Origin of the sequence: Vibrio sp. 10N.239.312.D08 (assembly GCF_041466145.1) — a bacterium.
GTDB lineage: Bacteria > Pseudomonadota > Gammaproteobacteria > Enterobacterales > Vibrionaceae > Vibrio > Vibrio crassostreae_C.
The window spans coordinates 1-44,181 of record NZ_JBFSSD010000043.1 but is presented as its reverse complement, the minus strand read 5'-3'; the positions used below and the strand labels follow the sequence as shown (position 1 = coordinate 44,181).

Annotated in this window: 34 protein-coding genes and 1 pseudogene; 9 read left to right on the top strand and 26 right to left on the bottom strand. The window is 45.6% G+C overall.

Features of this window, described 5'->3' with window-relative positions:
• The first annotated feature begins 140 nt into the window (after positions 1–140).
• Positions 141–707 (top strand): sugar O-acetyltransferase, encoded by a 567-nt coding sequence (locus tag AB6D58_RS19150; RefSeq protein WP_102321248.1) that lies wholly within the window; start codon positions 141–143, stop codon positions 705–707.
• Here AB6D58_RS19150 and AB6D58_RS19145 read toward each other — a convergent pair.
• The 3 genes from AB6D58_RS19145 to AB6D58_RS19135 all read right to left on the bottom strand — a co-directional run bounded on the left by AB6D58_RS19145 (position 704) and on the right by AB6D58_RS19135 (position 2,771).
• Positions 704–898: a hypothetical protein gene (locus AB6D58_RS19145; protein WP_017072485.1), complete on the bottom strand. Its 195-nt coding sequence runs from the start codon at positions 896–898 to the stop codon at positions 704–706. The two genes, AB6D58_RS19150 and AB6D58_RS19145, sit on opposite strands and share 4 nt — an antisense overlap.
• 37 nt (positions 899–935) lie before the next feature.
• Entirely contained in the window at positions 936–1,559 is a 624-nt protein-coding gene (locus AB6D58_RS19140; protein ID WP_372158134.1) for an HAD family hydrolase, read from the bottom strand.
• Positions 1,560–1,850: 291 nt separating this feature from the next.
• The gene (locus AB6D58_RS19135) at positions 1,851–2,771 is read right to left on the bottom strand and encodes an IS5 family transposase (protein WP_029236538.1); all 921 of its coding nucleotides are present in this window, start codon (positions 2,769–2,771) and stop codon (positions 1,851–1,853) included.
• Positions 2,772–3,228: 457 nt separating this feature from the next.
• On the opposite strand from AB6D58_RS19135, the gene AB6D58_RS19130 reads away from it, so the two are divergent.
• Positions 3,229–3,444 (top strand): hypothetical protein, encoded by a 216-nt coding sequence (locus AB6D58_RS19130; RefSeq protein ID WP_372051348.1) that lies wholly within the window; start codon positions 3,229–3,231, stop codon positions 3,442–3,444.
• 162 nt (positions 3,445–3,606) lie between these two features.
• Here the strand turns inward: AB6D58_RS19130 and AB6D58_RS19125 are convergent, their stop codons facing one another.
• Complete coding sequence (locus AB6D58_RS19125; RefSeq protein ID WP_372158132.1) at positions 3,607–4,263, bottom strand: Qnr family pentapeptide repeat protein; 657 nt, start codon at positions 4,261–4,263, stop codon at positions 3,607–3,609.
• A gap of 319 nt (positions 4,264–4,582) precedes the next feature.
• Here AB6D58_RS19125 and AB6D58_RS19120 point away from each other — a divergent pair, with 319 nt between their 5' ends.
• Positions 4,583–5,173 (top strand): TetR/AcrR family transcriptional regulator, encoded by a 591-nt coding sequence (locus AB6D58_RS19120; RefSeq protein WP_372158129.1) that lies wholly within the window; start codon positions 4,583–4,585, stop codon positions 5,171–5,173.
• 91 nt (positions 5,174–5,264) lie between these two features.
• On the opposite strand, the gene AB6D58_RS19115 is transcribed toward AB6D58_RS19120, so the two are convergent.
• The 14 genes from AB6D58_RS19115 to AB6D58_RS19050 all read right to left on the bottom strand — a co-directional run bounded on the left by AB6D58_RS19115 (position 5,265) and on the right by AB6D58_RS19050 (position 22,299).
• Complete coding sequence (locus AB6D58_RS19115) at positions 5,265–6,512, bottom strand: anaerobic sulfatase maturase (RefSeq protein ID WP_372158126.1); 1,248 nt, start codon at positions 6,510–6,512, stop codon at positions 5,265–5,267.
• A 119-nt stretch (positions 6,513–6,631) separates the two neighbouring features.
• A complete protein-coding gene (locus AB6D58_RS19110) occupies positions 6,632–8,377 on the bottom strand; it encodes an arylsulfatase (RefSeq protein WP_372158123.1) in 1,746 nt (581 codons plus the stop codon).
• Positions 8,378–8,485: 108 nt separating this feature from the next.
• Complete coding sequence (locus AB6D58_RS19105; protein WP_048610280.1) at positions 8,486–8,917, bottom strand: tetratricopeptide repeat protein; 432 nt, start codon at positions 8,915–8,917, stop codon at positions 8,486–8,488.
• 194 nt (positions 8,918–9,111) lie between these two features.
• Complete coding sequence (locus AB6D58_RS19100) at positions 9,112–10,317, bottom strand: iron-containing alcohol dehydrogenase (RefSeq protein ID WP_372158121.1); 1,206 nt, start codon at positions 10,315–10,317, stop codon at positions 9,112–9,114.
• 216 nt (positions 10,318–10,533) lie between these two features.
• Positions 10,534–10,977: a hypothetical protein gene (locus AB6D58_RS19095; RefSeq protein ID WP_017070129.1), complete on the bottom strand. Its 444-nt coding sequence runs from the start codon at positions 10,975–10,977 to the stop codon at positions 10,534–10,536.
• Positions 10,978–11,049: 72 nt separating this feature from the next.
• Positions 11,050–12,465, bottom strand: coding sequence for a coniferyl aldehyde dehydrogenase (locus AB6D58_RS19090; RefSeq protein ID WP_372133929.1), 1,416 nt, complete (start codon positions 12,463–12,465; stop codon positions 11,050–11,052).
• Between the two features lie 275 nt (positions 12,466–12,740).
• Positions 12,741–13,223 (bottom strand): MarR family winged helix-turn-helix transcriptional regulator, encoded by a 483-nt coding sequence (locus AB6D58_RS19085; RefSeq protein ID WP_017061075.1) that lies wholly within the window; start codon positions 13,221–13,223, stop codon positions 12,741–12,743.
• Positions 13,224–13,585: 362 nt separating this feature from the next.
• Complete coding sequence (choV, locus tag AB6D58_RS19080; protein ID WP_372158118.1) at positions 13,586–14,800, bottom strand: choline ABC transporter ATP-binding protein; 1,215 nt, start codon at positions 14,798–14,800, stop codon at positions 13,586–13,588.
• A gap of 2 nt (positions 14,801–14,802) precedes the next feature.
• Positions 14,803–15,645, bottom strand: coding sequence for a choline ABC transporter permease subunit (choW, locus tag AB6D58_RS19075; protein ID WP_009845976.1), 843 nt, complete (start codon positions 15,643–15,645; stop codon positions 14,803–14,805).
• 95 nt (positions 15,646–15,740) lie between these two features.
• A complete protein-coding gene (locus AB6D58_RS19070; protein WP_171733156.1) occupies positions 15,741–16,712 on the bottom strand; it encodes a choline ABC transporter substrate-binding protein in 972 nt (323 codons plus the stop codon).
• Between the two features lie 119 nt (positions 16,713–16,831).
• Positions 16,832–18,544: a choline dehydrogenase gene (gene betA / locus AB6D58_RS19065; RefSeq protein ID WP_372139095.1), complete on the bottom strand. Its 1,713-nt coding sequence runs from the start codon at positions 18,542–18,544 to the stop codon at positions 16,832–16,834.
• 72 nt (positions 18,545–18,616) lie between these two features.
• Positions 18,617–20,077, bottom strand: a complete 1,461-nt coding sequence (betB, locus tag AB6D58_RS19060) for a betaine-aldehyde dehydrogenase (RefSeq protein WP_372158115.1) — start codon at positions 20,075–20,077, stop codon at positions 18,617–18,619.
• Positions 20,078–20,169: 92 nt separating this feature from the next.
• On the bottom strand, positions 20,170–20,772 hold the full coding sequence (gene betI / locus AB6D58_RS19055) for a transcriptional regulator BetI (RefSeq protein ID WP_372158113.1): 603 nt from the start codon (positions 20,770–20,772) through the stop codon (positions 20,170–20,172).
• 429 nt (positions 20,773–21,201) lie between these two features.
• Positions 21,202–22,299: an alpha/beta hydrolase gene (locus AB6D58_RS19050; protein ID WP_372158110.1), complete on the bottom strand. Its 1,098-nt coding sequence runs from the start codon at positions 22,297–22,299 to the stop codon at positions 21,202–21,204.
• A 288-nt stretch (positions 22,300–22,587) separates the two neighbouring features.
• On the opposite strand from AB6D58_RS19050, the gene AB6D58_RS19045 reads away from it, so the two are divergent.
• The 5 genes from AB6D58_RS19045 (at position 22,588) to AB6D58_RS19025 (ending at position 29,693) form a co-directional block, all read left to right on the top strand.
• Positions 22,588–23,292: a response regulator gene (locus tag AB6D58_RS19045; protein WP_372158107.1), complete on the top strand. Its 705-nt coding sequence runs from the start codon at positions 22,588–22,590 to the stop codon at positions 23,290–23,292.
• Between the two features lie 36 nt (positions 23,293–23,328).
• The gene (locus AB6D58_RS19040; protein WP_372158104.1) at positions 23,329–24,648 is read left to right on the top strand and encodes a sensor histidine kinase; all 1,320 of its coding nucleotides are present in this window, start codon (positions 23,329–23,331) and stop codon (positions 24,646–24,648) included.
• A gap of 135 nt (positions 24,649–24,783) precedes the next feature.
• The gene (locus AB6D58_RS19035; protein WP_004732471.1) at positions 24,784–25,059 is read left to right on the top strand and encodes a hypothetical protein; all 276 of its coding nucleotides are present in this window, start codon (positions 24,784–24,786) and stop codon (positions 25,057–25,059) included.
• Positions 25,060–25,623: 564 nt separating this feature from the next.
• A complete protein-coding gene (locus AB6D58_RS19030) occupies positions 25,624–27,993 on the top strand; it encodes a M4 family metallopeptidase (RefSeq protein ID WP_372158101.1) in 2,370 nt (789 codons plus the stop codon).
• A gap of 143 nt (positions 27,994–28,136) precedes the next feature.
• Entirely contained in the window at positions 28,137–29,693 is a 1,557-nt protein-coding gene (locus AB6D58_RS19025; protein ID WP_372158098.1) for a M28 family metallopeptidase, read from the top strand.
• A gap of 143 nt (positions 29,694–29,836) precedes the next feature.
• Here AB6D58_RS19025 and lhgO read toward each other — a convergent pair whose 3' ends face one another.
• The 4 genes from lhgO to AB6D58_RS19005 all read right to left on the bottom strand — a co-directional run bounded on the left by lhgO (position 29,837) and on the right by AB6D58_RS19005 (position 36,111).
• On the bottom strand, positions 29,837–31,051 hold the full coding sequence (gene lhgO / locus AB6D58_RS19020; RefSeq protein WP_102321265.1) for an L-2-hydroxyglutarate oxidase: 1,215 nt from the start codon (positions 31,049–31,051) through the stop codon (positions 29,837–29,839).
• Between the two features lie 26 nt (positions 31,052–31,077).
• Positions 31,078–33,255, bottom strand: a complete 2,178-nt coding sequence (locus AB6D58_RS19015) for a TRAP transporter permease (protein WP_372158095.1) — start codon at positions 33,253–33,255, stop codon at positions 31,078–31,080.
• 184 nt (positions 33,256–33,439) lie between these two features.
• Positions 33,440–34,453, bottom strand: coding sequence for a TAXI family TRAP transporter solute-binding subunit (locus AB6D58_RS19010; protein ID WP_017070144.1), 1,014 nt, complete (start codon positions 34,451–34,453; stop codon positions 33,440–33,442).
• 317 nt (positions 34,454–34,770) lie between these two features.
• Complete coding sequence (locus AB6D58_RS19005) at positions 34,771–36,111, bottom strand: sigma-54 dependent transcriptional regulator (RefSeq protein WP_102321268.1); 1,341 nt, start codon at positions 36,109–36,111, stop codon at positions 34,771–34,773.
• Positions 36,112–36,341: 230 nt separating this feature from the next.
• Here AB6D58_RS19005 and AB6D58_RS19000 point away from each other — a divergent pair, with 230 nt between their 5' ends.
• Positions 36,342–38,405, top strand: coding sequence for an ATP-binding protein (locus AB6D58_RS19000; RefSeq protein WP_017065171.1), 2,064 nt, complete (start codon positions 36,342–36,344; stop codon positions 38,403–38,405).
• A gap of 120 nt (positions 38,406–38,525) precedes the next feature.
• Here the strand turns inward: AB6D58_RS19000 and AB6D58_RS18995 are convergent, their stop codons facing one another.
• The 4 genes and pseudogenes from AB6D58_RS18995 to AB6D58_RS18980 all read right to left on the bottom strand — a co-directional run.
• On the bottom strand, positions 38,526–40,976 hold the full coding sequence (locus AB6D58_RS18995; protein ID WP_372158092.1) for a family 20 glycosylhydrolase: 2,451 nt from the start codon (positions 40,974–40,976) through the stop codon (positions 38,526–38,528).
• Positions 40,977–41,117: 141 nt separating this feature from the next.
• Positions 41,118–41,747 (bottom strand): bifunctional 4-hydroxy-2-oxoglutarate aldolase/2-dehydro-3-deoxy-phosphogluconate aldolase, encoded by a 630-nt coding sequence (locus tag AB6D58_RS18990; RefSeq protein ID WP_055319259.1) that lies wholly within the window; start codon positions 41,745–41,747, stop codon positions 41,118–41,120.
• Between the two features lie 20 nt (positions 41,748–41,767).
• On the bottom strand, positions 41,768–42,715 hold the full coding sequence (locus AB6D58_RS18985) for a sugar kinase (protein ID WP_017070149.1): 948 nt from the start codon (positions 42,713–42,715) through the stop codon (positions 41,768–41,770).
• A 90-nt stretch (positions 42,716–42,805) separates the two neighbouring features.
• A pseudogene (locus AB6D58_RS18980) lies at positions 42,806–44,125 on the bottom strand (sodium:solute symporter family protein); the annotation flags it as partial.
• Between the last annotated feature and the right edge of the window lie 56 nt (positions 44,126–44,181).

Genomic DNA, 44,181 nt, shown 5'->3' with positions numbered 1-44,181 from the left:
GAGCCCGTAGAGGACTTTCACCTCCTAGATCAACGCCATGCTCGGCGCACAAACAGGAAGAGAAAGGCTTAGGCTTTTCTCTTTTTTTATGTCCAATTATCCGTATTCTAATATCGATGTTGACGAATGGGATGCAAACAATGAAAACAGAACTCGAGAAAATGCTGTCCGGCGAGATTTTTGATGGCGCAGACCATGAGGTAGACCACATGCGCACTCACGCCAGCAAGGCGCTATCAGACTTGAATCAATGTTCAGACGATACTCAACTACCAAGTCTTCAGGCTAATCTGTTTGGTAAAGTAGGAAGCAGCGTTGTCCGTCCTCCTTTTCATTGCGAGTTTGGCAAAACCATCGAGATCGGTGACGACACCTTTATCAACATGAACGTGGTGATGCTTGATGGCGCGAATATCAAGATTGGTAACAATGTATTGATAGGGCCAAGTGCCCAGTTTTACACAGCCTCCCACTCACTGGATTATCTCAGCCGCCGTAAGTGGGAAACTTTCTGCCTACCTATCACAGTCGAAGACGATGTGTGGATTGGTGGAAACTCAGTCATCAACCAAGGCGTTACGATTGGCGCTCGCTCTGTTATCGCAGCGAACTCAGTGGTTAACAGTGATGTACCACCAGATTGCCTGTACGGCGGCACTCCAGCCAAGTTGATTCGGCATTTGAATGCCGAACAAACTCGCGATTAAACAAGAAAGCGCGTATCCAAATCTAAAAAAGAGCGATGTTTCAATAGCATGGCTCTTAATCTAATTATCAGCGTTGTTTTATCGCACGCTTGTTCACCGCGAATTTGAAGCACGACAGCCGCAACTAAAACCAGCGCTGATATAGTCAAAAACAAGAATGCAACGATAGACTTAGGTGGGTATCTTTTCATTTTCTACACCCTCAAATTTAACTCACTCGCCAAGGTGTCAATCTAATAAATTAACGCCAAGCGCCTGCAAGCTGTTTTCACACTGAACGGCATCGGTAAACTGGATAGCAGCCATACCCACAGATCTCGCACCTTCAACGTTATAAGGCATATCGTCAATGAAGACGGTTTCTGAAGCTTTAAGCCCATAATTAGATAACAGCACTTGGTAGATTTCAGGTTGTGGCTTAAGCATACCAAGCTCAGCGGAGACTGCCGCACCATCAAACAACGCCCAAAATTGATAAGTATTTTTTAAGTATTCAACAATCTCGACCACATTGTCGGTAAGCGCGTACACACCATAACCTGCAGACTTTACTCGCTCGATGAGTTCAACTGAACCGTGCAATAAGATCTGCGTTTGCTTAACGTAATAGAACAGGCGATCGCACTCTAACGGGGACAAGTCGAGTTCTTGTTGATAACGAAGCTTGGCCTCACTTTCGGTCAAGAACCCTTTGTTCAAATCCATCCAAATCGTACTTTGAAAAATAGAACGAGCTCGAGACTCCAATTCTTCAGTATCACCAAAAGTAAGCCGGGCAATTTCCAGAGGTGCCCAACGCACAATGACATTGCCTACATCAAACACCACATTTTTGATTTCATTAGAACTCATACACACTCCCGTATCACCATGTCATTGATGGAAAAACGACACAAAGTGCCGCACATCAAGATTCATAGCGAACGTTTATAAATTAAAAGCCTTGGGTAGAATATACAATCAATGGAGTACAAAAAAGGCCATCATTACGATGGCCTTATCAATATTCAAAACGATACAACCATCAACATAGATCAGCTTTAGATGACACGATTGTCGATGCGCCGTCAGAAGTATTTTAACGATAGAACGGCTTTGTTTCCTAATTGGATCTCAGATAGAAACGGCCAGTATGGGTGATTATTAGGCTATTTCTATCGTTTTAGGCATACCTAACCCTGTGAGCTTATTCAACGCTTTAATCATGGCGTAGGTTTCACCAACCTGAGCATTATAGTTTCTTAAACTTAATCGCCCACCAAACAGTGTCTTTACACGGAACATAGCCGTCTCTGAAAGTGACCGTTTATGGTAACCGTACTTCTTTTTCCAATGTTTATTTGAGCCGTATAATTTCTGGCAAGCTACCGCCAGATTACGGGGGTGACCTCGTAACCAAAAAGCAGCACCTTCTCTCGGTGGAATAAGTGGAACAGCTTGTTTAATACGTATTGCTTCGTAGCATTGTCTTGTATCGTAAGCTCCATCACCAGATATCTCATTGATTCTACGACGAGTTTGATTCAGTAAATTAGGAAGAGCTTCACCGTCAGTGACATTCGATAAACTTAACTCAGCCGCAATGATTTCATGAGTGCCAGTGTCTACGGCTAAATGGAGCTTACGCCAAACTCGACGCTTCCCGTCAGTACCATGTTTTTTTACTTTCCATTCACCTTCACCGTAGACCTTTAGCCCTGTTGCATCAATGGCTAAATGCTGTATTGCGCCTCGGGTCTTTGTCTTGAATGACACATTAACCGTTTTGGCTCGTTTACTGATGCATGAATAATGAGGACATGACAACGGGAGTTGAGCGAGTTTGAAAACAGAATCGATGAATCCTTGTAACGCTCTCAACGGCATCGCGAATACTCGTTTAACCATGAGGGCGGTCGTAATGGCTAAGTCACTAAACAATCGAGGTCGACCTCGTTTACCTTGCTTGAGTTGCTTCCACTGTTGAATCGCTTCCTCATCAATCCAGAATGTCAGTGAACCACGATTGATTAGGGCTTGGTTATATTGTTTCCAGTTAGTTGTTCTGTAGCGAGGCTTTGGCATTGCTCTAAGTATGTGAGTGAACTTAGATGATCTGATCGTAGCTTTAAGCATTAGTTCCCTGATTTAGGAAACAAAGCCCTCTCAATTTGAGGAGTCACTTTGATAAATAACATAAAACGAATAACAGGCTCTAGGATGACTCTAATTCGCTTGATAGTTACGCCACCAATACCTGTACGCAAACGGTCTCTTAACAGAACACTCAATAAATGAGATCTTAAGTCAAAAAACAAAAATTCGAATAATATTTGACTTAGCATTCCAAAGAATACGGAATATTATGATGTTCATTTTGAAAGTTAAAATTCAATAAAAGATCAATAAACTGCTGTTATTTAACTGGTTTAATACTAATTCGACTTAGATCTTATTTACAACCAATTGTAACCAATTGTTATTTACAAAATACTCACTAAGAAAATAGAATAAAACCACTAATTTTATACTGGTGTTGAAAATGCGTTACCTCTGGGCTTCATTCTGTCATAAAAATCCAATTCCGGGTCGAATTGTTCATATCCTTGTTATGTTGATAGCGCTAGCTTCTATCACCATTCCATTGATTTCAAAAGACGCCACAACCATCTTAACTTCACTGTGTGCTGCTCTAGTCTGTTTCGTCGTTTTTGTCTTCTTTGCGCTCGCCGACAAAATGCGCTCAAGCATGCATTAATCAACCAATCAGTTCTCTATCACCAAGCATTCTCTTTTTAAAAATTCATTATAAAATGCTGGTTACCAAATACGGAAAAGCCCAAAGTTATTAGCTTTGGGCTTTTCTTCTATAGCGAATTCTTACATATTCCAAATAGCCTGTAGTTAGAAATTACAGCTATCAATCAGGCATCACCACAATACCCATGCTTTCAAGCAGTTGTTCTTGTTGCCACGCGACAATTTTGATTCCTGTTGTATCTACTTTGCGAGGATCTAACCCTTCTAATTCAGCATGGCATAAATTCGCCCCTTGCATACTAAATTGCCCCCATACATCTTCCGAGAACACGCCTCGGCTAAGATCGGACTCTTTTAGTGACGCTCCGCCAAGGTAAGTACCTATCCAGCGGTTTTCAAACAGCTCACACTTCTCTAAACAAGCTTGTTCAAAATTGGCGTATGACAGATTACAGCCCGTAATATACGCAGAGCAAAAATACATTCTATTGCTTACCTGATTGGCAAAATTCGCACGAGTAAAGTTCGCCCCTTTCAGGTCACAATCACGTAACTCAATACCATAGCAATTCGTATTACTAAAATTCGCCATCGCCAACTGACAGTTCTGAAAACTTGCATCACGCAAATCTGCAACATCGAAGTGGCATCCCTCAATATCGCCTTGTTCGATAAACTTACAGTTAATAAACGTTGCATCACGTAAGTTCGAACGTCTGAAATCACAACGGATAAACGTGCAGGCTGTAAATGTAAGCTCTGATAAATCTTGCTGAGCAAAACTGTGCTGATGATAAGTGCTGTTATTGGTGTCCATTTAGCCCCCTAAAGAAATTAAGCTAAGACTACCATTGCGATCTTAAGAAAACACCAAATTAAAAACGAACAAAAACAGCAACTTAAAACACCCAAATTTAGCCATTTTAAGGCACCAAACAGGCCCTTTAAGGTTGTTATTTTCGATTTATAGGATGTGCTTATCTTGAAAAAGTTTTGTCGCTTAGATGTGCCAATAAGAGAAAAAGTTACTTTGACGAAACGAGTCAATTATTGACCGCGTCCTAACGCGCTAGACTGGACGGTTGGTATGTTGCTCGTTACACTATTCCTCATTCTCAGCATAAAGAGTAAGAACAATGAAAGACATGCGACAAGCTATGCTCGATGCAGGATTTAGCCTTATTAATGAACACGGGTTTGCTGGTGTTGGCCTGATGAAGATCATCAACCAAGCGGAAGGCACGAAGGGTTCTTTTTACCACTACTTTAAATCCAAAGAGCACTTTGGTGAGATCCTTCTTACTAACTACTTTGATGAGCATCTCGCTAAGCTGGATGACTTTTTAAGTGATGAATCGCTTTCTCGTCGTGATCGCGTTAAAGCCTATTTCGAGTTTTGGTGTGCATCGAAACTGACTGAAGACTTCAATATCCAATGTCTTGTCGTAAAACTGGCGGGAGAAGTATCTGGGTCAGCTAACCCGTTGCAATCGACCATGGCAGAAGGCGCTGAAAAGATCATCCTGCGTATGGCGAAGCTGTTTGAAGAAGGCAATGAGGCCGGTGATTTCACTATCGCAGAGCCAGAATCGCTATCTCGAACGCTTTATGGTTTATGGCTTGGCTCAACGCTCATGGCCGCTATGCAGCGCAACCGTTCGATTCTAAACAATGCCATGGATGAAACCATTCTTGCCATGAGCCCAGTACAAGAATCGACTGACTAGATACCCGTTACCAAATACCAAGAGGCTCGCACAATTTAGCGAGCCTTCTATCTAACTTAAATCTTGATTGAATCCATTCACGCCTACTCCATTACCCCAGACGAGACGCAATATTATTGGCTTTGAGTAAGCCCTTAATAACCGGGTCGACATGCTTGAAGAAGCTCAGCCAACCTTCACACAAGTAATTTAGCCCTGCTTCGCCATCTCGGCTTTTGATGATGCGGTTTTTAGGGCACTCGCCATGGCATGCAAATTTAAACTCACAGGCCTGGCATTGTTTCGGCAGAGACTTCTGTTTGGCGAACCCAAAACGCTGCTGCTTTGACGAAAAGGCTAAAGATGAAAGTGCTTGTTCCTGAATATTACCTAGCTGAAATTCGGGAAAGACATAATGGTCACATGAATAAACATCGCCATTGGGCTCAACTGCTAACCCTTTGCCGCAGATCTCACTCAAGGTACACATGGTGCTTTCTCTGCCCATCCATACGCCGACAAAATTTTCAAAGTACGGCACTAATACCCGACCAAAATCATGCTCGAACCATTCGTCAAAAATGGTAGTGAGGAACTCTCCCCATTGCACAGAATCGACACTCCAAGCTTCAACCTCGCCTGATACGGGAATGATCGCTTGTTGGTTGCTCAACCATTGATTGTTGGTGTGAGCCTCGCGCTTATCCACCACAGGAATAAACTGCAATTGCTTCGAACCCACTTCATCGCGTAGAAAGCGATAAACCTCTAGTGGATATTTACCTGTCACATCATTCACGCAGCTTAGGGTCGCGAACTCGACGTTATGCTGCTTCAAGTAGTGAATACCACGCATTGTTTGAGAAAAAGTGCCTTTGCCTGCACGGTTGGTTCGGTAGTGATTGTGTAAGTGCTCTGGGCCGTCAATGCTCACACCAATGATAAAGTCATTTTTTTTGAAGAACTCACACCACGCATCATTCAGTAAGGTGCCGTTGGTTTGAAGGTCGTTGCTGATCTTACTGTGGTTAGGACAATATTTTTTCTGCAGCTCGACGACTTTTTGAAAGTACTCAACCCCCAACAAGGTAGGCTCTCCACCGTGCCAAGAAAAGATGATTTCAGGCGTATTCTGCCCTTCTATGTACTGCTTGATATAACGCTCTAACAGAACTTCATCCATCATATATTGAGAGCCTTTTGGGTATTCAAGCAGCTGTTGTTTTTCTAGGTAATAACAGTAGGTGCAACTGATATTACACACCGCCCCAATCGGTTTTGCTAGCGCTTGAAGCTTGCTGTGTGCTTTACCATTGAACTGCGGAATTGAACTCAAATTTGATAGCGATAGTGTCGTCATGAAGAGTGCCTCGATGTAAAAGTTATTGTATTAGCTAAAACAATTCGTAATTCCTTTACACGGTGTTCATCGGCCAACCAAGCTAGATGGCATTAGATTGGCCGAGTGGTTCATTTCCTCTATTTCACGTTTTCAAACGGGTTCCACGCTTCGTCAACCGGGACGATGTTTTGCGCTTTTTCGTACTCTTGATATTCAGCGACCATTTCAAGGAACAGATCTGGCATTTGATTTCTCAAGTCATGTTGCTCAGCAGGGTCTTTCTTGGTGTTGTATAAGTGCCACTCGCTGTCACCGCCCATACCGGTAGAAATTCGGATGATCTTGTAATCACCTTTTAGCAAAATCCCGCTACCAAACAATTCAAATGGAATCGCATTATCGGCACTGTGCACGTCTGCCGTTTCACCTTTGAAGTAAGGCAACAAGCTCACGCCACTCATTGGTGCGACTTCTCGACCTTGATATTCCGTTCCTGGATGCTCTACCTCTGCAATCTCGAGAATCGTGGCAGCGATGTCTTTCACTTGTGATAAGTCGTCTGTTTGAGTTCCCGGTTGCAACGCATCTTCACCTTCTAGAAGCGCTTTGGCTGGCTTAACGATAAACGGCACACGGATACCGCCCTCTGCTGTGTAAGCTTTGTACCAAGATAGGCCACCGGTTGAAGCGCTTGCCCACTCAGGACCAAGTGACACACTGGAGTTCGCCTTACCCAAGTTTTCAGTCGAATTATCGAAATGATGAGCGGTCCAGGTTCGGATCAGATCACTAATATTTTCACCGGTAATATCAGTAGCTTCTGGACCGTTATCGGCGAGATACATAATGTAAGTGTTGTCATACTCACCAATTTCTTTCAAGTAGTCGACGACCTGCCCAACTTGTTGGTCTTGCATTTCCATCATGCCCATCGCAACAGCCATTTTCTTGCCATACCACTTCTGCTCTTTCTCAGAGAGCGAATCCCAAGGGCGGCTCAATGCATTACGGCCTGAAATATCAGCATCTTTTGGAATCACCCCCATCTCTTTCATACGTTCAAAACGATCCTCTCGAATCGAATCCCAGCCATGTTCAACATAGTAATCAATCTTGTCTTGATAACTGGATTCAGGAGCTTGCAGTGGGAGATGAATTGCTGTGAAAGGCAAATAAGCAAAGAAAGGCTTGCCGTCGTCTTTTTTGCTGTCGATCATCTTGATCAGCTCATTAGTGTAAACTTGATCTGAGTACTCGCCTTTATACTTATCCTCAACCACCTGACCGTTGCGGTAAGTTGGCTCAACTTCAACACCGGGAATATCGCCTTTTTGCAACGCATCCGCTGTCGCAGCGTTTTTGGCCGGGAACATCATATCTCGGTTAAAGTGATTCGAGCCGCCCGCTAAGATACCGTAACTCTCACCAAAACCTCGATCGTCAGGTAAGAAGCCATCGTCGTGCCCCAAATGCCATTTACCAGAGAGGTAAGTGTTATAGCCGCTCTCTTCAAGCAGCGTGGCGACCGTGACACCTTTCTTGGTGAGGTAACCTTCATAACCCGGCTTACCAATCGCGCCCGGATAGACGGCATAGTCGAAGGTGCCTAGCCCAACCTCGTGACTGTTTGCTCCAGTTAGCATCATAGAGCGCGTTACCGATGAGGTTGGGGACGCGTGAAAGTTAGTAAACTTAACCCCCTCTTCAGCCAGCGCCATTAGGTTTGGGGTATCCGCTTCTGAACCATAAGGCTGTGTATCTGCAAAGCCCACATCATCGCCAACAATAACAACAATATTCGGCTTTTCTGATTCAGCCGCAAGAGCAGCACTGCTTGCCGCCGCCATTGCCGTGAACACTAAAGATTTCTTGAATGTCTGCATAAGACGTTCTCCAATTTCTGTGATTAACTTGTTTCAGTAATTAACTTTTCTGCGAGTAACTTTTTCTGTGGTTAACCGTTCTGTGATTAACCTGAGTTAGAATTTGAATTAGTGCGCGGCTTGCGACATCCAATGTAATAAGTCGAGCGCAGGGTCATACTCTTGAGCTGCTGCCATGCCGATCCAGGTGACAGCTTCCGCTTGGCTGGCTTGAACGCCACTTCCAGAGATATACATCAACCCAAGCTGCGTTTGAGCTTCAGGGCTACCGTTATTGGCTGCGGTGACGAACCACTCCGCGGCTTTTTCATCATTCTGTTCTACGCCCTCTCCGCTCAGATATAGGTAAGCGACAGAGAGCTGGGCATCCAATTGCCCTTGGTAAGCCTCATCCAACAATTGCACGACATCTTGGTGCTGCTGCGATTGATCCATGGTGGCTGCGTTCTTAGAGCTTTCGCTTCCAACGCTTGCTTTGGCAAAAAACAGAGCAGCCAAAACACCAGTCAGAATCACGGTAGTTAAACGTTTATTGATCATTTATTTCCTCCTCGGGAATAAAGGTCACAACGTCCCTGTCGAATGAATTAGGTGAAAAGTAGGAATGGCGCGATGATGCACAAGCTTGATAGCAATACGTTTTCAATTTTCATAATTGGCTCTCGAGTAATAGTTGTGAGTGAATCAGGGACTGAACTAAATGGTCATAAGATTCAGTCGATTAAGACAGAGACTTAAATCGCTTTTTCAATGATGGTTTCAATCGTCTGTTTCGAGATTGGGTAGAACTGAAAGCAGATGTCTTTTTCAATAGCTTCCGCAATATTGCTCTTCTCTTGCTCATCAAAGTCCCAGCTGCTGAAACGCTTCATCGCACCGACGCGGGTTTGGAAGTTATTTAAAAAATCCAACACTCTCTGGTAAACCATCTCATCGGTTCCGGTAGTATCGACCGAGAAAGCTTGAGCTAACTTCGCCGCATTAGGCATATAGAATTCAGGCAGAGCTTCAATCACAACCGGCATCAGCACCGTGTTGGCATCGCCATGTGGAATGTGACTAATCGCACCAAAAGCGTGAGCACAGTTATGAATCGGAATACCGCCCAAAGACGAATAGAAAGCAGAGATCGCCATGGTGCTCGCTTGAAGAAGATTGCCGCGTGCTGTTAGGTTTTCTGGCTCTTTAAGTGCCAAGGGTAAGTTCTCAACAATCAGTTTTGCAGCCTGAATGCCGTAAGCGTCGGTGAATGCATTACTCATTGGTGAGACAATCGCTTCAACAGCGTGTGTTAGTGCATCCATAGCGGTAGAACGAGTCAGGTGAGCTGGCAGCTTAGTGGTAACGGTTGGATCAAGAATTGCGATATCGGCTTCCAATCCCGATGCGACTAGGCTTGCCTTAATGTTTTCATGTTCGTTGTAAAAAACAGCAATAGGAGAAGCTTCTGCGCCCGTACCAGCCGTTGTCGGAACAGCAATGTGGGGGACTCGAATATCTTCATTATTTGGCCATACATCCATATGACCACCACCTGCAATTACGGTGCGAATGTCATCGATCTTCTTATGAAATGCGTATTTCACACCTTTAGAAGCATCAATTACGCTGCCGCCGCCAACAGACAAGATCGCATCAGCATTGACGCTGTTTGCAAACTCAATGGCTGCGTTGATGTTGTCGCAAGTCGCGTCTGGCGCGATATCGGTGTACACGCCAACAAGCTGAACCGCTTGTTGGTTCGCTTCCTGATTCGCATTCTGGTTTACAAACAACGCCGAGAACTGCTCAACAAAGCCAAGAGACTCCAAACCTTTATCAGAAAAGAGCACGACTCTTTGCGCACCTAAGCGACCAAACAGAGAAGGGATATTTTCAATGCCGTTCTCTTGAGCATGAACAATGGTTTTAAGTTGAAAGTTAAAATTATTGGTTGTCATGGTGTTTACCTCATTTCTAGTTGATGACTAAACAATAACCAAAACAAACCGGTCGGTCTAGGGCGTAAATGTCAAAGATATGTCAATTAAGATCTTTATGGATCATTGCCCCAAAACGAAAAAAGCCCGCAAATGCGGGCTGTAATCATAAGTAAGCTATTGATCATTAAAGAAGTGTCATTGACTCACCCTGAGCAACTCACAAACGGTTAACGATTAACGAAGGTGAGCTGGGACCTTACTCTTATCTCTAGTGAGGTAGTAGTACAGATAAACCAAAGAATAAACGGTCACAAAACCATCGAGCGCAAACACGCCGCTCCAGCCATAGAACCACTCATAATCGTTGATACACACGTTGTATAAGAAGATGCCAACAAACATCGACTTCTCAAATGCGCTGTAAATCATGGTCGAGGTGCGCAGCGATTTGTACTTCGCCGAGAACATCAACAACACACCAATACAGCCAACCATCACACCCCAGTGTTGATAAGTACCGAGCAAGTACTCTTTGTTTTCCATCATGGTATCGTTGTATGAGAACAGCGTCTGCATACTCCAATCTGGCGCTAGGAAAGTGGAAAAAGCCGTCGCTGTTAAGAAACCTGTAATCATCAAATACGATTTGATCGTACGTTCAAAAAAACGTTCCAACATAAAAGTAACCTCTTAAAATAATTTCGTGAAAATAACTTTTTGAAAAATAAACAGTGTCATACCAACAGTGATTTACTGGCCAAGCATGCTCATCACTGCGGTTTTTAATTCGTTGTCTTCTTTTGAAAACAGATGCTTAACTCGATGATCTAAACCCGTTTCCAAGACTGTTTTGGCGTGAGAGAAAGTAAGGAAACCTTCTTTACCGTGATAGTTGCCCTGACCTGATTCGCCAATGCCACCAAACGGCGCATCATCAACCGCTAAATGGAACACACAGTCATTGATGCACATGCCACCGGAGTGAACTTGGTGCTTAACCTGAGCCTGTAAGCTCAAATCAAAGCTCATCAGGTAGAGTGCTAACGGCCTTGGTTTGCTATTGATGACTTGGAACGCCTCTTCGACATTGCGATACGTAATCAAAGGTAATAATGGGCCGAAAATCTCTTCGTTCATCACCTTGGATGACAGGCTTGGTTCAACAATCAAATGTGTCACCAAGCGATGAGTATCTAGGTCCATCGCTTCGTCATGGCAAGCAACGATTCGTGTCCCAGCTTCCTGCTCTTCATTCAACAGACCAGCAATACGATCACATTGGCGAGGGTTAATGATCGAAGTTAAACTCTCAGAGTAGATCCCTTCATCAAACAGCTGTTGGTATTGTTTTTTGTACTCCAGAATGAAGGTTTCGAGCTTATCTTCAGGGAGTAGCACGTAATCTGGAGCGACACACACTTGGCCGTTGTTTAGGCTTTTACCATAAATGATTCGCTCTACCGCAATATCGATCGGCATGTCTTCTGCCACGATAACCGGCGACTTTCCACCCAGCTCTAACGTGACTGGGGTTAGCGTGTCAGCCGCTGACTTCATCACTTGGCGGCCCACTTGGGTTGACCCTGTAAACAGAAGATGATCAAACGGCAATGCCGAAAATGCGGCTGCGATTTCTACCTCACCTTCAACCAAACACACCTCATCGGCATGGAATACTTCCGCCAATAGCGCTGTTAATACTTGGTTCGTCGCTGGGGTAAATTCACTCATCTTGATCATGGCGCGATTGCCAGCAGCCAGAGCAGAAATAAGCGGGCCGACGGATAACATGATCGGGAAATTCCACGGAGCAATAATCCCGACAACGCCTTTGGGTTGATAAACCACCTCCACACGAGAGGTTGAAAGTAATGGACCGGAATGACGAATTGAAGATGTCGACCAATGAGGCAAACATTCAATGCTGTGATCAATATTTCCGATACAAGGCAATATGTCAGCCATCAAAGTGTCTTGTCGGCTGCGGTGACCATAGTCCTCACTCACGGCTGCACACAAACGATCTGTGTAATCGATTAGCGCAGATTTAAGTGCGAGCAGCTGCTCAATTCTCTCCGATATCGCTGGCATCGGTTTCTGTGCAAAAGCTCCCTGCATGCTGTTCAACGTCATGGTCATTTGTGTTGGCGTCAATTCGTGTTTCATACATCACCTCGTGGTTAAGATGAGCACACAATAATACAAAACAGACCGGTCGGTCTAGTGTTTTATTGTCAGAGAATCGTCAATGGAGTTTTGATTACAATCCAATGAGGCGGCTTCAAACGAGGCAAAAAGTCAGGGGAATTTAAAATAAGAAGGCGTAACTAACACGCAGGGCAAATAGAGATTTTAAATGGCAGGATCAAAAATGGCCGCTTAGTGCGACCATTTGATAATAATTTAAGTTTTTGTTTTAAATGAACAATTTAAAAATGACGTTAGCTCTTGGCTACGTTTGCAATGCCTTCAAGCTGAAGTACTGGAGCGGCGTCGATGTCTTCTGCGTTCATCATTGATGATACTCGCTGCATTGAAGAAAGCAGTAAGCTTTGCTCCCACGGCTCTAGGTTTTGGAATTTTTTTACGAAGTTATCTTGCAGCGGTGGTGGCGCATTGTTTAGCAACTCTTGACCTTTTTCAGTCAGGTTTGCGTGTACTTTGCGGCGATCTGACGAGCTGCGAACACGTTGTACATAGCCATTCAGTTCCAAGCGATCGATGATCGTGGTTGTGGTGGCTTGGCTTACATTGGTGTGATTAGACAATTCTTTGATCGTCACATTACCCATTTCTTGGATTGCTCTCATTAAGATTAATTGAGGGCCAGTCAAACCATACTCTTTACTCAGCTTTTTCGAGTGTAAATCGATAGCGCGAATAATTTGGCGAATAGCGACCAGGATTTCGTCATGTTTGTCCAAGATGCAGACCTTTGTACTAATATACTGTGAATGGTTTTACAGCGTCGAAGCGATGATATGTCCTGATTATTTACGTCAGGTGAGCTCGAATTACACTGTAAATTGATAAATTACTTCATTGATTTTTCCGCATTGTACTGATGTTCATACTATTCTCAATCTTTTATATGCCTCTGAATTTGCGCATGGCAACACTTTTGTACAATGAGCAGCGATATTCAGCCTTAAAGTGGCGAATAAGGTAAGAAAAAGCGAGAAGTTGATGGTAAATAAAAAGTCTGTTAGGTCATATAGGTAGCGAGATTTGAACACCTCACTACCTATTTTATTCGTTAGAGAACGAATTATATCAGTTCAAACCACTAAGCGGCATTATTGAGTTGAAAATTACCCGTTAGTGCGTTGTAAAACTCGCTGTTATCCAGAATACCGACCAGTTGATTGTCTTCCACCAGCAAAATCGGGTGGTTACTGATCTGCTTGAGCTTAATCGCATCACGCATGCCAATTTCCGGGCTTGCCACAACTACACTCGACTCGCTGATTGCAGTTAAGTCGTCAGATTCACTCCACTCGACAAGCGCCAAAGCAGATTCACCTTTCACAGATAAAGCACCTTCATTCTGTTCAATCCAGAGATCTTTAGAATCGCAGATCTTCCAGCTTTCATTCTCTTGCGTCAGTGAATCAAGAGGCTGCATCAAAGAACGACCTTTAAGCACATTCAATGGATTGGTGTGTGCAACGAAGTCTTTTACGTATTCTGTTTTTGGCGTCAATACGATCTCTTCAGGCTTACCGTGTTGAATCAGCTTTCCTGACTCCATGATCGCGATGTTGTTACCAATCTTCAGTGCTTCATCTAGGTCGTGACTCACGAACAGAATCGTTTTGTTGAGTTTGTTTTGCAGTGTGATCAGTTCATCTTGCAGCTGAGCACGAATCAGTGGATCAAGCGCCGAAAACGGTTCATCCATTAACAGAATGTCGGTGTCCATTGCAAAGGCACGCGCCAAACCAACACGTTGCTGCATACCGCCAGAAAGCTCATGCGGATACTTGGTTTCCCACTCTGCCAAACCCACCATTTCAAGTTGTTCACGCGCTTTAGCACGACGAACATCTTTGGCTACGCCTTGCATTTCTAGACCAAACGCCACGTTATCTAACACGTTTAACCAAGGCATTAGGGCAAATTTTTGGAACACCATAGAAACGCGGTTAGTACGAAGATGACGCAAGGTCGCTTCGTCGCACTGTTCACCTAAATCAACCTGCTTGTCTCCATCTTTGATCGCCAATGAGCCACGGCTGATCTCATTCAGGCCGTTAACTGCGCGAAGCAAAGATGATTTACCAGAACCAGACAACCCCATCAGCACACAAATCTCGCCTTCTTCAACGGTCAGCGACACATTATCTACGCCAACCACTTGGCCAGTCTCATCAATGATCTCTTGGCGAGTTTTACCTTGGTCGAGTAGCTCAAGCGCTTGTTTCGATTTATTACCAAACACAACATCGAGATTCTTAATGGTAATCGCGTCCATTGTCTTTTTTCCCTGAGAGTTAGACATGATTAAGCTTCCTTCTGGTTTGGTGTTTTGCACAAGCGGTCAAGGATGATTGCGACTAATACAATCGCTAATCCAGCTTCAAAACCTTGTGAGATGTTCACTGTGTTCAATGCACGAACAACAGGTTTACCAAGTCCGTCAGCACCGACAAGAGCGGCGATAACCACCATCGAAAGCGACAACATAATACATTGGGTTACACCCGCCATGATGCTTGGTAGAGCCGCCGGTAATTCGACCTTCATCAGCAATTTCATGCGGCTGGCACCAAACGCTTTACCCGCTTCAATCAACTCTTCAGGCACTTTAGTGACGCCTAAGTAGGTTAAACGAATCGGTGCAGCTATCGCGAAAATAATGGTAGAGATTAAGCCAGGAACAATACCCAAGCCGAATAGAACCAGAGTTGGAATCAGATAAACGAAAGTTGGGACTGTCTGCATCAAATCAAGAATTGGACGCAAAACTGTATAGAGCCAAGGACGGTGAGCAGCCATGATGCCAACCGGTACGCCAATTAATACGGAAATCGTTGTCGCCGCAAAGACGAGAACAAAGGTTTCCAGCATTTCTTGCCAATAGCCGAGGTTAAGAATAGTCAGCAGTGCTGCGACCACAAAGATCACCAGCGAAGGTTTACGGTGTAAGTACCATGCAATCGCAGCAGTCATCACGATTGGCAGTGCAGGCGGCATCCACTTAAATACATCGACTAAAAACATAATGACGGTTTCTAGAAAAATCGAAATAGCGTCAAAGAATCCTGCTGCATTGATTGTTAGCCAATCAACACCCGCTTCCATCCATTGTCCGACAGGGATTTTGTTTTCCGTAATAAAATTCACAATATTGCCTTTTATTATGGGTGGGCTACTTCAAACCAATCGATAAATTGGCAAGCCCACCTTTATTATTTATGTAGCTGTTGAGATAGGTAGAACTAAGCTTTAACTTGCTTTAAGTATTCAGTGACGGCTTGAGTCGCTGATTCACCTTTATGCGTTTTTACGTTGTCTAACCAAGCTTCAACTTGTTGAGGATTCTTGTTCAACCATTGTTGAGCTGCTTTTTCTGGCTTCACTTTTTGGTTAAGAATCTCTTCCATCAACTGGTTTTCCATCTCTAGAGTGAATTCTAGGTTTTGTAGAAGTTGACCGACGTTTGCACACTCAGACAGGTAGTTTGAACGAACGTTAGTGTAAACATTCGCGCCACCGTAGTTAGGGCCAAAGAAGTCGTCACCACCTGATAGGTATTCCATCTCAACATTGCTGTTCATTGGGTGCGGCGCCCAACCTAGATAAACGATCCACTGGCTACGACGAGCAGCGCGAGATACTTGCGACACCATGCCCGCTTCGCTTGATTCCACTAGGCTGAAATCTTTCAAGCCAAACGCGTCTGAATCAATCATTGATTGTATTAGGCGGTTACCGTCGTTACCCGGCTCGATGCCATAGATGCGGTCTTTAAATTTGTCGGCATGTTTTGCTAGGTCGGCGAAGCTTTTTACACCTGAGTCGTACACGTATTTTGGTACGGCTAGCGTGTATTTTGCGCCTTCAAGGTTGGCACGAACGGTTTCAACCGTGCCCTCTTCACGGTACTTAGCAATATCGCCTTCCATGGTTGGCATCCAGTTGCCTAGGAATACGTCAATATCGCCGTTCGCCATTGAAGAGTATGTCACCGGTACTGAAAGTAGGTCGGTTTTGGTTTTGTAACCAAGGCCTTTTAATAGTTCAGAAGTAACGGCGGTTGTTGCGGTAATGTCAGTCCAGCCTACATCAGCGAAGCGGACGTTTTCACATTGCTGTGGTTCAATAGAAGCGTTAGCACCAAATGCAAATGAACTGATGGCTAATGTTGCTAATACCTTTTTTGTAGCGGTTTGTTTATGTTGAGTCGTCATAATGATTCCTTTTTATCTTTCCTTTTTCTGCCCTAACTCATACTAATCAGGGCAGTTTTGCTGACTTTTGACTAATTTTGGTTGTTACTTTTTATTATTTTTATCTCAATAACAGAGGCTTACGCTTCTCTTACTGGTTTATTGATTCTTTGCTTCTCTTGCCATTCAGGTGCAATCCACACTGGAACGTCCTGCTCTTTGAGCATTGGCTTACCCAAAATCAAATCGGAAGCACGCTCAGCCACCATAATGGTCGGGGCGTTCAAGTTTCCGTTCGGAATAACAGGGAAAACAGATGAGTCAACAACGCGCAGATTATCAATGCCGCGAACGCGACACTCTTCATCAAGCACTGCCATTGGATCATCATCAGCGCCCATTTTGCAGCCACATGAAGGGTGGTACGCACTTTCCACGTTCTGTTTAACCCATTCGTCGATTGCTTCATCGGAAGTCACACTTAGACCCGGCTGAATCTCTTCACCTCGGTAAGCATCCATTGCTGGTTGAGACAAAATCTCACGCGTTAGACGAATACAATCGCGCCAATCTTGGCGGTCTTGCTCAGTCGAGATGTAGTTGAAAATGATCTCTGGCTTGGCATGCGGATCAGCAGAAGTGATCGCAACCGTACCGCGACTTTCTGGCTTATTAGGCCCAACGTGTACTTGGAAACCGTGACCATCAAAGGCCGCTTGTCCGTCGTAACGCATCGCTGCTGGCAGGAAGTGATATTGAATGTTTGGCCACTTCAATCCTTTACGAGAGCGAATGAACGCACACGATTCAAAGTGGTTAGTAGCACCCAGACCTTTGCGAGTCAGAATCCATTCCGCGCCAATCATGCCTTTGCTCACCAAGCCAAGCTTGCTGTTGAGTGTGATCGGTTCGTTGCAGTGATATTGGAAGTACACTTCTAGGTGATCTTGAAGGTTTTCACCGACACCGCTTAGTTCGTGTTTAACTTCAACGCCAGCCTTTTCAAGCACCGCTTTCGGGCCGATACCAGAAAGCTGCAGCAGTTGAACAGAACCGATAGAACCCGCAGAAGAGATCACTTCTTTGTTCGCCACAGCCACCTGGGTATTTCCTGACTTTTCAAACTCGACACCGACGGCTTTCAAGCCCGATTGACCATTTGAGTCTTGTCCTTCAAGTAGGAAACGACGCGCCACGATACCTTTCTTCAAGGTCAGGTTTGAACGCTTCAATGCTCGACGTAGATAAGCGTTAGAGGTTGAGGCTCTAACACCCTTGTCTACCGTCATATGCATAGTGCCGAAGCCTTCTTGCTGGTAGCCGTTGTAGTCTTGTGTTTCTGGGTAACCGGCGTCTTTACCTGCATCGATGAACGCTTGGTAAAGCGGGTTGAGCTCCATATCGTTACCATTACAAGTGCCGACAGGGCCATTGTCTCCACGGTATTCATCACCACCTTTGTTCCATGATTCAGCACGGCGGAAATAAGGCAGACATGCTTGGTAGTTCCAACCCGCAGCGCCCTCTTCTTCCCATTGGTCAAAATCACACGCGTGGCCACGAACATAAACCATACCGTTGATCGATGAGCTGCCGCCTAACACTTTGCCACGTGGGCAGTGCAGTTCACGTCCATCAAGGCCCGGCTCTTTCTCTGTTTCAAATTGCCAAGCGTACTTTTCAGTATTCATTGGGTAAGAAAGCGCGGTTGGCATTTGGATAAAAATACTCTTGTCCGTACCACCAGCTTCCAGTAATAAAACGCTATGTTCACCGCTTTCCGTTAGCCTATCCGCTAACACACAGCCGGCCGAACCCGCGCCGACGATAATATAATCGTAGCGTTGTTCCATGTTTTGATTTCCCTGAGATGAGTCAGTAGGGCTAGCTCTGTTAAGCTAACCCATAAAATTGAGTGTTACGCGTTAGGCATAAGGGCTGGCGTAGTCGCCAAGTTCAATAAGAATGCTCTTAGTCTGCGTATAGTGAAGTAGGGTTTCTGGTCCATTTTCACGGCCAATACCCGAAAGCTTGTAACCACCAACCGGCATTTCTGCAGGTGAGTCACCCCACGTATTAACCCAACAAATACCAGCCTGCATTTGATGGATCACGCGGTGAGCACGAGAAAGGTTTTGCGTGAACACGCCAGCCGCTAGGCCATATTTGGTGTCGTTAGCGCGGCGAATCACATCGTCTTCGTCCGTAAACTTCAACACTGACATCACAGGGCCGAAGATCTCTTGCTGAACGTGAGGCATGTTGTCTTCGCAATCCACAAACACGGTTGGGATAACAAAGTTGCCGTTTTCGAGGCCGTTGTCCGTCACTTGATAGCCGCCCGTCAGCAAGGTTGCACCCGACTGCTTAGCTAGCTCAATGGCTTCAAGGACTTTTGAAAGGTGTTCTTTAGAAATCAACGCGCCGATCTGAGTCTCCATGTCCATTGGGTTACCAATGATCAGCTTCTCAGTGCGTGTTTTAAGTTGGTCGATGAATGCGTTGTAGATGTTTTCGTGTACATAAACGCGAGTACCGTTGGTACACACTTCGCCTTGGGTGTAGAAGTTAGCCACCATCGAAGCGGAAACCGCATCATCCAATTTCGCATCATCAAACACGATCATTGGTGACTTTCCGCCAAGTTCCATGGTGACCGATTTCAGCGTTTTAGCGCTATCTGACATTACCGCTTTACCGGTACCGGTTTCGCCCGTGAACGACACTTTCGCGATGTCTGGGTGCGCCGTTAGCATCTGACCAACACGGTAATCGCCCTGAACCACGTTGAACACGCCATCAGGAAGACCAGCTTCAGTAAAGATTTCAGCAAGTTTAAGTGCTGTTAGCGGCGTTTCTTCTGAAGGTTTGAAAATCATCGCGTTACCCGCGGCCAATGCAGGAGCCGATTTCCACATCGCGATTTGGATAGGATAGTTCCACGCACCAATGCCCGCACAAATGCCTAGCGGTTCGCGGCGAGTGTAGAAAAATTGAGATTCACTCAGCGGCTGTTGGTCGCCTTGTAGCGTTGGAGCCAAGCCAGCAAAGTATTCAATAACATCAGCGCCAGACGCCACGTCCACTTCAATTGCTTCTTGCAGCGGCTTGCCCGTATCAACAACCTCAAGATTTGCAAGGTCATTATTTCGAGCTCTAAGTATTTCCACTGCCTTCAAAAGAATGCGGCTGCGTTCCACAGCGGTCATTGCTGACCATACCGCAAATCCGCGCTTCGCAGAATCAATAGCACTGTCGACATCTGCTGAAGATGCTTGGCCTAACGTCGCGATAGGCTCACCGTTGGCAGGGTTAATGCTATCAAAGGTTTCACCAGAGGTTGCTTTAACCGCTGCGCCATCGATGTATAACGAGTTCATTTCCATTTGAGATTCTGACTTAATTATTGTTATTAGACTCTACTGGTCTATATGTGAGTATTGGGTGGTCGTTCTAGGTCTAGCGCTACCACTGCGATCTATTTGCTGTAACACGAGTAGAACGTAAGTTGTTTATCTAGATAATCATTGATGATGGCACGCGCCTTTTGAGCATCGATACCATCTGGGTTTAATGTGCCTCTCAGCCACAAACCATCAACCAGAGACGCAATCCCGTGAGCAACGAGATCCGCTTGTTCATGATTCAAAATACCTTTCAACTCAAGACGTAAGTGTGAAATCAAACGTTTTTCATTCACACGCTGCAGTCTTTTCAGCTGTTCGTCATGCATTGAATATGACCAAAATGCCAACCACGCCTTCGCGACCTTATTTTCTGCTTGGTAACCTTCGAAGTTACCATCGATGATCGCGTTGATTCTCTGTTGGTGAGCATCAACAGGAAGCGCTTTTAGTGAAGTCGTGATGGTATTAGAAAGTTGGCGAAGGATTTCACGCATGGTCTCTTCGAGCAGCCCATGCTTTCCACCAAAATAGTGATTAATAATGCCAGTGGAGACTCCCGCTTCTTTGCTGATCAACGCAATACTCGCGGCATGCAAACCCACTCGATCAATCACCGTCATGGTGGCTTGAACAAGCTGTGGTTTACGTATATCAGGCATCCCAACCTTCGGCATTTCTTAGTCCTTTTATTTTATATTGAACGTTCAGTTAAATATAAAATGACAGAAATTTAGTTAGGGTTCAAATGATTATTTAAAACAAACTCGTAACAATACAGCATTCAAATCAACAAAACCATTATAAAACAATAAATTAAATATCATTTAGAGCACTAATGAAAACAATTAAAGATTTGAGGTGTGATAGTTATTGGTCAAATGTTTTTGCTTAGAAAGTTCAAGAATCAATCAGTGAGAGTCCTTGTAGAAACTTTTTGGGGAGGGAGTGGAAAGGAAGTATCAAGGAATTTTCATACTGAAATTTAAGACAAGGAAATCCACAATCAACACAGGTAACGAATCAAAAAATGAACAAAAAAGGTTGGCGACAACAGCGTCATCACCAACCTTCTCAGTCGTTTCTAATGTTATTGCAAGCCTAAGCTACTCAATGCGTGTGATGAAACCGTATTTATCTGACTCAGCCTTAGTCACCCAGTGTTCGCCAGAAGCCGGAGCAGAATCCAACGTGAAGATATAGAAGTCGATTCCTTTGTCTCCCATTACCTTTTTAAAGTAGGTCGCTTGCTTGCGATGGCTTTCGTTCGTGTATGGGAAGTCTTTGGCTGTTTTATCATCCTCAGCCCAACTGTGCACACCAACCTGCTTATTAAGCTCAATGGCTTTAGTGGTATCTGCTCGTTGCAAAACTCGTGGGTTACCCGCAGCGAAAAGATCCGTGCCGCCAGAGAACACCGACCCCGTAGGCGTTACGATCGTCGTCATGTTGTTACTGTGGATCATGCGCCCGGTGTACATATTGATATCATCGTCAGCGCTGCCACCAATATGGTTGGTAAACTTCAACGTCATCTCACTGCCTTGATACAATTTCACGACATCAAAAAGCTGAGAATAGGTTGATGCGCCTAGAGTGGAAGTAATGCAATCAACAGCGCCAGTCTCGTTGAGCACATCACGGTAAAAAGCGTTGAAAGCAAACGAGGTGGTTATCGTTACCTTGTTCCCACTTTTAGTGTTACTCAGAATGGTAGACCCAAGGCTGGTCACGTATTGAACCAGTTCATTGTGATACTCAAGCTCGACGGGCTTATGAGTATTCGTCGTCGTGTTAATTAACGTGGTGTCATTGCCGATTGAGCGTTGAGCCGCACCACAATCAAACACGTCCAAACCCTTGCTCTCTGTGTAGATACCGCAGCTATCAAATCCTGCATCAGGGAGGTACAGATCCACACTTTGACCTAAACTATCCGCAAGCCTAACCACTTTTTGCTTATCACTAATATCTTCCGCAAACAGAACGATTTCATACTGCACACCGTTGTAATCAAGTTTTATGGATTCTTGGACCTCTTGTCGCTCTTTATACAACTCACCCAGTTTCGCTGATGAAAATACGTAATCCGCTTGAGGTTTTGCTTGCACTTTGGTGTCAGCTTTACCTGAGTTAGAGCTTGAATTACAGCCCGCTAACAGAATCAAAGGTAACGCCAGTAATGCATTTCTATAGTCGTTCATACCGTTATTCCCAAAATGTTTGATGAGAAAATTCTATTGTTTAGCGCTAAATTTATCTGTCGTGGAAATGTATGAGAATGTCGAGCCTATTTGAACGATGTTTTTTATTTTCCTATAAATGCCAATTCATCATTGAACTAACTTATAAAGTGTTTAATCATTCGCTTTAGGTATTTGGCGAAGCATCTGAACTTATATGCAATAGCGTATAATCGTAATGGTTCATCACGACGAAGACTCGCTCACCTAATCTCAATAAGTGAAACGCACGACAAGGCTGATAATGGAATGACAAAACCTAAAATGATCATCGTGGAAGACGATTTGAAACTTCAGAAAATGTTGCAGGACTACTTCGTCTCGCAAGATTTTGATGTCACGGTGTTGGACGATGGCAGTGATGCCGCACACACCATCCTCACGGAGCAACCTGACATCGTACTGCTGGATTTGATGCTTCCTGTAACTGATGGACTTACAATCTGCCGACAGACGCGTACGCACTATAAAGGTAAAATCTTGATGCTCACTGCTAGCGATGACGACTTTGACCACGTCGCTGGTTTAGAGACAGGGGCTGATGACTATGTCACCAAGCCAATCAAACCAAGAGTTCTGCTGGCCAGAGTTCGTTCGCTATTACGCCGCCAAGACACCAATACCGCTTCAATCGATGACTCAGACACCCTTCAGTTCGATCAACTCGTTCTGAAAAACACTTATAAGAAGTGTGAACTTTCAGGTGCGGTTTTATCACTCACTGACAGCGAGTTTGACCTACTTTGGTTATTGGCAAGCAACCCAGACACGCCGTTATCTCGTGACTACTTGACGCAAACATTGCGCGGGATTGAGTACGACGGAATAGACCGGACGATTGACAACAAGGTTGTACGTCTAAGGAAGATTTTGGGCGACGACCACACACCAGCAGAGAAAATTCAGACCATTCGCGGGAAGGGTTACTTATTTGTTTCGACCGCCTGGCGTTAACCTCGCTCAATACGAGCGTAATAAAAGAGAGCGATTATGCGACGTATCTTTTTGGAGTCCTTAATAGGGCTGTTAGTTTGCTTTATGGCCGGCCTTGTCGCCTACGAGATTAGCGTCTATCAGCTCAATACCGACTACGAATACGTACTGGAAGATTACGAAGCGGCTGCCCACCAGCAATTGATCGAGAACATCGCTAAAAATCAAGGCCTTGAAGCGGCTCATCAAGCGATAAACCAGTTTGTAGAAACCACACGAAATAAATTGGTTACATTCAGCCCAGACGATGAAATACCCAGCCCCGTTTCAGAGTTCTTCAGCACGAATCCGAATACCTTTGTTTTTCACGATGATGAACGGGACCTATGGTTTCGCTTAGCAAGCAGTGACAATACCTATCACTACCTCCCCAACAGTGAAGCGTTCGTTAGGCAAAAAATAGAGTTGGAGGATGACCTCATTTGGTTGTTCTTTTTAGCGAGCTTTATCTTATATGGGTTATGTCATCTATTTATTATCTTCCGCCGAGTTAAAAAGCTTGAGGCTGCCACTCTGCGTTTTGCGGAGGGCGATCTCTCGACACGAGCCGAGACTTCAAGTGGTATTGCGATTGGTTCACTGAACAAATCCTTCAACCTAATGGCCGACCGAATTCATCGCTTGGTAGAAAGTAATCGCTCACTCACTAATGCTGTCGCTCATGAACTGCGCACGCCAATATTCCGTATTCAGTGGCAAGCTGAAATGTTGAAAGACACCCAGCTAAACGCAGAGCAAGAAAGCACGATTGAGAGTATTGTCGAAGACACGGAAGAGATGGAAAAGATGGTCGATGAACTATTGTATTACGCCAAACTCGATAGCACTGACCTAGAAAACTTAAAAAAGCCATTAGAGATTCGAGACTTTCTCGACCACGCAATGGCGCGTTGGAACAAAGACACTCAGCTCAACATCGACCTATCGCTACCAGAGCAACCTAGCTCAATAATGGCGGATGAAACGCTATTTAACCGAGCACTAGATAACCTAGTGCGTAACGCAATGAAATTCGCACGCTCACAAGTGTCGATTGCAGCGACCGTGCATCAAGATCAGCTACAGATTGCGGTACACGATGACGGTGATGGTGTGGCTCAAGAACATCAAGCTCGCCTGTTCGAACCCTTTTACGTTGGCGACAAAGCGCGTAACAAAGCCAAGAGCGGCCATGGTTTAGGGCTGTCTATCGTCGAGAAGATCTGTGCTCAACATAGCGCTACCGTGGAGGTAGGTCAGAGCCAAGCCTTAAAGGGTGCGGTATTCACCATTACCATTCAGCTGTGTAATGATTCAGCTGACAAACCCATACAGTAACTACAAAACACCTCTGGAATAATGTTCAACATCGGTCGGGAGATGCTGTCTCCCATGAACTTATTGAATCTTGATAATCACGACACTGCTTTTGTGGCTTGCCATCTCGGTTCCAATCATTCTTAAGGTATTTTTATGAAAAAGTTATTAGTTGTTTTAGGCATTGTTTCTCTAGCAGGTTGTTCAGGTATTAACCACAATGAAGAAGTTTACACAGCGCACGCTGAGAGCTTCAACATTGTAGGCTTCCAAGTTCCGGGCAACACTCAAGATCGTGCAATGGAATTGGTTCCTGAAGGCGCAACCGTCGATACCGTTACATCAACAAATTCTGATACGACCTCTGTTTTGGGTGTTATCAACCGTATTATTGGTATTGAATATGTTCAAGTTGGCGGTAAAAAGCAGTAATTCGCTTTAGTCGCAAACCATAGCTAAGTGTACTAGTTACGTACCTTTAATCAGTAGCCTGCACAAACTAAGTTAATCTAAGCCAGTGACCCGTCGCTGGCTTTTTCCATCCAGCCGTTTTTGTGCTCTGTGCCAAATAAAGCCCCATTTGGCTAACTCTCTTGTAACTAACAATTCAGAAAATAATCCCAAAAATCGTCAATTTCTTATCAAAATTGCCTTTAAATTCGCTTAATCGTCTTTCGCTCAAACTGACACTTCCAAATCGTTGATCCTTCTATCAACCCAGAGCCCGCTAATTGAGGCACAGATCAATTTACCCAAAAATCTTAATTTCCAGTAAAAAACAACACCTAATAAAATTGTCATAATTTTATAAATAAAACCTATGAGTGCGTTCAAAAATAAACAGAAACGATAACTATCTGTAAATACGAGAAATATAAGTTTCATGAATAAAAGAGATCATTGCCATGCTACTAATTAATCAGATCGAATGATGTAAATTCGTTGTGATAATTTTGTTACGTTTTCATGGATTTTACATGGAAAGAGAAAATAACAATGAAAATGAAAAAGCGTTTAGTTGCCGTTGCTATAGCCAGTGCTATGTCTTTATCAGTACATGCAAGTGAATCCGTTAACATCGATCAACCGATCAACTTTACTAGCTTTTCTGGGTTAAACGCTCAGTTAGGAGTCAGTAACGCCTCTAACTTCAAGATGGTGAAAGAAGTAAACCTGAAAAAGCGTGGTATCTATAAAGTTAAGATCCAGCAGAACATCTGGGGAACACCGGTATGGGGACATTACCTAAATGCCACCCAAAGTGTCCAAGGTGGCGCACTTAAGTCCGTTCAAGGTCGCTACCTTAAAACAACGACCTTAGAGCGATCTTTTGTTAAGCCATCAATCAACAGCGCTCAAGCGGTTGAGCTTGCGAGTAAAGATCTCAAAGTTCAGGGCTTAACCAGCAAATCTCTAGACAACGTTCAACATCAGCTATTTATCTATCAAGGCTCTGTGAAGCAAGGCATCGGACAGCAAAGCGTAGATAAAACACGACTAGTGTACGTTGTCTATTACCTAGTAGAAGGCAGTGAACAGCCGACTCGACCGTTCACCATGCTAGACGCGCACACAGGCGAAGTCATCGACCGCTGGGAAGGTATTGCCCATGCTCAGATCGGTACTGGCCCTGGCGGCAACGAAAAAACCGGCATGTACGAATACGGCACCGACTACCACTACCTTGATGTTCAAGAAGTGGGCACAGAGTGTGTAATGGAGTCTGAAAATGTCGTTACCGTTGACCTTAATGGCGCGACCGACGGCGACACCACTTACAGCTATGAATGTCCTCGTAACGAATATAAAGCAGTGAACGGCGCATTCTCACCACTCAACGATGCCCATTACTTTGGCAACATCGTGTTCGATATGTATAAAAACTGGTTCGACACAGCGCCACTCTCCTTCAAGCTCATGATGCGTGTTCACTACGGTGAAAACTACGAGAATGCATTTTGGGACGGCAGAGCCATGACGTTTGGTGATGGTGAAAGCTTCTTTTACCCGCTTGTTAGCCTAGATGTATCAGCCCATGAAGTGAGCCACGGTTTCACTGAGCAAAACTCAGGTTTGATATACGCAAACCAATCCGGCGGTATGAACGAAGCATTCTCGGACATGGCGGGTGAAGCGGCTGAATACTACATGAAAGGCACCAACGACTGGATGGTCGGACGCAATATCTTTAAAGGCGAAGGTGCACTGCGTTACATGGACGATCCATCACGCGATGGCTCTTCAATCAACAATGCATCCGAGTACTACGATGGCTTAAACGTGCACTACAGCTCTGGCGTGTTCAACAAGGCGTTCTACCATCTTGCAACCACACAAGGTTGGGATACCAAGAAAGCGTTCGAACTGTTCGTGTTAGCCAACCAGATCTACTGGTCTGAAAACAGCGACTTCTGGCAGGGTGCTTGTGGCGTGAAAAACTCAGCAACCGACCTTGGCTACAGTGCCGATGATGTTGTTTCTGCGTTTAACTTAGTGGGTGTGTCACCGTGTGGCGAACCACCACTGCCACCAGAACCGGAATATCAACGCCTTGAAAATGGTGTTGAAGCCGCAGTTGCTGGTGAAACAGGTTCGAAAACTTACTTTGATATCGAAGTACCATCAGGTCAAGAGAAACTGACGATTGATCTTGCTGTGTCTACGGGTGACCCAGATATTTATGTCGGCCTAGATTATGCGCCAAGCTCTCAGGAGAATATCTGTAAGAGCGAAACCGTGACCGATGAAGTGTGTGTGATTGAAAGCCCAACCGCAGGTCGTTACACGGTTAACGTTCTAGGTTACTCAGATTACGCAGGTGCAAATCTGAAAGCGTCGTACGAATCAGGCAGCGCTAACGTGCCGCCCGTCTCTTCTTTCGAACACACGATTGTCGGTAAAGAAGTAGAGCTGCGTAGCACAAGTTCGGACAGCGATGGCCAGATCGTCTCTTACCAATGGAACCTAGGCGATGGCAACACGCAAACCGGTGAAGTGACTCGTTATACCTACGCTGAAGCTGGCGACTACGTGGTAACTCTAACCGTGACTGACGATGCAGGCGTTGCAACATCAACCAGCAAGTCGATCACGATTGAAGGTGACTCAGCAGAAGGCTTCCCGCTAAAACTGAAGTTTGGTAACAAAAACCCGAACGGCAAAGCTCGCGTTAAGCTGGCATGGGATTACGACACCAACGACTACTTCGTGATTAAGCGCAATGGCAAGAATGTTAGTGCAACAGACTTCAACTCATACGTCGACAAGTTCCGTCATAACGGAACAGTAGATGTGGAGTACCAAGTATGTACCTCAAGCGATATCTGTTCAGAAACCAAGCATTACCGTTTCATTAAAACACAATAATCGATAGTAAATTCAGGGCTCCGAAAGGGGCCCTTTTCGCGGTTAACTGTTCAGAAAATGAAACATCTACACAAAAACATCCACGTATTACACAAAAATCACCCCCATCAACATAACAATACTCACCATAAAAAGGACGATAAATGGCTATTCAAAAAAGCATGCTAGCTTTGGCTGTGCTCGGAGGCTCTTTAGCCTTAATCAACAGTACTTCGGCTTACGCATCCCTAGGTATCACACCACCAGCGAACGAAGAAGTTTGGATCACCACCGATGCTGACGCACAGCATATAATGACTCAGCATGGCGCAACGGTTTATCCAAGCGTGACCGGAAACAAGCATTCCATCGTCGCGAAAATCAACCAGAAAGAGCTGGCGAAACTATCTAGCCACATGCACGAAGAAACCCACCGTTGTGGTGGCTACATGGTGCACGAAGACAAAGCAAGCGCACTCAAAGCGGCAGCTATGCCACTGACCATGAGCAACTTCGAAAAGCCAGTTATCAGCCATCAAGATACGGTGAACGACCTACTCGCTCAGGTCGAGCCGAACAACATGGTCACGACCATCGAAAATCTAACCAACTTCACCAACCGTTTTTATACTACTTCTACTGGTGTCGCTGCTTCAGATTGGCTTTTAGAACGTTGGGAGACGGAAATTAAAGATGTGCCGTATGCGTCTGCACGCCAGATCACGCATGCCGAATACCCACAGAAATCCGTTGAAGTGACACTGCTTGGCGCTAAATATCCTGAAGAGATCGTCGTGGTTGGTGGACACCTTGATTCGACCGTTGGATCTTGGACAAGCGAAGGCACCATCTCACCGGGAGCCGATGATGATGCGTCTGGCATTGCAACGGTAACAGAGTCGCTTCGCCTGATGATCGCCAGTGGCATTCAACCAGACAAAACCATTAAGTTCTATGGTTATGCTGCTGAAGAAGTAGGGCTACGTGGCTCACAAGATGTCGCCAACGCTTTAAGAGATGAGCAAGCCAACGTTTTGTCCGTATTGCAATTAGACATGACCAACTACAACGGTTCTGCGCACGATATCACCTTCATCACGGACTACACCGACAGCAACCTCACCGCCTACTTAAGCGAGCTAATCGACACTTACGCGAGCGACATCAGTTACGGTTTCGATGATTGTGGCTATGCCTGTTCTGACCACGCCTCTTGGCACAATGTTGGCTACCCAGCCGCCATGCCATTCGAGAGCATGTTCAACGACTACAACCCAAGTATTCATACCCAGCACGACACGCTTGAGAATTCCGATCCAACGGCGACACACGCGACCAAGTTCGCCAAACTGGCCATTGCTTACCTTGTCGAAACCAGCCTTGATTCGCCCGTTGCAGGCCCTAAAGAGCTGCAAAATGACGTGCCTGTTGAAGGACTTACTGCAGGATATGGTGAAGAGCAGTTCTTCACATTTACGACTCAAAATGCAGGTCAGTTAACAGTAACGTTAACCGGCCCTCGAAGTGGCGATGCCGACCTTTACGTGAAACACAACGGCAACGTATCGAAAGCGAGCTACGATTGCCGTCCATACCAGAACAGCAGCAACGAACAGTGTGCATTAGACATGCCTGCGGGGGAATTCAACATCATGGTGCGCGGTTACCGTAACTTTAGTGATGTCACCATCGTCGCTAACTTCGTTCCTGATTGGCTTTAAGGTTGGTTAATTGACTAACAATTAAACCTAGCAAACACGGCTAAAACTAAAAATCCGCAAGCCCACGATCATAAATAGATTGGAGCTTGCGGATTTTTTATTGTCTTCGGAGAGCATCTCAACTTAATAACCTTTAGTTATCATCAAGCCGTCTTTTTCATTACCTTGCCACAGATGTACTCACCAATCGGCATTGCAGAGGTCGCAGCCGGTGATGGCGCGTTACATACATGTAAGCTTCTTGGGCTTTCGGCAAACAGGAAATCATGAACCAAGGTGCCATCTTTCAGCACCGCTTGAGCACGAATCCCAGCAGGATAAGGCTTAAAATCATCAACCGTAATACTCGGGCAGTATTTGTTCACTAGCTTTAGATATCCCGGTTTCCACCACGAGTTCTTAAACTCGACCAAACCCGTTTTCAAGTGATTCGCAGTCACTTTCCAAAAACCCACAAAGCTCAGCATCTGCCAAGTGTCCTTGAAGCTAAAGTTAAGCTTGCCATAACCTTCTCGCTTCCAGCCTTGAACTGCATTTGGCCCTACTGTTACGGAGCCATCAATCATGCGTGTTAAATGCACGCCCAAGAAAGGCAGTTCTGGGTCAGGGATCGGATAGATAAGATGATTCACCACTTGGTTGTGCTTAGCGTCCAACTGATAATATTCACCGCGATAAGGGACGATTTGGAAGTCGGTTTCAATGCCAAGCATGCTGGTCATTCTGTCGGCCATCAAACCAGAGCAAGTGATCAAGAATCGACTATTCAGTTGAAGAGTCTGACCATCGACTTTGCACGTTAACTGCACCTCATCTTCTTGCTCATCCGCCATAATCACTTCCGTGCCTAGACTGAGCTTACCACCCGCTTCAACAAACTCTTGAGCCATCACTTCGGTGACTTTTTTGTAGTCCACGATACTGGTGGTTTTGACATAAATCGCGCCCAAACCGGTGATGTTAGGCTCTGCAAGTTTCAGTTGCGCTTGATCTAAGAGGTCGACATCAATATCGTTATCATGACAACGTTGATAGAGCGCGTTCATGCGCTCCACTTCCTGCTCATTGGTCGCGACCAACAGCTTGCCACAGTTTTCGACAGGGATATCGTGTTGACTGCAAAAGGCGATGGTGCGCTCTACGCCACGCTTACAAAAATCCGCCTTTAAACTGCCCGGAGCGTAGTAAACGCCAGCGTGAATCACACCACTGTTATGGCCAGTTTGGTGCTGCGCGAATCCACGCTCCTTTTCGACTAAAAGGATACTTTTATCAGGGTGAGCTTGCTGTAATTGCCATGCCGTCGACACGCCAACAATGCCACCACCAACGATAATATAGTCGTATGTTGAGTTCATAATATTCCTACATTCAATCCTTTTAATTATAGGGAAGACGCGACGGTGTTAGACCCAGTTTGAGGTAACTTTTGTTCCTCACTTTCTGATTCTTTTTTAACTTGATTTGCATCGTATTTACGACCGCTGTAGATGAAGATGCCAACAAAAATGGCGACACATACCAAGCGAATCACGACTGAAACATCAGGCCATACTAAAGCTGCACCTATTACTACCAACACTACTCGAGTAATGACATTAATTTCGCTCTCTAGATAGCCTTCAATCGCCGCGATAAATGCGTAAGTGCCAATAATAGCAAAACCACCAGTGACCAATACCGAGGTAATATCCCAACTCACCAAGTTAGTGTAGGCAATCAACAACGGCACTAAATACAAGCCTTTGGCTATCTTCCATGCCATTAATCCCGTTCTCATCGGGGGTGTTTTAGCAATGGTTGCAGCCGCAAATGCAGTTAAACAAACAGGCGGAGTCACGTTGCTGTCTTGCGATAGCCAGAAAATGATCAAGTGGGCAGAAAGCAGTGCAAGGCTGATCGCTTCTAAGCCAAGGCTCTGTTCAAGCAGAGTTTCCACAAAATCAGCAGGGACTAACGCAATCATCTCTTTGGCTGTTTCAAGTGCCATTGGCGCGTTCAGCAAATCAAGCTTATCTGGCGCAGCCAACATGAAGATAGCTTTCGCCTGTTCCGGTAACTGTCCCGAAACCAACAGGTCGAGCAACTGACTTTCAGCAATCAGTTTATACAAAGCTGGTGCAGACAGAGTACCCAACACGATATAAGCCGCGGTTACTGGTAACCCCATGCCCAGAATCAAAGACGCCAGTGCAATTAAGGCGATCATCACCAACAAATCGCCGTTCGCCCAGCTGTTGATCATTAAAGAAAAGGTGTTACCAATGCCAGTCGTGCTGATCACGTTGATCACCAGACCAATGCCCACTAGCAACACAGCCGTGGTCGCCATGTTTTTTGCGCCTTGAGAAAGCGCTTCGATGATCGCCTTTGGACCCATTTTGTGATTTTTAGAGAACCATGAAGCCACCACGACAGACAGAATCGAGATGCCCGCAGCGTAAGTCGGCGTAAAGCCCTTCACCAACAGAGTCACTAACACCGCTAATGGGATCAGGTTGTGCCAACCCGACAGCAATACTTTCAATAGAGGCTCACAGCCAGAAGTCACCTTTTGCACACCACTGCGTTTTGCTTCGATGCGCACGAAGAATGCCACAGACAAAAAGTAGATAAGCGCAGGAACGAAGGAAACCGCAATAATATCGACATAAGGAATTTGCGTGTAAGACGCCATGATAAACGCGCCCGCACCCATCACAGGTGGCATCAGCTGCCCGCCAGTAGACGCAGCCGCTTCAACACCCGCTGCGAAACGCGAAGGGAAGCCCGCCTTTTGCATCAAAGGAATACTGATTACGCCCGTCGATACGGTATTTGCTACACTCGAGCCGGAGACCGAGCCCATCAAACCAGAGCCAATCACGGCAATGAAACCGGGGCCGCCAATCACCTTGCCAGCGGCGGCGCGAGACACATCAATAATGAAATCACCCACCCCCGAACGCACTAAGAATGCGCCAAATAGGATGAACATGAACACGAAGGTCCAACTGATTCTTGAGATCGAACCGAACATACCTTCTGATGAGTAAAAGCTTCGATAAAGCAATGTTTCAAGGCTCAGGCCTGGAAAGTGAAAGATACCGCTGGTCCATTGTCCCCAAAGTACCACATAGCTCAAACACACCAAGATAAGTACCGGAATGAACCAACCCATGGTGCGGCGAATCAACTCAATAACGATGGCAATCGCCAAGATAGAGAAGAACCAATCACTGGCGATGAACTTCACGCCTCGCTCATAAAGAGCGTCTTCCGCAAAGGGAATATAGATAAGACAAGCCAGAGCAGCGAGGGCAATACCGATATCAACGGCTAAGGCGATTTTGCTATTTTTAAGTGAAATGTGGGCGGGATACCAAAGCGCGCATATAATCGCGAAGCCAGCAAAATGGGTCGCCGAAACCCAAAGTTCCGGCAAGGTAGATAAGGTGTTAAACCAAATGTGTAACAACGAGAGGAGCACTCCCATTGTCGTTATTGCTTTGCCCACCCACGGAAAATCCGTTCGGGTCGGCAGTTCAAATTTTTTCAGTTCCTGCTGCAGCGAATCGCTCATAGAAAACTCCTGCTCTCCGCAGCAAACACGAAGAGAAAATCCATAAAGTGAGGAGGTGCACGAACACATTCTTGAGCGAACGTGCACCAAGCAATTAAGTCACGAAGGGGTTAGTTGATGACAAACAGTTAGTTCGCGACAAATCATTAGCTCACGAACCAATAGTTACCTGACAAAAGATAAGCTAGTTAACGATCAACTCAGAAGGGATCTCGATGCCCATCTCTCGATAATAACGTGCAGCGCCTGGGTGAAGAGGAACAGGCAGACCTGCGATCCCTTTCTCAAGTGCCATTGCTTTGGTTGCTTTATGGATACCTTGCAGGAAAGGTAGGTTTTCATAGATAGCTTTGGTCAGTTGATACACATCGTCTTCAGAAATGTCTTCGCGAACTGCTAGGAAGTTAGGTTGGGCAATCGTAGTAATTGGTTTGTCGACACCTGGATAAGTGTTTGCTGGGATCTCGTACTTGGTCCAGATATTGTAATCGCCATTCGCTTGTTTGATTTGTGCATCGGTAAACGACAAGATTTGAATATCTTCACCCAGTGCTGCAAAGGCTTGCGTCACCGCACCAACAGGAACACCAGCAGGCGTGTTCATACCATCAATTGTGCCATTTTGTAATGCGCTCGCACTGCCACCATAACCCATAAAGGCGAGTTTAAATTGTTCTGGGTCCACGGATAAGCCTTGCATGATTTGACGACCTGAGTTTTCAGTCCCAGAGTTCTTCTTACCGATAGAGAATTTCTTACCGTTTAGGTTCTCTAGATCGCTTACCGTACCTGTTTTTGCTAGATCTGAACGCACAATAAAGTGTTCTACGTTTTGCCATAACATGGAAACTGAACGCAGTTGAGTTTGTCTGCCAGATTTCTCATATGGCCCTAAACCCTGCCAAGCCCAAGCACCATACAAACCTTGTAGAATAGCGAACTGAGCTTCGTTCTCGTTCAACAACTTTACGTTCTCACCCGAGCCCGCAGAGCTGATAGCCGCTAAAGAAAAATGCTGCTTAGGCGCAAGCTTAACTTTACTCAATGTCGCTAAGGCCACACCCACTGGATAATAGGTACCACCCGTTGAAGCCGTCGCTAAAATATAGCTGCGATCTTCTTCAGCTGACGCATTACTGATAAGGCCAAGAGAAGCCATTGCTAGCGCTAAAGTTTTAACCAGCTTGTTGTATTTCATTGTTACTCTCCATGTAGGGTTATTCACGTTATATTTTTGTTAACAACAATAGATAGCAAGCGTAATGCCAGTTTTTAACTATTTGTTTTAATTTACTTTTATTTTAAAACCTATTCAAAATAAGCCGTTTTTTGCTTATTCCCCTGTTATTAAGTAAGCCATTTTTGGCTTATCGGCTACCGGAATTAACACCTGTAGATCGGGAAGCAAGTCACACTATGTTGCAGTTGTGTGATCAATGTATGTAAATTGATAAATATGCAATGAGCCATTTATTGCTCATTAAAAATCAACAAGCACTGCGATGAAGCCGCTCTCTAAGGGTCAACATAGTCACTTCGATTTAACCCATAACGCACCATCTTTTGGTTCAATGTTCGACGAGGTAAATCCAAATCTTGCATCACGTCATTGATACGCCCTTTATAACGAACTAAGGCATCATGAATCACTTTCCTTTCAAAGCTCTGTACTTGAACCGCCAAAGGGATGCCCGCCGTTGTGGACTCTGTGACAGAATTGGGACGACACGCCAAAATATCCCCAACGGTCAAGCTTTCATCCAATGCAAAACGAATCGCAACATTACGCAGTTCACGCACATTGCCCGGCCACGCATACGAGAGCAGTGCATAGCGATCAGCCTCACTGGCTATACGTGTTTCGGAATTGGCTTCTTGGGTGAAGTGTTCAAACAAAAGTAAGGCATCTTCTTCACGCTCACTGAGTGGAGGCAAATGCAGCTGGGCAACATTCAAACGATAGAATAGATCTTGGCGAAAGTCGGGGTGATTCAGTAGATCGCTTTTCGAGGCAGATACCACTCGTAGATCAACATGTTGTTGCTGATTCCCCCCCACGCGTTCGACGACATTATCTTGCAAGGTGCGCAGCACTTTTACCTGCATCGACAGCGGCATACTCTCTATTTCATCAAGGAACACTGTGCCTTTGTCGGCAAATTCCAGCTTACCAATGCGTCGTTTGGCCGCACCAGTAAACGCTCCGGCTTCGTGTCCAAACAGCTCGCTTTCAAAGAGATTTTCTGGGATTGCGCCACAGTTGAGCGGAACAAACGGATGGGTTTTACGTTGGCTGAATTCATGTAAGCAAGAGGCGACCAGCTCTTTACCACAACCCGTTTCACCATAGATGATCACGTTGGTGTCTATGGAAGCGACTTTCTGGATTTGCTCGCGCAGTTCACACATCACCTTACTGCGACCGATCAGCACCTGTTCAATGCCCTTAAGGTTATCCAGATAGTTCTGACGACTGTTTCTGTCTTGGCCACTTTGATGTTTATCTACCGCTTCCGATACCGTTTGAGACAGACGCTCTGGGTCGAATGGCTTCTCAATGAAGTCATAGGCACCTTGCTGTAAGGCTTTCACCGCCATATCGACATCACCATGCCCAGTAATCAAAATAACAGGCACATCTGGCACAAGACCTTTGAAACGCCCTAGCAGATCAACACCATCAATATCAGGTAAACGAACATCGGTGATAATGGTTTGAAAATCACCCTGCTCTACGGCGTTTAACGCATCTTGTCCTACTTCAAATGCGGTGACATCGAAGCCCGCCAGCTGCAACCATTGGCTGGTTGCTTGACGCACAATCGCGTCATCTTCAATTAAAGCAATACGCTGCATAGTTTGGTTCCGCCACTCTACATCTGATTAATATCGTCCACGGTATGTAAAAAAACCTCAGACGAAAAGGAGCTAGCTCCCACTTTGAATAACACTCCTTTAACAGTTTAATAATGTTTGTTAGCTTCGATTTGTCTCACTCTCCATTCGCTTAAAAAGCAAACATAAAACCTTGTCAAACCACTAGCTCAAAGAGGCAAGCCACTAATTTTAAAGGGATTTGATCAGAAATGATGAATAACAATCGATATTGGTTATTCCTGTGTACCTGTTTATTGATTGGTTTGGTGCAGGTCACCACCAAGAATGGCATCAGCCAGTGGAAGCTTGAACAAGCCCAACGCTATGCCGAACAGCGCTTCCTTGGCTACATTGCCGAAGCAAGGCGAACCCTTAAGCGTTTCTATTATCTGCCCTACCTAGTAACCAATGATGAAACCAGTGTGCGCTTCATTGATGGTGAAGCCCGCCTAGAAAAACGCATTAAGAAGCAGCTGATTCAATTGGATAAAGCCGCCAACACCAAGGGCTGGTATCTGCTTTCTGGCGAAGGGGACTTGTTGGTATCGAGTGTTGAAAGAAGCAAACTGAGCAATAAGAACGCCAGTACAATTGTTTCGAAGATCCACCAACAAGGTGGTGCGATTTCAGTGGTGACAAAAAACAAAGGCGTGACACCCGATTACTTCATAGCGGCACCCGTATATCGAGCCTCTGATGTGGTTGGCATTGTCGCGGTGCAAATCGATTTGTCATTGTTAACCGATCAATGGTTTGCCGATGGTGAGGCGATACTGTTTCAGAACCCTCGCGATCAGTTCTTTCTCTCCAGTGACAACAGGTTGAGTGCCGATTGGTTCAATGACACCTTCAATTCTCAGCCCACAGCGACAAAACGTGAGCTGTATGACCAAACCCATATTCGCGTGTGGCGATTGCAAGATAAAGATTACCTAATTCAGTCCATCAAGTTAGACGATCTGAATTGGCGTTTAACCTACCTAACGCCATTAACCAGCCTCAACCAGACCACGAACTGGATCAGCTGGAGTGTGGCGGTTGGCTGTCTTTTCATTCTGTTACTGTTGGTTATTCTTTACCAAAGACGCCAGAAAAAGCTCAGCAATCTGCGAATCCAAAAGCTTATCGAAGAGTCTGAGAAACGACTGTCTGGGATGATCAATAAAACCCATGTTGGGTTAATACTGATCGATAAACATGGACGCATTCACGATATCAACCTGATGGCGAAGAACTACTTTTCACTATCTGATTCAATGATCAATAACATCAAGGCGTGGCAGTTATTTGAGGCAGGTAATCCGAATTCAACCACCTTGCAACTGCTCAAAAACTTAGAGCAGCATCAAGAGCTGGCCGAGATAACTAGCGTCGAAACCATGGCAAGACGCAGCGATGGCAGCTACTTCCCTGTTTTATTCTCTATTAGCGCCTTTCCTTGGCATGCGACGACTTACTACCTGTGTACCGTAATCGATATCAGCAAACGTAAGAAAGCCGAAATTGCGGTGCAAAACGCCAATAAAACGCTACAACTGCGGGTCGAAGAGCGAACTCAAGATCTAAAAGATGCGCAGCAAGAACTTGTCGAATCTAGCAAACTGGCTGCACTAGGGCGGATGTCGAGTGCGATTACTCATGAACTCAATCAGCCGCTTACTGGCCTAAAAACGCTACTTTCAAGTAACCAGCTATTGATGGAAAGAGGCGAGACCAAGATGTTGAAAGCGAACATGGACTTAGTCATGAGCCTGATCGACAGAATGGCTAACATGACCAGCCAATTGAAGTCGTTCGCCTTCCAAAGACTTGAAAAGCCTTACCCAGTTTCACTGACAGACGCACTGCAAGAAACCCTGCGAATTCATCAAGCCGAACTGGAAAACGTCGATATTCGCGTGCGTGTCGCTTCCAATATTTCGATGGTAATGGGAGAAGAGGCGCGACTTCGTCAAGTGCTTGGTAACCTGCTTAGAAACGCTGTCGATGCCACGCAGAATCAGAAACCAGCAACCATTGTGATCAGCGCTCATACCGAGCAACAACGCGTGATCATCAAGGTTCAAGATAACGGTTGTGGTGTGTCTGAAGATCAACTCGAAACCATTTTCGAACCATTTCATACCAACAAAAAGATGGGCGAAGGCTTGGGGCTCGGGTTGGCTATCACAGCGAACAACGTGCGCGATATGCAAGGCACATTAATAGCGAAGAACAATTCAGACCAAGGCATGACATTTACGTTAACACTAAACAATAGCGATAGTGAGTAGTTACTTACACAGACCTTGAACTCCACATTCTATTGAAGCGCTAGAACTAAAAAACCGCCCACAGAGGGCGATTTTGATTCACTTATTGGCGTGTGACTTATTCACTAATCCGTTAACGACTTACTCAGCTAACTGCTTCAACAACAGTTCTGTTGGGCGCACAATCGCGATGATCGATTCATCATAGATTTTCGCCGAATCAGACAGTATCGCTTGGTAGGCATTCACGTCTGCTTCTCTTACTTTCTCGCCTGCTTGTGCTTTAGCAATCAAGGTTAACGCCAAGTCTGCCACTTCAACGGTTTTCTCTGCAACCACCACAGTCTCTACCGAAGATACGTTGCCAACGAAGACAGTTTTAGCCGCTAGTGCAGCCGATTTTGCTTGCTGATAATGCTCAGCAAGTTGCTCAAGCACTTGTTGATTGCCTGTCGCCATGTCATTGACCAAGTCTTGCATCTCATACACGGCGTAGCTTTCTACTGGCAAAGCATCCACGAAGCGATTTAGGCGCTCGTATTGGCTGTACAAGGTGCCCTTAGGTTCAGTGGAGTTCCACTTTTCCCAGTTGCGAGCATAGTATTGAGCCGGCTCGGTGTATTTCGCTAGCACGCGCAGGTCGTGAATATCTTGGCCTTTGGCAATGCGCTTCAACAACATATCAGCATCTGCGTGATGACGTAGCCCTACCGATACTTCCGACCATGTATCCATTGCTTTCATGCGCTTATACATGCTTCGTTCGTCGGTCAGTTCTGCATCCGACCAGAAACGCTCTGCAATTGCATAGCTACGTGGCCATAGGCAGTTTTCAACCGTGAGGCTGTCTTTGTTTTCTAGCCACATGGTGATCTCGCCGCCTAAAATCAGCTCTTTTTCTTTGTCGGTTAACTCTGCAGGGTAGCCACCATTTGGCTCAGGGATCACGCTGCCTTCAACATCACTGCTCGCAATCACTTCACCTGTGGTTGGCCAGCGCACGTTACCAATTAACTGATAGCTACCTTCCGCAAACCCATTTGGATTTAGGTTCAGGTTGAACTCGGTGTACGACATGAAGTTATCGAAGTGGCCGACAAAGGTTTTGCCCGGCACGTAATCAAGGATGTAGATCTCTTCACGAGACTTGCCGTTGTAATCACTGAATGCGCGGAACGTGCCGTCTTTTGCTTCAATCATGGTCAGTGTTCCCTTACGTGGGCCGCCTTTAGAACGAGGTTTCTGCCATTGGTAAGTCACGAATTTTTCGCCACTGTGCAGCTTATCGTCAACCGTGATGCCGCTTGGCATTGGATCGTTGCGATAATGGTAACTAGTTGGCTGAGGTTGATCTAGGTAGTAACCCGTAGAAAGAATACCTGGGTAGCCCTCTTTCGCTGCACGACCGATACTATCGTGCCCTTGCCAGCTTTGAATCACGATAGAAGTTGGCAGATCTTTATGCCAGATCTCATCCCAACCCGTCATCTTCTTACCGCGCTCTTCGAGCATCTTCTCAACTTTTACATTGAGGTAAGACTGCAGGCCACGCTCACCATCGATACTGTTCTCTTCAATGAACTGTTGGTGCTTTTCGCTGTTTTTCCACTGCGCATAGTTCGGCTCATCGCCACCGATGTGGAAATACTCGTCTGGGAACAGCTCGGTCACTTCATCAAATACGTCGCCCAGCATTTCATAGAGCTCTGGGTTAAGTGGGTCCATCAATGGCTCAAATACACCCCAGCCACGTTCTTGTTCGTAGCTTTGACCTTCACCACCCGACATCAAGCGTGGGTAAGCGTGCGCCACAGCAGAAGAGTGTCCCGGCAGTGAAACTTCTGGAATAACACGAATACCAAGATTACGAGCGTACTCAACTAAGTAACGAACTTGGTCTTTGGTGTAGTAATCACCATCAGTGGTTTCTGACCATAGACGCGGCCAAGATTCCGTTTGAATGCGGATACCTTGATCGTCCCAGAAGTGCCAATGGAAAACGTTCATCTTCGCCGATGCCATCGCATCTAACTGACGAATCAGCACATCGAATTCGATAAAGTGACGAGAGGTATCGTAAGAGACTCCACGCCAACGAAAGCGGGGCTCATCAACAATGGTTACGGCAGGAATATGGTAGCCAGTTGCTGTGGTTTCAACGAGCTGTAAAAGGGTTTCGATGCCGTGAATAGCGCCATATGGGCTTGGTGCGCTCAGCGTGATTTGCTCACCCTGAGTCGTAATTTTGTAAGACTCTACAGAGTCGATGTTCTGTACTTCAGACTTTGGCGCCGCGTCGATATCAATGATCAGGTTCGCTTCGTCTGCGCTATCAACCTGCCAGTTTAGAATCGGCACGCCAGTTTGGCGCTCTAGGCGATCGATAAAGCGTTTCGCGGTGTATTCAACGCGATCAGAGTTAAAGCCTTTGATGTAAACCTTGAAGTTACCGTCGACCTTAACTTGCCCAGCTTGCAGCTCGACTGTTTGTGGATACGGCATTAAATTTAGATCGGTATTCGGAGCCATTGCTAACGCCATTGGGGATACTACTGAACTTGAAATCAATAGAGACAATATAGTTTTTTTCATTATTAGTTTTCCTATATAACGGACGTTCTGTTTTGTTTATCGGAGGCGATTCACAAAACAGAACCTTCAGCCACTGCTGTTGTTTATCGTGAGCTCAAAGCCTATCGTCTGTGAAAAACGAATGAGCTCACAAACTTATGATTAGCTAACCAACTCAACCGCTTCACGAACCAACACCGCGATCTCATCCCACTGTTCGTTCTCGATCATCTTCGGAGATACCATCCAAGTACCGCCACAGCACACCACGCGATCCACGGCTAGGTAGTCATTCACGTTGTGCTTGCCGATACCTCCCGTTGGCATTAAAGACACATCAACGTATGGCGCTAACAGAGATTTCACCATATTGATCCCACCAGACGCTTCTGCTGGGAAGAACTTCAAAAAGTTAAGACCAAGCTCTAGCGCTTGCTCTACTTGGCTTGGGTTGTTTACGCCCGGAACGATTGGCATGCCGATCTCTTGGCAGCGTTTTACGGTGTTTGGATTCAGGCCCGGTGCTACGATGAATTCGCTGCCCGCCTCTTTCGCAAGGTCGATCTGCGCTGGCGTTAATACTGTACCAGCACCGATACACATCTCTGGGTAGGCATCACGCATCGCACGAATCGAATCCGCTGCCGCTTCGGTACGGAACGTCACTTCTGCGACTGGCAGGCCGTTTTCTACTAACACTTTTGCTAGTGGAATCGCATGTTCCACCTTGTTGATTTGAATAACAGGGATAACTTTGAACTGCTTAAGTGTGTTGATCATTTCTTGAGACATAATAAATTCGCTTTGTTTTTCTATTTTTTAATTAAGTGATTCATAGCGCTTACCGGGATGATCGCGCCTGAGTATTGAATAACGGTAGAAGCCAGTTGGTGACCCAGTTCAGCTGCATCATTGGTGCTCTCACCTGTAAGACGCGCCGCCAGATAACCCGCAGCGAAGGAGTCACCTGCTGCGCAGGTGTCGACCACGTTAGAAACACGAGTCGCGGATACATAACTCTCAACAACATCGCCTTGTTCAACTTGAACAATCTTGCATGGCTCACAGCCACGTTTGATGACGATCTCTTGGCAGCCTAAGCGAAGGCAGCGTTGTTGAACGCTCTCGCCATTGCCCCAAACCAGCAGGTCGTCGTCTTCGGTAATCAGTGCAATGTCGACCAATGGTAGTAACTTGGCGTACCAATGCTGAGCTTGTTCAGTCGTCCAAAGTTGCGGGCGATAGTTGTTATCAAAAATCAGCTTGCCGCCTTGATTTGAGAACACGCTAATAGCTTTGAATAAGCGCTCACGATAGGCGTCATCTAAAATCGCGATACTGATACCGCTGATGTAAACCGCATCGACTTGTTTCTCGGTCAGGGCGATTTCAAGCTTATTCAGATCACTAGCTTGAAAGTAAGATTTGACTGCCGCGTCGTTGCGCCAGTAATGAAAGTGTCGCTCGCCTGTCTCGTCGGTTTCAACCATGTAGAGTCCAGGAAGCTTGTTCGCAATGCGTTCGACGAAATTGGTTTGAATGCCTTCTAGTTGCCAGCTATCAATCATATTTTGAGACAGCTCATCACTGCCAAGCCCTGTCGCATAGTGCACAGAGAGGTTTTGATGTTGAGTTAAGCGAGAAAGGTAAAGTGCGGTATTAAGTGTGTCACCGCCAAACTTTTTGGTTAATGGAGAGCCGCTGATTTCGACCATACATTCGCCAAAGAAAGCAATATTGAAATGAGAAGATGCAGGCATAGCCGATCCTAAAATAGAGAGATATATGTGGGAGAAGGCCCTGCCACTAAGTAGGGCCTGAATTAAGCAAACCAGTTGTGGAGACTAGGTTTAGCTTGTTTGATTTGCAGGACGTTGAGGTGCCGCTTCTTCTTCAAGTACGCCAGTCTCAGACATTTCCATCTCCATCAGAGCACGCTCGTCATCAAGAATCGCTTTTGCCATTTCAGGTGTTACTTGGTTAGCCGGAGTCACTAGGCTCACAACCACACCTGCCGTTAGAGCAAACAGACATGATGGGATAACTGGGTTGCCCCAGAAGGCTGTGTAGTCAGCGTTTAACATTACTACGAATGAAGCTACAGAAGCACCCGCTAGTGTTGCAAGCGCACCTTGCCAGTTGTAGCGTTTCCAGAATTTACCCAACATACCGCACACAAACATGCCCGACATAACCGTTGAAATCATCTTAGTGATGTAGCCAATGATGTCGTTTGACGTCAGTGCGAACAGTAGTGCGAAGCCAATCACCACAACCAAAGCTAGACGAGAGTAGTTCAACATTGATTCTTTGTTTGGTACGCGGCCTGTGAACATCACGTACACGTCACGCAGTAGGATAGATACACCGGCAATCGCATCTGAGCTTGCACTCGACATGGTTGCTGATAGACCTGCGATAAGAACAATCATGCCTACGCCAACTGGAAGAACCGTTGCAGCTACGTATGGGAACGAGTAGTTCGGGTTATCCAATGATGGGTCGATTGCGTGCGCAGCCATACCAATGATTGCTGGAATAATAGAGAAGAAAAGGTACAACACACCAGAAGCGACAAATGAGCGACGGATAGTTGAAACATCTTTACCAGAGTAGATACGCTGACGGAATGAAGGTGTTGCAAGTACGCCCACACCGATAACCACAGCCAGAGAAACAGCAGGCAGAATGCCCAGTTTATCGATTGCTAAAAAGCTTGTAGCAGCAGGGTCCATCGCAGCGTAAAGGTTGTCCATGCCACCAATGTGATCAACAGACATTACCGCCATCAAGATGAAGCCAGCAAAAAGGATGATCGCTTGAATGGTATCGGTCCATACAACTGCTGTGTAACCACCGATAACAACGTAGATAGTGAAAGCTGCAGCAATAATAATTTTCGCAAGGTTAAGGTCGATGTCTGCAATCCACGCTAGGTACATGCCGCCACCTAGAATGTGCGCACCTAACCAACCGATTGACGCGATAAAGATAAGTAGGCCAACCACGTTTTTTACGATTCGGTTAGCGCCAACGTAATAAGCCAGCTCTTCACTCATGGTCATGAAGTTCAGTTTACGAACCGGAGCAAACCAAAGTGCAAGCAATAGGATGCCGACAGCACCGCCTATTCCGTACAGAGCACCCGCCCAACCATTTGCGTAGCCGAAGGGCGTTGTTGCCTAAATTAGTTGAACCTTTTCCAAGTCCTGTGATCTGATCATTT

Coding starts and splice junctions, on each gene's coding strand:
- AB6D58_RS19115 (WP_372158126.1), bottom strand. CDS start 6,512: ATGACGACACTATCGCTATCAAATTTGAGTTCAATTCCGCAGTTCAAT.
- AB6D58_RS19105 (WP_048610280.1), bottom strand. CDS start 8,917: ATGATCAATAAACGTTTAACTACCGTGATTCTGACTGGTGTTTTGGCT.
- betA (WP_372139095.1), bottom strand. CDS start 18,544: ATGGAACAACGCTACGATTATATTATCGTCGGCGCGGGTTCGGCCGGC.
- choV (WP_372158118.1), bottom strand. CDS start 14,800: ATGTCTAACTCTCAGGGAAAAAAGACAATGGACGCGATTACCATTAAG.
- AB6D58_RS19045 (WP_372158107.1), top strand. CDS start 22,588: ATGACAAAACCTAAAATGATCATCGTGGAAGACGATTTGAAACTTCAG.
- betB (WP_372158115.1), bottom strand. CDS start 20,077: ATGGAAATGAACTCGTTATACATCGATGGCGCAGCGGTTAAAGCAACC.
- AB6D58_RS19120 (WP_372158129.1), top strand. CDS start 4,583: ATGAAAGACATGCGACAAGCTATGCTCGATGCAGGATTTAGCCTTATT.
- AB6D58_RS19110 (WP_372158123.1), bottom strand. CDS start 8,377: ATGCAGACATTCAAGAAATCTTTAGTGTTCACGGCAATGGCGGCGGCA.
- AB6D58_RS19000 (WP_017065171.1), top strand. CDS start 36,342: ATGATGAATAACAATCGATATTGGTTATTCCTGTGTACCTGTTTATTG.
- AB6D58_RS19050 (WP_372158110.1), bottom strand. CDS start 22,299: ATGAACGACTATAGAAATGCATTACTGGCGTTACCTTTGATTCTGTTA.
- lhgO (WP_102321265.1), bottom strand. CDS start 31,051: ATGAACTCAACATACGACTATATTATCGTTGGTGGTGGCATTGTTGGC.
- AB6D58_RS19095 (WP_017070129.1), bottom strand. CDS start 10,977: ATGTTGGAACGTTTTTTTGAACGTACGATCAAATCGTATTTGATGATT.
- AB6D58_RS19150 (WP_102321248.1), top strand. CDS start 141: ATGAAAACAGAACTCGAGAAAATGCTGTCCGGCGAGATTTTTGATGGC.
- AB6D58_RS19035 (WP_004732471.1), top strand. CDS start 24,784: ATGAAAAAGTTATTAGTTGTTTTAGGCATTGTTTCTCTAGCAGGTTGT.
- AB6D58_RS19010 (WP_017070144.1), bottom strand. CDS start 34,453: ATGAAATACAACAAGCTGGTTAAAACTTTAGCGCTAGCAATGGCTTCT.
- AB6D58_RS19140 (WP_372158134.1), bottom strand. CDS start 1,559: ATGAGTTCTAATGAAATCAAAAATGTGGTGTTTGATGTAGGCAATGTC.
- AB6D58_RS19030 (WP_372158101.1), top strand. CDS start 25,624: ATGAAAATGAAAAAGCGTTTAGTTGCCGTTGCTATAGCCAGTGCTATG.
- AB6D58_RS19125 (WP_372158132.1), bottom strand. CDS start 4,263: ATGGACACCAATAACAGCACTTATCATCAGCACAGTTTTGCTCAGCAA.
- AB6D58_RS19100 (WP_372158121.1), bottom strand. CDS start 10,317: ATGACAACCAATAATTTTAACTTTCAACTTAAAACCATTGTTCATGCT.
- AB6D58_RS19040 (WP_372158104.1), top strand. CDS start 23,329: ATGCGACGTATCTTTTTGGAGTCCTTAATAGGGCTGTTAGTTTGCTTT.
- AB6D58_RS18990 (WP_055319259.1), bottom strand. CDS start 41,747: ATGTCTCAAGAAATGATCAACACACTTAAGCAGTTCAAAGTTATCCCT.
- AB6D58_RS19005 (WP_102321268.1), bottom strand. CDS start 36,111: ATGCAGCGTATTGCTTTAATTGAAGATGACGCGATTGTGCGTCAAGCA.
- AB6D58_RS19130 (WP_372051348.1), top strand. CDS start 3,229: ATGCGTTACCTCTGGGCTTCATTCTGTCATAAAAATCCAATTCCGGGT.
- AB6D58_RS19135 (WP_029236538.1), bottom strand. CDS start 2,771: ATGCCAAAGCCTCGCTACAGAACAACTAACTGGAAACAATATAACCAA.
- AB6D58_RS19015 (WP_372158095.1), bottom strand. CDS start 33,255: ATGAGCGATTCGCTGCAGCAGGAACTGAAAAAATTTGAACTGCCGACC.
- AB6D58_RS19070 (WP_171733156.1), bottom strand. CDS start 16,712: ATGACGACTCAACATAAACAAACCGCTACAAAAAAGGTATTAGCAACA.
- betI (WP_372158113.1), bottom strand. CDS start 20,772: ATGCCGAAGGTTGGGATGCCTGATATACGTAAACCACAGCTTGTTCAA.
- AB6D58_RS19025 (WP_372158098.1), top strand. CDS start 28,137: ATGGCTATTCAAAAAAGCATGCTAGCTTTGGCTGTGCTCGGAGGCTCT.
- AB6D58_RS18985 (WP_017070149.1), bottom strand. CDS start 42,715: ATGCCTGCATCTTCTCATTTCAATATTGCTTTCTTTGGCGAATGTATG.
- AB6D58_RS18995 (WP_372158092.1), bottom strand. CDS start 40,976: ATGAAAAAAACTATATTGTCTCTATTGATTTCAAGTTCAGTAGTATCC.
- AB6D58_RS19145 (WP_017072485.1), bottom strand. CDS start 898: ATGAAAAGATACCCACCTAAGTCTATCGTTGCATTCTTGTTTTTGACT.
- AB6D58_RS19090 (WP_372133929.1), bottom strand. CDS start 12,465: ATGAAACACGAATTGACGCCAACACAAATGACCATGACGTTGAACAGC.